The organism is Nonomuraea sp. NPDC048892 (assembly GCF_040649735.1).
Classification (GTDB): domain Bacteria; phylum Actinomycetota; class Actinomycetes; order Streptosporangiales; family Streptosporangiaceae; genus Nonomuraea; species Nonomuraea maheshkhaliensis.
Genome location: NZ_JBEZFZ010000001.1, coordinates 169,672 through 214,629, shown reverse-complemented (window position 1 = coordinate 214,629; position 44,958 = coordinate 169,672). Strand labels below are relative to the sequence as shown.

Below are 44,958 nucleotides of genomic sequence, written 5' to 3'. Positions count from 1 at the left end.
TACCCCGACGGTCACTCCGACGGTCACTCCGACGGTCACTCCGACGGTCACTCCGACGGTCACTCCGACGGTCACTCCGACGGTCACTCCGACGGTCACTCCGACGGTGACCCCGACGGTGACCCCGACGGTGACCCCGACGGTCACTCCGACGGTCACTCCGACGGTCACTCCGACGGTGACCCCGACGGTCACTCCGACGGTGACCCCGACGGTGACCCCGACGGTCACTCCGACGGTGACCCCGACGGTGACCCCGACGGTGACCCCGACGGTCACCAAGAAGCCGAAGCCGATCAAGCCGATGAAGCCATGCTTCTATGATCACGGACACCACGAGCCCTGCCAGAAGGCGCCATGCTACCCGGAGTCCTCTGTCGACCACGGGCACGGTGAGGCCTGCGGCAAGGACATGTGCTACTCCGAGACCTCCATCCACCATGGGTACCGCGAGACCTGCGGCAAGGGCATGTGCTACTCCGAGACCTCGATCCACCATGGGTACCGTGAGGGCTGCGACAGGGAGGCCGTCATCCATGAGCCCTGCAACGAGAAGCCCTGCTTCGAGGACGTCAAATACCGTTCGGCCGGCGCTCAGAGGCTTGCCCTGGCCCCGGCTCCTAAACTGGTCAGGAAGAACCTTCGGGTGACCGGCTGACGATTCCGTCCCGCTGACCCTATGGCGAATCATGAGGCGGCCGACCTTCAGATCTTGAATCAGAGGTCGGCCGCCTCGTCATCTGGCCTGGTGCCCGAAACCGCGCCTACGCCGACCGTCACCCGCGCAGGCGCATCGGGTAAGACCGGTTGCTCGTGAGGATGCAAGACCGTGTCTTTGGCATTCTCTTGGGCGGCAATCCGTCATGGTCTTGGAATGTGAGCATCAGAGTCCTAGAGCGCCCTAAGGTCCACGTGCCTTCTGAGGACGACCATCGCGTGGCCGCACGGGTCGAGACAGGCCTGATCATCGCAGGGTTCGCCGGGATGCTCTTCCTGCTGCCCCGGCTGGACTGGGGTGACGGCTCGGTCCGCTACTTCCAACTGACGGCCCTGCTCACGCAGGGGACCGTACCGGACGGGAAGTACTCGATGGTCGGGCCGCTGCTCTCCGCACCGCTCTGGCTGATCGGGAACCTGTTCGGCTCGCCGGCGTGGTGGACGCTGCGCTACAACCCTCTCCTGCTCATGGGGGGAGTGGCGTTCGTCTGGTTCGCTCTGCGGAACCAGCTGCCCCGGCCGCTCCTGCGGCGGTTCATCCTGTTGCTGGTCTTCGCGTCGATGTTCGCCCACCATCAGTTGGGGTACAACGGTGAGCTGTTCACCGCGATGCTCGTTCTGACCGGGACGGTCGCACTGGTCGTAGGCAGGGCCTTGCCCGGATGGCTCACGGTCGTCATCGGGGTCGCCAGCACGCCCGCTGCCCTGCCCGCGATGGCGTTGATGACCGTTAGATGGGTCTGGGACGTCCGGCGACTGCGCTGGCTGCTGGCGGTGTGTGCGGCGGTCGGGCTGGTGATGATAGAGGCGTGGTTGCGTCGCGGCAGTCCGTTCACGACCGGCTATGAGGCAGAGGACCGCGGGAACCGCACGATCATGCCGTACTCGGGTCTGCCGGGCTTCAGCTATCCGATCTTCTTCGGGTTGCTGTCGCTGGTCTTCTCCTTCGGCAAAGGCCTGCTGTTCTTCGCTCCCGGGTTGTTCCTGCCCGTACGGCAGCGGCTGAGCCATCTACCCGCCGGACGGCAGCTCTACGATCTGTGGCTGGCATTCGTGCTCGGTCTGCTGTTGCTGTATGCGATGTACTGGTCATGGAGCGGTTCATCGTTCTGGGGGCCGCGATATCTGCTGTTCGCGGCGGTGCCCGCAGCGTTCGCTCTGGCCGTACGGTGTTACCGGCCGGGTGGGTCGGTCGTGGCCGACCTCGTCACAGTCTTGGCGCTCGGGCTGTCGATCTGGGCTGGGCTCAACGGCGCGGTATTCGGAGATGTCGACGTTCCCCAAGTGTGCTGGCCTGATGGAGCCGGCCAGTATGAGGCTCCGATCTGCTTCTACACGCCGGAGTTCAGCGCGCTGTGGTATCCGTTCGTGGCGGGCGCCAAGCTCCTGACCACGGGCCAGTGGATCTACCTCGCCTACGGCCTCGCAGTGGGCGCCTATCTGCTGATCGGGCCACTGCTGCGGCTCGCCGGACATCTCCGTAACCGGGCCGTCACGGCGGCAGCCCGAATAGGGGCCGTTCAATGGTAGGGGCCACCGCCGATGCTGAACCGAGGCCATTACTTCGCCAAGGAGGGAGTCGGCGCGTTGCACCGCGTCGCGCGGGCGTCGGCGCCGACGTGTGTGTGTCAGAGGGTACGGGCCCGAGCGGCGGGCGTGCCCGCGAATTCGTCGAGTCGCTCATCGCTACGTTCGGGGTCGTTGCGAATGTCCATGTCGAGTCACCTCTGCAGGGAGTCGTCGGCAAGTGCCGGTCGCTCGTGGGGAACCTCGGCCGGTTGAGGGTGGTGCTCGCCATCGTCGTCGAGGAGTTCCTCAAACAGGATGCGGTAGTGCACCATGGCCTGCCGGAGGTCCTCGGGGGAGGCTTCGCCCGGAGCGACGCGCCTGCTGATGTCGTGAGCCTGGCGGTAGTGCCGCAGGGTACGGCTGTGCACCGCCGACGGATTCGCCAGCTGCTGCTTGAAGCCTTCGGTGGGATATCCGCGCTCGGCCATGGCGGCTGTCATCAGTTCGTCGGCCTCGGTGACGGCGGGACCGGGGGCGTCCACGAACCGCTCCTGGAGCTTGGTCCATTGACCGGCGTAGGCCTGCCGGGAGGCGGGTGTGAGCGGGGTGACGTCGAGCGTGGCGAAGCGCTTCTCCTGGGCGCGTAGCTCCCGCTCGGCCTCTCCGCGACTGTCCGGTTCGTTCAGGGTGTGTTCGTATTCGGAGCCGAAGCGCCGGCGAAGGCCCTGCCGCCTCTGGCGCAGCAGGGCGTAGCCGGTGGCCAGCCCCAGGACCACTGCCACTGCGACGACCACACAGACCATGGTCATGATGGACATGCCTGCCTCCTGCAGATGTCATGCCTTCGTGCGGGCCGGATAGGACGGTGCGAAGGCAGAAGTTGGGACGTGGGCCGACGGCGCATCGCCGATCCCGACTGGTCCACTGCGGATCTTCAAGAGGAGAGTACGCAGTACACACAGCGACGCAGGAGGAGGTCGGCGTCCCGAGGGGCTCTCGACGGTGCCCCCGTAGATGGGGGGAGCGAACCCGGCCGAGCGGCACAGAGCGATGACGAACTGGTTGAGCTCCGGCGTCTGTGATCATTCGCCGAGGAAAATCAGCGTTTGAAGGCGTCCTTAACCTTCCCGCCCGCCTGCCTCAGATTGCCTATGACCCGATCGTTTCTGCCCGCGGCCTGCTGGCGCTGGTTACCGGTGGCGCGGCCCAAACGCTGCCTGACCCAGCCTTTGACGGCCTGCGCCTTGTCCCTGATCTTCCTGCCGAGACTCATCGTGATTCCCTTCACCACCTGCTCGACCATCGCCCAGGGCTGGACAACGATCCGTCTGCCCGTCGGCCTGACCTCTGTGCAGGAGGATATTCACCGCGCTCAAGCGGCTTGGACTCCCAGCTTCCTCCCTGGCGCCATGACGGCGAAACGAGCAATGACGTGGCCGGTTATCACTGGAATCGATGAGCGTACGCAGGGTCAGCGCCACGAGGAACACGGGCTGACAGGGTCCGTCGGCTCGCGGGGCGGTAGCCGGCACAAGGTGCGCCGACTGATCCCCTTCAACCCGTCATCAGCCGTGATCGCCATGTCGGGCGGGCTCTGAAGGCCCCGATGGCCGGGTCTCACCAGCCGGACATGTCCTGTCCGCCGACCTGGAGTTTTAGATGGCCGCATACAACCTCAATCACCTGCCCGTGGGTCAGCTCCGCGATATCCCGCACCGGGCAGGCCGCACCCACCAGCTTCGGATCCGCAACCGCGAGCAGAACCCGGCCACCACCGGTGATGACGCCGTACAGGTCGGGACAGCGTGCCGGGGGCGGCGCCGGTGACGCCGAACTGTTCGGGGGCCGGCGAACCACTTGGTGCCGTCCGGGGACACCGTGGAGACGCTCCTGATCCGTTTGATCTGTGCGCGTCGCGGCGACACCCACCCGCGAGGGTGGGCATCGCCGTCGGCGGCTACTTCAGCACTGGGTAGGAGCGCACCAGTGCGGTACGGCCCCACATTCTCCCGATGCCGAGGGTGTCGCCGGCATCTGCCAGGGCCAGGCCGACCAGGACGAGGGCGTAGATGAGGTGTTCGTCCATGAACGGGTTGTTGGCCAGCGGCAGTTCGGCGGCCCACATGAAGACCAGCAGCACGGCGCCGGTGGCCGCGGCGATCCGCAGGCCCGCGCCCAGGAGCAGAGCGACTCCGATGCCGAGCAGGCCGAGCATGAACAGCCAGTCGATCCAGGGCTGTCCGGCCAGACTGGAGAAGAAGGCGCCGAGCGCGTTCTCGCCGGTCCCCTTGAGGAAGCCGGTGGTCGGGCTCCCGCCGGAGATCCAGGCTTTGCCGGCCGGTGTGGCCAGTCCCCAGCCGAAGGTCTTGTCGAGGAAGGCCCACAGGAAGATCCAGCCGATGCTGATCCGTGCGGCGGCCCAGACGTAGTCGGCGGGCCGGTGCGCCGTCCCTGCGTGCGGGGCGTTCATAACGGGGGCGGGCTGCTGCCCTTTGGTGGTGGCCATGATCAGTTCCTTTCGTGCTGTTCGTAGGGGTTTCCCGCATCTCCAGCAGACTGCTTTCGCCGCCCAGGCATCTGGGCCGGAGGGCCGGTGTCGATGGGCTCCTGCCGCTGGATTTCGCGGAGAAGCGCATCTCCCGCGCCGGGCCTGGGACTGCCCCGCAAGGCGCGCAGCGAGCGTTCGCGCACCGCCTCGCCGGTGGACCCATGAGTGAGCTGGGCAAGGCGTGGGGTCAGCCGGGCCGCGCCGATGCCTGGAGGTGAAGACCGGGCGTTTGGTGCCAGCCGGTGAGCTTGAGCAGGCGTCGCATCTGTGGGGGCACCGAGCGCAGGGTCAGTACCTGGTCACGGCCGCCGTCGTGGAGTGCGGCGGCGGCGCTGACGAGGGCGCGCAGGCAGCCGGTGTCGATGAACGCCAGGTCGCTCAGATCGACGCAGAAGCCGGCGCCGCCACGCGCCATCGAGGCCAGCGCCCGAGCCAGGGCGGGCAGGGTGGCGTGGTCGAGCTCGCCCGCGATCCGCAGGCCCGGACGGTCGGCGAGCGGGACGATGCGCACGAGCCGGCTGGCATCGATGATCGGGGTGGGCGCGATCATGGCTGTGATCTCGGTTGCGGGGGAATCGGTGGTGTCCGGGGCGTTCATGCCGGGCTCCAAACTCCTACGACGGAGTGCGAGACAAGAGAGCCGCGGGCTTGAGGCGGCATGAACACGTTGTGAGGGTGCCAGCGTGAGTGGTGTCGTACATGCAGTGATCTGCATCATCCAGCAGGCTCGCCGGAGCGGAAATCACCGATTTGAGCCAGGCCTATCACCACCGGCGATCACCAGCCAGGCGCGGGCGGGGTAAGGGCGGCGAGACCTCTCGGCGGGAGTGACCGGATCGCCCACCTCTTGCCCAGTCCTCGCGCTGCCATGTCTGTGATCGCGTTGATCCCGGGTTCAGGGAGGGGCGGCGGGCATGGAACTACGTCAGCTGCGCTACTTCGTGACGCTGGCCGAGGCACCGCATTTCGGCCGCTCGGCCGGCTTCTCTCCCGCCCTCTACGAGGGGACCGTGGAGAGCAGCCGGGCCGCCGCCGACCTCGTGCTCCAGCACCGCTGAGTGCACTGCGTCCCCTCCTCCTTCCGCAGCTCCAGCCAGCCGGGCACCCTCTGGCGGCCCCTGATCGGTCTTGAAGGCGGCGAAGGTTGACACTCGCAGACCTACCGTAGATGTCGGCTCTCTCACCGAAATGCCCCGCCGTGCACTCCACTCTCCGACAGACTTCAGCTAGCGCCTCTGAAGAACCTCGTATGGGTTCCGCGTGCGGTGCTCACTCGGCTCCGTCGGAAGCCTCTCTACTGCGCGGCCTCGCTATACAGCTTCTCGTCATGGAGGGCGCCAATTGGGCAGTCGACACGAGGTGCATGGATGCGGACTGGCTTCTTAACGATTAATTCGCGTAGATCGTGCCCGTTGAAGCAGTCCAGATAACCCTCGCTAAGATCAGCCGATCATGCTCTGGATCTGATACGCGCAGCCCCAGGAGAGAGTAACCCCTGCTCCGCCGTGTCCGTAATTGTGGAGCAACTTGCGATCTGGATCCTCATCAACGCGGACGTAATCACACGTGGGCCGTAGCCCAACGCGATGGTCGAGAACGCGGACTTGCGCGAGCCGCGGTTCGACCGCACGGCAACGGGCGAGGATCGCTTCGGCGGCCTGCTGATCGACGTCCAGAGATTCGTCGCCGTCGATGGCGGTACCGCCGAGGACGACGATGTCGCCGTGAGGGTAGATGCACAACAGATCGGGCGACATGCCGGTGTCTTCTGAGAAGAACTCCGTCAGGCCGGGGTTGGTCACCACCACCTGCTGTCCGCGGATGGCACGCACACCAGGATCGTCGGCGAGCGAGCGAGCCGACAGTCCTGCGCAGTTGACGATGGTGGCTGCAGGCTGGGCTCGACCAGGTAAGGACCCCACATCGCGCCCGCGGCCAGCGACGTGACCCCCGGAAGCTCGGCGGTGATGACGTGCACGTTGTGGCCGGCTTCGGCCAGGACGACGGCGGTGGTCAGGCCCGAGACGCCGGCCCCGACTACGACAACGCGGTCAGAGGTCATATTCGGTGACTTCAACTCCGATTCGTCGCCTGCAAGGCGTGCTCCAGCCGGGGAAGAAAGCTGCGAACCGTCCGGCAACGCGTCGTAAGCCGCGCAGCACACCGCGCCCGTATGTTCTACGGCACCTGCTGCACTGCGGTGTGTGCCAGCGGCGTATGGAAGGAACGTGGAACAACGGCCGCGCCCACTATCGGTGCAAGTTCCCCGTCGAGTATGCCTTGGCCAACAAGATCGAGCATCCTCGCACCGTCTATGTCCGCGAGGATCACATCCTTGCCGAACTGGACCCCTGGCTCGGCCAGATCTTCGACCCGGCCGCTCTCGAACAGACCGTCCAGGCTCTCCTGGCCGCCCAGAACAACGAACTCGACCGCGTTGCCATCGAGGCCGCCCGCAAGACGATCGACGACTGCGATCAGCGGATGGTCCGTTACCGGGCGACCTTGGACGCGGGCGGCGACCCGCGGGAGGTGGGCAAGTGAATGGCGGAAACCCGAGCCGAGCGGGTGCAGGCAGACGGTCGCATGCGGGCGATCAACAGAAAGCGTGAGATCACAGAGAAGGAGATCAAAGAGATGATCCCCACAATGGCCGAGTTCCCCAGGGGTGCTGACCCGGCCGATAGGAACGACCTCTACAAACAGATGGGCCTCCGCCTCGTCTATGACCCCTTGCAGAGGGTTGTCACAGTCGAAGCGAGGCCCAACGTGTAGCAGAGTGCGTGTCCGAGGGCTGAGCGCCACTGGAAGCACATGGCCTGCTGATGTTCCTGGCCTGACATGCCGGATTCACGTAGTGTGACCTGACATCGCCCAGTTGAACGACCGGGGCATGCACAACGAACGTCACGGCCAGGGGCGAACGGGACGGCCGCCTGCGAGTGCCGAAGGCGACGGGTTCACACCAGGCGTTCCGGCCTCGCCGAGGTCCCGGCGGGTGAGGACGTCCGGTCTCTCGGCAAGCTCACTCAGCCGGTCATCGTTGATGACGTTCTCCATACCGCGTGAGGCTGTCGGTCAGGCGCAGGTGTAGCCGGACGGCAGGGCGGTGTCGCCGTTGGGCCTGCTCGCTTGGAAGCCGAAGCTGGTGGTGCCGGCTCCCGGCGCGAGCGTGCCGTTGTGGCTGACGCTTCTGACCGTGACGGTCTGCCCGCTGGTGGTGATGGTGGCGTTCCACGAGCCGGTCAGGGTGTGCCCGGCCGGCAGGGTGAAGGTGACGGTCCAGCCGGTGATCGTCGAGGTGCCGGTGTTGGTGATGGTCAGCGGCTGGATCACATACCCGTTCCCCCACTGGGACTGCACGGTCGGGGTGGCCGAGCAGGCACCGGTCGTACCTCCCTGAGTGGTGATCTGGACGGTGCTGGAGACCGGTGAGACGTTGCCGGCGGCATCGCGCGCCCGGACCTGGTAGCGGTATGTGGTGTCCGCAGACAGGCCCGTGTCGGTGAACGAGGTCGTGTCCGAGGTGCCGACCTGGGTGAACGTGCCGCCCATCGCGCCGGGAGCGCGCAGGATCTCATAGCCGGTCACACCGGTGTCGTCAGTGGAGGCCGTCCAGGTCAGGCTGGTGCCGGTTGCGGTCGTGCCCGAGGCGGTGAGCCCGGCCGGGGCGGTCGGCGGCATGGTGTCGCCTCCGGTGGCGGCCGTGGTGAAGGTGGCCGGCGCTGAGTTGCCCGACAGGTTGCCCGCACCGTCACGCGCCCGTACGTACACCTGGTACTGGGTGTTGGCACTCAGCCCGGTCAGGGTGATCGAGGTGGTGGTGGACTGGCCGAGCTGTGGGTCGGGGGCGCCCTGCTCCCGATAGACGTTGTAGCCGGCCAAGCCGGAGCCGCCCTGGTCGGTGGACGCGGTCCAGGTCAGCGTGACACTGGCGGCGGTCACGTTGGACGCGACCGGCGTTCCTGGCGTGGTCGGTGGTGTGGTGTCGGTCGGACTGGTGGTCAAGCCGAAGAACTCGATGGCGTAGAGGGCCATACCGCTCTGCGGAAGAGCATGCCCGGCGCCCTGGATGCTGTACGCCTCCACCTGCACGGTGCCGGACGGATTGGCGTACCGGCTGCGGTTCCAGCCTGCCCGCGGGGTGTCGGTGCCGGTCGGGGTCTGGCTCAGCCCGAACACGTTGGTCCACTGCTCGATCGACTCTCGCAGCAGCGAGTAGGGCACGAGGGTGTCGCTGGTGCCGTGCCACAGCTGCATGCGCGGGCGGGGGCCGGAATATCCCGGGTACGCCTGGCGGACCGCATCGCCCCACTGCTGGGGTGTTCGGTCCATGCTTCCGCCGGTGCACCTGCTGCTTCCGGGCGGGTAGTCGGAGGCGCCGGCGAAGCAGTTGAAGGGCACACCCATGAAGGAGGCCCCTGCCTTGAACACGTCCGGGTGGACGGCGAGCATGTGCTGGGTCATCATGCCGCCGGACGAGCTTCCAGTGGCGTAGACCCGGTTCGGGTCTCCCTGGTAGTTCCGCTCGACATGGTCGATCATCGAGGTGATCGAGACCGGATCGCTGCCGCCGCCGCGCTGCTTGGCCGCGTCCGACCAGGTGTCGAAGCAGTTGCCGAACCCTGCCGACTGGGTGGCGGTCGGGTAGATGACGATGAAGCCATATCGATCCGCCAGCGAGGCGAACTCACTGCCCTGGTAGAAGCCGGGACCGGAGCCACCGCAGCCATGCATCGCGACCACGATCGCCGGCGAGGCCGGGCGCGAGTCCGGCACATAGACGTGCATCCGCATGTTGCCCGGGTTGTTGCCGAAGCTGGTCACCTCCACCAGGGTGGCGGCGACGGCCGGCGATCCTGGTACAACGGTCATGACGGCAAAGAGCGCTGCGACGCAGGCACTGCCCAGCACCGTGGTCAATCGTCTCATTCGCGCTCCTCCTCTCCATGTCCGCGGCGCGCCGCGGATCGGTCCGCCGCCTATTGACGTCGGTCGCTGGAAAATAAAAGGGCGACGATCCACCGTCAATGCATGCTTGGTGCGCATGCCCGCCAGTTCACCTGGCAGTAAGCCGTTTCCCCTGGTTATCAAGTACCTTGCTATCAAGGTCCTTGATAACGAGGTGGGAAACTTACATGGGAGCCCTGTCCTGACGGGGCGCGATATCGTCTCCTGGTGACCGATCCGGGTGTCCCCGCCGCCGCTGCGCCGGACGCACCGCCGCCCCATGTGAGCTACCTGGTGTTCCGGCTGGAACGCCGCATCCGCGCCTGCCTGGATGAAGCGCTCGCCCGGCACGGCATGACGACCACCGGATACATGGCGCTCAGCGAGCTGCGCCTGCGCGACGCCCCATCCTCGGCCGACCTGGCCCGCATCGCCTTCGTCACTCCGCAGGCGATGAACCTGGTCATCCGCGATCTCGAGCAACGCGGCCTGATCCGCCGCGACCCGCATCCCCGTGGCGGCCGCGCTCTGCGCACCCGCCTTACCCCGAAAGGTTTGGGCACCCTCCGGCGATGCGACCGCTCCCTCGACAGCATCGAAGCCGTCATGCTCGCCGAGATCGACGACCCGGACCGCGCGACACTCACGGAAGCGCTCACGCTGTGCGCCCGAGCCCTCCACCCGGACACGCGCCCCTGACCCTGGCCCTTCGCTCGCAGAAGCCACCACCGTCGTCCTGGCCAATGGTGTGGTCCGGACCACAAGCTGCAGCCAGCGCCGGACTCGGCCAAACACGGAAGCGATCGAATCGGCACTCCTACGTCGGCTCATCACAGCCGACATCGTCGAGGTTCCCTTTCTCCTCCGCTTGATCCCGGTCAGGTGAGCAATTTGTCGGCTGTGATGGGCAGACTCCGAACACGTTTGCCGGTGGCGTTGTAGACGGCGTTGGCGAAGGCGGCAGCTGCTCCAACCGTGCCGAGTTCGCCGATTCCGCGCGCACCTGTCGGACTGAGCCCAGTGTCGGGGTAGTCGAGGAAGTGAACGTCGATCTCTGCGGTGTCGGCGTTGACGGGGAGCAGGTAGTCGGCGAGGTTGGCGTTGGAGATACGGCCGGTGGCGCCTTCGACCTTGCCCTCTTCGAACATCGCCGCTGCGAGCCCGAACAGCACGCCGCCGGTGATCTGGTTGCGTGCGGTCGTGGCGTTGAGGATGGTGCCCGCGTCCACCACGGTGGTGAAGCGGGACAGGCGCGGCTCCCCAGTCCACCGGTTGACCTTGACCTCGCAGAAGTGTGCGGCGTACGAGGCGTAGGCGTGGCTGCGGTCCGGCTCCGAGGTGGTTCCCTGGGCGCCGACCTCGGCGGTCCTGGTCAGGGTGAGCAACTCGCCGAACTCGGCCGACGTTCCCTCCCCGAGGAGGCGGCCCTTGTCGTACCGTATGTCACCCATTCCGCGCAACGGTGAGCCGCCGGCCGTGCGGGCGTGCTCGACCAGCGCGTCGATCGCTTCCTGGGCCGCGACGAGGATCGCGGGCGTTACGGTCGCGGTGGCGGCGGAGCCGACCGCGCCGTACATGTCGCTGCCGCCCGCGACGGGCAGTTGGGAGTCGCCGAGCGCGGGCTTGATCCGGTCGGCGGGCACCTCCAGGGCGCGGGCCGCGACCATGGCCATGATCGTCCACATTCCGGTGCCCGCGTCGGAGGTGGCGCAGGCCACGGTGGCGGTGCCGTTCGGGCGGAAGGTTACGCGCACTGTGGTGGGGGCCCGTCCCGAATCCAGGATGGCGGTGGACATGCCCATGCCGATCAGCCAGTCGCCGTCGGTGACCGCGCCTGGCCGGGCGCGGCGGCGCGACCAGCCGAACCGTTCGGCGCCGACGCGATAGCACTCTTCGAGATGCTTGCTGGAGAACGGCGTTCCTTCGATCAGGGTGCCTTCCAGGTAGTTCTTCATGCGCAGCTCGATGGGGTCCATGCCGAGGCGCATGGCCAGTTCGTCCATGGCGCTCTCCAGAGCGAAGCTGCCGGCTTCGTCGCCGGGGGCGCGCATGATGGTGGCGGTGGGCAGGTTCATGCCAGGAGTGATCTCCAGTTTGATGTAGGCGTTCGGCGTGGCGTAGTACTTCTGGGTGGTGCGGTAGCCGGGGTCCTCCACGATGCTCTGGCTGATCGTGTGGTGCTTGATGGCGTTGAGCCGCCCGTCCCTGTGCGCGCCGAGGCCGAACGTCTGCGACGAAGCCGGCCGATGGCCAGTCACGGTGAAGAGCTGCTCGCGGCTGGTCACGATCTTGATGGGACGGCCGAGCGCGCGGGCGGAGGCCGCGGCCAGCAGGGTGGGGGCCCAGGTGAACGCCTTGCCGCCGAAGCCGCCACCCACATACGGGCTCACGACGTGCACGTCGGTGGGCTGGACGCCGAGCACGGTGGCCAGTTCCAGCGCGTGCGCTGCCGGCCCCTGGGTGCCGCTGAAGATCGTCAGCTTGCCGTCCTGCCAGGCGGCCACGGCCGCGTGCGGCTCCATCATCATGTGGTGCCGGGGCGGGACGTCATAGGTCTCCTCCACCCTGACCTCGCTCGCGGCCAGCGCGGCCTGTATGTCGACGCGGTGGGGCTTTTCGATCAGTTTCCCGAGTGGTAGCCCCGGGAGGACGGGCGGTTCCGCGGGATGCTGCTTGGCCTGGCCGAAGTCGGAGTTCGGGGCCTGCGCCTCGTACGTCACCTTGACCAGCTCCGCAGCATCGCGGGCCTGCTCGATGCTCTCGGCCACGACCAGCGCCACGACCTGGCCGTAGTAGTGGATCTCGCGGTCGGCGAGGGGATGGCGGGTCTCGGCGAAGACGTTCATGGGCGGCGGCAGCGTGCCATGGAACGCCGGCCGGTTGTCAGGGGTATAGATCTCGATCACGCCACCGGCGGCGCGAGCCGCGCCCAGGTTCATCGAGCTCACCCGGCCCTTGCCGACCGTGCTGGTCACCATGTGCCCGTAGGCCATCCCGGGCAGGCTGTGGTCGGCGGCGTACTTGGCCGCGCCGGTGACCTTGGCGCGGGCGTCGATCCGGTTCATCGCGGGTTGTGCCATGGTCAGCCTGCCAGGTGGACGAGTGCGCGGACGATGGTGCGGCGCAGCAGCGCCGGCTTGAAGGCATTGCCAGCCAGTGGCCGGGCCCCGTCGGCCGCTTGGGCCACCGCGGCCTCGAACGTCTCCAGCCGCATCGGCCTGCCCTTCAACGCCCGTTCGACGACGGGCAGCCGCCACGGCCGAGTGCCGACGCCGCCCGCCGCGACGCGGGCGTCACGGATCACGCCGCCCATCACGTGCACGGCCACGGCTGCGGAGACGAGCGCGAACTCGTACGACTGCCGATCACGCACCTTCACGTACGTGGACGTGCGCGCCCACGGCAGCGCGGGCACCGTCACCCCGGTGATCAGTTCGCGCGGCCGTAACCCGTTCTCCAGGTGCGGCGTGCCGCCGGGCAGGCGATAGAAGTCGGCCAGCCGCAGCGTGCGCGTTCCGGCGGGGCCGCGCAGCGACAGGCGGGCGTCGAGCGCGGTGAGCGCGACGGCCAGGTCGCTGGGATGGGTCGCGACGCATGCGTCGCTGGTGCCGAGGATGGCGTGCGCGCGGTTGTGCCCCTCGACGGCCGGACAGCCGGAGCCGGGCGAGCGCTTGTTGCACGGGGTGGCCGGGTCGCGGAAGTAGCCGCAGCGGGTGCGCTGCAGGAGATTGCCGCCGATGGTGGCCATGTTCCTGATCTGCGGCGAGGCACTCCGCAGCAGGGCCTCGGCCAGCACCGGGTACGGGCCTGCCACCAGCTCGTGCCCGGCCACGTCGGCCATGCGCTCCATGGCCCCGATGAACAGGCTCCCGGCCTCGGCCCGGATGCCGCGTAGTGGCACGGCCGTGATGTCCACGACGTGCGCGGGGGCGACGACCTCCAGCTTCATCAGGTCCACCAGCGTTGTCCCGCCCGCCAGGTACACGGATCCGTCGCGGGCCTGCTCCAGCGCCTCGTGCACGCTGCTCGCGGTGGCATATGTGTACGGCCGCATCACTCTCCCTCTCTCGCCATCCGCACCGCTTGCACGATCTGCCCATAAGCGCCGCAACGACAGATATTTCCGGACATGTACTCGCGGATCTCGTCCTCCGACCCCGCGTGCCCCTCCTCGATCAAGGCGACGGCGGACATCACCTGTCCCGGCGTGCAGAACCCGCACTGCAACCCATCGCACTCCACGAACGCCTGCTGCACCGGATGCAGTCGCTCCCCGTCCGCCAGTCCCTCGACGGTGGTCACGACCTTGCCGACGAGGCCGGCCGCGAGTGTCAGGCACGACAGAACCCGGCGGCCGCCGACGTGCACGGTGCAGGCACCGCACTGCCCGCGGTCGCAGCCCTTCTTGGTGCCGGTGAGATCAAGCCGCTCGCGCAGCGCGTCCAGCAACGTGGTGCGCGCGTCGAGCTTGAGTGTGCGCGCCGCCCCGTTCACCTCCAGCGAGACCTCCACGGCGCCCGAAGCGCTCCCGGCAGCGCGCGCTGCCATGGCCGGCCGGGAATGCGCCGCGGTGGCGGCGCTCGCCGCCACCGCGGTCGAGGTCAGCAGGAAGCCGCGGCGCGACACCCCGTCGCCTCGTGATCGCTCTTTCATGTGTCAACCTCCATTGCCTCCGGGCGGCCGCCTGGCCGCCCGGTAGATGTCGTCGAGCGGACTCATCGTGATGACGGCGTCCTGCACCTCTTTGAGCACGGGATCGCCCGTGGTGACCGCCGTACGGGAAAGGCCGCGCCCAGCAGGCCGATCTTCAGCGGTTTTCTCCTGAACTCGATACCGATCAGTACTCAGTACCATACTGTATCGAGTTCCATCGGGATAGACTGTTTTCATGTCGGCCGAGTCACTCCAAGAGCGCAAGCGGCAAAAGGCTCGCAACGCGATCATCACCGCCGCCTACGAGTTGTTCGGCGAGCGCGGGTTCGACGACGTCACGGTGACGGAGATCGCGGAGCGGGCGGAGGTCGGGCGCACGACGTTCTTCCGCTACTTCGGCGACAAGCAGGAGGTCGTGTTCGCCGACGACGAGCGGACCATCGCGGCCCTGATCGGCACGCTGAGGCAGGAGGCCGAACGGCGCGCGCCGATCGGCGACTCGCTGAGCACAGCGCTCGGCGCCATCCGCGCCGCCACCCGCGAAGGTCTGACTGGGTGGACGACCGCGCCGGTCCGGTCCGCCGTGCACGCCAGGCTGCTGCGTCGCCACCCCGAACTGATGGCGCGCCTCCTACTGAAACAGCAGCAGGAGGCCGTCGCGATCATCGACGTCCTGACCGAGCACGATGCCACCCGCACGGTCGCGACGCTGGCCACGCAGGTGTCGCTGGCCTGCCTCTACACGGCGATGCAGATCGCCGAGGACCCGGCCCAGCTTCCGGAGCTGGTCGAAGACGCCTTCACCAGGCTTGACGGCCTCGCCTAGTGTGCACGGCAGGGCCGCCTCGCCCCGCCGCCGGGCCCAGCACCCTGGACCGGCTCGGCACGGTGCTCGGCCTGACCCGGGTCCTGCACCTGTCCTGGCTTGCGCCGGTTCTCCGAGCCCGACACCATTCACATGTAGAAGGCGTAGCGGGCTTGGATCCGGTCGTGGGGGGCCGATCGCGACCTGGCAGGTGCCGGCTTGGCGAACTGTCGGTGATGAGCGAGAGATTCTGCCGCCTGCCGGCCAGGCACGGCGTCCTCACCCTGCCCTTCGAGAGGACCTTCATCGCGTCGCGACGACCGCCTCATCGCTGAACTCGCGTGGCGTGCCCTGCGCGGAGGTCACCGGATTCTGGTAGCGCAGTAAGGAACTCAGCCGGGGGTCAGCCGGTCCAGGTGGTAGCGGACGGCGGCGAGGGCCTCCTCGGGGTCGCGTACGCTCAGGAGCAGGTCGGAGCCGAGCCCTTCGATCATGGCGAGCAGCACGACGGACTCGAGCCGGGGGTTTAGCCCAGCGCGCAACTCGCCGTCCCGCTGTCCCTGGTCGATCAGCTCGGCGACCCGCTCGTGCAGCCGTCGGTCGCCATCCCCCAGGTCCTCTGTCAGCTCGGGCACGCCGACGGCCAGGGCGGTGAACGCCTGCCCCGCGCGGCGCTCGGCCCGGCGACGGTCGTCCAGCGGCAGCATCTCCGAGGCCATCGACAACAGGAACGAACGCACCGGTGACGCGGACGCCACGTCGGGCGCGCACATCCCCGCCACGATCCGCTCGGTGATGTGCGCGCCGAGGTAGTGCACCACGTAGCGGAGCATCTCGTCCTTGCTCGCGAAGTAGTGCTGCACGGAGCCGAGCGACATGCCCGCCTCGACGGCGACGTCACGCAGCCTGGCACCGTTGAGCCCGTCGCGGCCGGCGATCCGCAGCACCGCCTCTGCGATGTGCCTACGACGCTCGTCGTGATCGACCCTCTTCGGCATATGCCTCCTTTTCCATACCGATGTATTATAATACAGCGGTATGGCAACCGTAGCGTTCTTCGCCCCCAACGGAGCAGGCCACGTCAACCTCCAGCAGCGGCAGCCGAGGTGGAGAAGGTGCTCATGGCCGCGTAGCAAGTGCGGGGGCACGGAACGGCGCTTCACCAGCGCGGGCGGTGTCGCACATGTGCCCCCTCCGCTGGCCATGGACAATGACCGGATCACATGCGGCTTGAACTGCTTGGATTCCCCTGCGCCGTTCGCGGTCTGATCCGTGAGCATGGCAGAGCCGCTTGACGACATGCGAAACGGCAGGCCAGCGCTACGAGCGAGTTGTGGTACCGGACACGGTGAAACAGGGCCCGGCCCCATCGGCGGATGGCGCCGGGCCCTATCTTCGTCCGTTCCCGTCAGGAGGGGAGCGGCGAGCCTGGGCAGGTGCTGGTACGCCGCCCGGTCTCGAAGTAGTCGACGATCTTGGTGATGCAGCCGGGCACCCGGGCCGCGGAGCCGTGCACGTCGTCGTCGATGGTCACCAGGGTTCCGCCGATGGTCTCGTGCATGTCCAGCGTCCCCTCATACGGCGCCAGGGTCTCGTACCGGTGGCCCGACAACATCAGCGAGCCGCCCCCGCGCTTGACAGAGGTCTCGTCCACCACTGGCGGCCAGCCCGCGCACGTCGGCACGTAGGCGCTGGATCGGCCGGTCACCGGGTAGCGCTGCACGCGCTGCTGATACGCCTTCCACGCCGGCTCGAAAGCCCGCGAGCCCGAGTCCTCGTTGCAGACGTAGGCCAGGTTCGCCGTCCTGTCGGACCCGTCGCTGCGCGAGCCGCCGCCGAACACCTTCCTGACGGCCGGCGGCGCCGTCGGCCCCTTCGCGTCCGCCAATTCCTGGAACGCCTGCGCGACGTCGGGCCAGCTCACGCTGGAGCGGCCCGCGGCCTCGGCTAGTTGGCCCCCATCCACGGTGAGGCCGGGGTCGGTGAAGGTCAGCGGCTCGGCGTCGAGCGACTTCCGCATCGCCGTCAGCGCCGACACCACCTGCTCGCGGGACGTGCCCAGCCCGTAGGTGTCGTCGCGCTCGGCGATCCAGGCGGTCATCCGCCGGAAGACGCGGTCGCTCGCCACGGCGCGCAACTCGGCCGCGTGGTCCCGGCCGCGATCGGGCGGCGCCACGCTGTCGAGCCACATTCGGTGCACCTTGTCGCCGTACAGGCTGCGCAGGACGGCCCCGAGCCAGGTCCCCCAGGAGATGCCGTAGAAGCTGATCTTCGGCTCGCCGAGCGCGGCGCGGAGCCGGTCGAGGTCGCGGGCCGCGTTCGCGGCGGTGAGCTGCCTCAGGAAGGCGGGGCTCGAGCGGGCGCACGCCTGGTTCCTGGCGACCGTCTCGTCGTAGGCCCTTCTGGCCTGCTCCTCGGTGACCGGTCCGATCTGGCGCTCGCCCGGGCTCAGGGCGCAGGCCGTCTTGGTGCTGTGGCCGACGCCCCTTGGGTCGAACCCGATCAGGTCATGGCGTTCGTCCAGCGGTACGCCCTTCGTGACGAGCTCGATCGGCATCAGGTAGCCGCTGCCGCCCGGCCCGCCCGGGTTGAACGCCAGGCTCCCGATCCTGCGCTTCTGGTCGGTGGCCTTGAGCCTGGTCAGGGCGATGGTGATCTGTGTGCCGCCGGGGGCAGCGTAGTCCTGGGGAACACTCAGGGCGCCGCACTCCGCGCGGCCGAGCAACTGCCTGAACGTCGCGAACTGCTTCTCTTTCAGCCCTCGTGAGCGCAACTCGTCGTCGGAGTACGCCGGGCACTGTTGCCACACGATGAGGGCCGGCCTGTCCTGGGTCTCGGCCACGGCGGGCGCCGTCCCGGCCAGGGAACTCGTCAGCAGAGCGCCCAGCGCCACGCCGGTCGCGGTCGCACGGTTCACGAATGGAATCCTTTCCTCGCCGAAAGGACCAGTCATGCGCCATCGGCCGTTTCCTCAGCGTTTCCGTCCTGGCGAGGGCGGCATGAACGCGCGCGGGGACGGCCGGCAAGCCGGGCGTCCGCGCGATGCCGCGCGTGGGCATCTGTGTGCCACCGCCCGCCCCGGCAGATCGTGGTCATTCGTGGTTCGGTCGGCACCCCAGACGAGTTGCGGCCCGCCCGGCACAGCGGGCATGCCCAAACGCTCGGTGATGTGGTGGGCGGGGATGCCCTGTGGGGGAGTCTTTCAGGGCAGAGGCCCTCGTCCGGTGGGACGGAAGAGGTGAGGGCGCCGAGCGGCTGGTTCGGGTCGGCTGGGATCAGGTTTCGTGATCTTGTCCACGGTGTACGCCGTCATCCGGTGCCTGCTGCCCTTGCCCGCACTGCTGCTACTGAGCAGCACTGCTGGTGGGCCTGGCCAGGGGCCGGGACGGGATGACGGGTCAGGTGTAGGCGATCAGCCGTCCGCAGGCGAGCACCCCTGTCCACGTGACCAGCGAGACGGCGCCCGCCGCCCTGGCCGCTGCCGGTGCGCGGCGGTCGCCGTTCCACGCGCCCACACGGCGATAGACGCCGAGGTGGAACAGGGCCACGTTCAACCCGGCGACGCCGAGCAGGGCCAGCTTGACCGGCGCGGCGCCGGTGCCCGCGATCTCCCTGGCGCTGCCCGCGAACATCGCCGCCCCGGACGCCGCAGCGGCGGCGAACCCGGTGCGGGCCACCGGCAGCAGGTGCCGCGCCGCGGCCGACACCGAGATCGCGCCCTGCCCCGCGCCGAGCAGTCGCAGGTCGAACAGGGTGGCCGGGCCGACCAGCAGCGCCATCCCCAGGAGGTGGACGATCTCCAGCGAGGAGTACACCCACGGCGTCTCCCTGACGAACTCCGCCAGCCAGGTGCTCTCAAGCCACGTGAGCGTCTCCACCCCGTCTCCTCCTCACCAATACCGCGACGACTGTGCAGCCGCCGACTAGGAGGCCGCCCCCGACGAGCCACGGCAGCGGCCCCGCGCCGGTGCTGCCGGCGGACCCGGCGGCGGGGGCGGCGTCGGCGGGTCCGGTCTCGGAGCCGGGCGAGGCCGGGGGCGGGTTCTCCGGGAGGGGGACCGAGCGCTGCCTGATCGCCCGCCTGTCCTGCCTGATCAGCAGCTCCGGCCGGAACTCTTCCGTATGCTCGCGATGGATGTACCCCACCGCCTCCAGCCGCTCGCCCTCTTTCACCCGGTCCGGCATTCCCCAGGCCATCAGTCGCTCCACCGGTGCGAGGATCAGCACCACCTCGTCGTCCCGCCCGTCGAACGCCTGGGTGCGCCGCAGCACCTCCCGTCCGCCGAGCTCCTCCAGCTCGGCCGGGATGGACCGCCTGGCGAGCCCGGACGGCAACCGCACCGGGGCGGCCACGCGCAGTCGCACCTCCGGGTGCGGGTTGCCCCACCTGATCTCGCTCACCGTGCCAGACACGTACAGCGGCTGCTCGGTCCTGAAGTCCTCCCAGCCGTGGTGCAACGTGCTGAGGAGGGCGAGCCCGACAATCATCGACTTCATAACCGCCACCCTCGCCACCGATTCCGTTTACGCCGGATCCAGAGGCAAATACGTGTTGATTAATATCGATGGCATATGAATCTTCAGCAGCTGCGCTACGCGGTCGCTCTCGCCGAGGAGCTCAACTTCGGCCGGGCCGCGCTACGGGAGGGCGTGCGGCAGCCGCCGTTCAGCCAGCAGATCGGCAAGCTGGAGGAGGAGCTGGGCGTGCGGCTGTTCGAGCGCACGACCAGGCAGGTGCGCCTCACGCCCGCGGGCGAGGCGTTCGTCGCCGAGGCCCGCACGTGCCTGGCCCACTCCGCGCTTGCCGCCGAATCGGCCAGGCGGGTCGGCAGGGGAGAAGCGGGGCGGCTCGTGATCGGGTTCGTCGGGTCGGCGACCAACCTCACCCTGCCGCGGGTGCTGCGCCGCTTCCGCGCCCGCTACCCGGGCGTCCAGGTGGAGCTGCGCGAGCTGCCTACCGCCCAGCAGGCCGAGGAACTGAGCCAGGGCCTGCTCGACGTCGGCCTCCTGCACGCGCCGCTCGCGGGGCCCGCCGCCGAGGTGCTGACCACCAGGACCGTGGCGCGCGAGTTGCTGCTCGCCGCGCTGCCCGCCGGCCATCCGCACGCCACGAGCACGTCGATCCCGCCGGCGGCGCTGGCCGGCGAGCCGTTCGTGATGTTCCCGAGGCGGTACGGGTCCGCGTTGTTCGACCGGATCATCGCCGTGGCCAGGGCGGCCGGGTTCGAGCCCAGGATCGTGCAGGAGGCCGTGCAGATGCAGACCATCGTCGGGCTGGTGGCGGCGGGGATCGGCGTGTCCATCGTGCCGGAGTCGGTGGCCCGGCTGCGGCGGGGCGACGTGGCTTTCCGGCCGCTGTTGCCGCCGACCCGGGTCGTCACCCTGGACCTGGTCTGGCGCACCGGCGACCCGAACCCGATGGTCCACAACTTCCGCTCCTTGTTCCCCACACCACCCGCCCCCGCCTGCGGCCACGGGGGGCCGCCAGCAGCGCCCAGCGAGGGTGACGTGCCATCGGGGAGCATCGGCGGATCACCTTGAACCAGGGTGTTACAGACACCGCCGATGCTCCTCCCGCGCACCCACTACCGCCCGGCATCCCAGCGAAGACCTCCTGAAACCGGCCATCGCTGATACGCACATCGATCTTGCAAAACCGCGAAACACGAGGGTTCCGGTAGTCGGGCCCTTGGAAGATGATCTGCCGGGGTGAGCTTGTCCACGGGCGATGCGGCCGGCCTCTTGATGACTCGCCGAGCCCCGTGCCGGTGAGCATCGGTCAGCCCGTGGCCACCTCGCGTACGATCCGGACGAATTCGCCCACCAGCGGGTTGATCGTGCCGGGGGGCCAGGCCAGCGCGATCCGGAGCGGCTCGATGTCCGTGATCGGCAGCCACTTCAGCTCTGGGTGCGCGTAGTACTCGGCCATCGAGCGGACGCCGATGCACACCGCCGCACCCGTGGCCACGTGCTCCAGCATCTCGTCGACGTTGTCGTTCTTGGGCCCCCACACCGGCGCGGACCCGTCGGGTCGGGGGTTCACCGCCCACCAGTCGACCCACTCGGCCGGCGCCACCCGGGTCCACCCGATCGGCTCGTCGCGCAGATCGGCTATGCCCACTGACTCCCGCTCGGCCAGCGGATGGGTGGCGGCCACCGCCACGCATCTGGGCTCCGTAGCGACCACCTCGCTGCACAGCCCGATCAGGTCGGCGGGCAGCCACACGAAGGCCACGTCCACCTGCCCGTCCCGCAGCGCCTGCGTCTCACCCGCCCACTCGAACCGTTTCGGCTCGACGGTCGCCTCCGGATGGCAGGTGGTGAGAGCCGTCCGGGCCCGCCGGGCGAGCGGGCCGCCGCCCGCGACGACGAACCCGACCCGCAGCACGTTGCGGTCGGCCGCGGCAGTGGTCCGTACGAGCCTCGTCGTCTCCTGCCACTCGGCGAGGTGGCGGCGCGCCGCGGTCAGCAACTGCTCACCGGCCGGGGTGAGCCGGACCTCGGGCCGGGTGAACAGATCGGCGCCGAGCCGCTCCTCCAGTTGCCGGATCTGCCGGGACAGCGACGGCTGCGCGACGAACAGCTCCTTCGCCGCCTGCGTGAAGCTCAGCCGCTCGGCAACGGTGACGAAGTAGCGCAGCACCCGGGTGTCCACGTCCATGCCTGAAATGTATGGGCACAGGTATTGGCCCGCGACGCGCACCGACTGGTTGCCTGTCGGCATGACCACGCACAAGTCAGCGCTGTCGAGAAGGACCGTCCTCGCCGCCACCGCGGTGGCCGCTACCGTCCCCGCGCCCGGCACCGCCGTGGCCGCCACCACTCCTGCACCCACGCCCGGAACCGCCCAGCGGACACGGGACCGGTTCGCCGGCAAGGTCGTCCTGATCACCGGTGCCACGTCCGGCATCGGCGAGGCCACCGCCCGCGCGTTCGCGGCAGAGGGGGCGGCGGTGTTCTTCTGCGGCCGGCGCGAGACGCTCGGAAGCCAGGTCGCCGCGAGCATCCGGGCCGCGGGTGGCAAGGCCACCTTCCGGCGCGCCGACGTCCGCGAGGAGGACCAGGTGCGCGACCTCGTCGAGGCGTGCGTACGCCGCCACGGCCGGATTGACATCGCCGTCAACAATGCCGGGATCGAGAGCCCCCGCGCGGTCCGCCTGCACGAGCAGACGCTTGCCGACCTGGAGGCCGTGTGGCGCACCAACGCCGCCGGTGTCTTCCTCGGCATGAAGTACGAGATCCCGAGGATGCTGGAGCGGGGCGGCGGCGCCATCGTGAACACCGCGTCGGTGTCGGCCGAGGTCGGGTGGGCCACGATCGCGCCGTACAACTCCAGCAAGCACGCCGTTGCGTCGCTGACGAAGGTCGCGGGCCTGGAGTACGCGGCCGACGGTATCCGGGTGAACGCGCTGGCACCCGGCGCCGTGGACACGCCCATGCTGCGGCGCGCGGCCGAGGCGTTCGGGCTGACGTACGAGCAGATCGCTCAGGACTACCCGATCAAGCGGATCGTGAGCGCCGAGGAGATCGCCAGGGTCGTCATGTTCCTCGCCTCGGACGACTCGAGCGCCGTCGTGGGCCACGACCTCGACACCGCCGGCGGCTACCTCGCCCGCTAGGTTCGACGGCATCGCCGGGCGCCTCCCCTCGAAGTGCGTACACCAGCCGGAGGGAACCTCACGAAGGGGGTTCCGTCAAGGCTGGGGAAGCCGTCCAGCACGCGTGTCGCGGAGCCTCTGCGTCTCGTCCCGCCGGTCCGGACAGCGCCGCCGACCCTGTTCCGGCTGCATCGAGATCCCGGTTTCGCGCAAGAGCCAGGGGGACGCTCCAGGAGACCCGAGGAGTGCGCGGCCGCGATGGGCCCGGACAAGAGCGAAGGCGTGCACAAGTGGGTCGCCTGCGATAGCGAGTCCGGCGCGCTCGTCGGGCCGCGGCGGATCGAGATCGGGTGCGCAGTCTGGACGGCCCGGAAGCGTCCGGTGACCCCGACGTCTTCGCCCCCGACCTCGCCGCCCGCCGGGCCCTGCGCCGGCTCCGCGGTGCATCTGTCACCGGGTGATCTGGCTGTTGGTCAGGACGAGCAGGCGCGTAGCAGCGTGGTGGCCTGGGTGGCGTCCGTGCGGAGCTTGGTGAGGACGCGCCAGGATTTCAGGTCGGCGAAGCCGAAGGTTTTCAAGAAGGCGTTATCCTGCTCGAGTTCCGCGATCCGACGTTCCATCTCGCGTACCCGTGCACGCTCCGTGGCATCCCGAGCCGGCGAAGATCTCGCCGGCCAGAGTGTATGGCGGGAGCGATCAAGCCGAGCAGGCGTTTCACTCAGCGGGCGGCTTCGCTGCCCGGATGATCGCCGAGTGCATGCCGTCCGCGACCTGATGCGTAGGCGTGACGGCGATGTCGGTGAAGCCGGCGGCGGCCAGACCCGCGCGATACTCGGCCATGGACAGCGCGCCCGCGATGCAGCCGGCGTAGTCGCCACGCTCGGCACGTTCGGCCGAGGTGAGGTGGTCTTCCGAGACCACGTCAGAGACGCCGAAGCGACCACCCGGCTTGAGGACGCGGAAGGTCTCGGCGAAGACGGCCGGCTTGTCGATGGACAGGTTGATCACGCAGTTGGAGATGATGACGTCGACCGTGGCGTCAGGCAGTGGGATCGTCTCGATGGTGCCCTTGAGGAACTCGACGTTCGTCGCCCCGGCCTTGGCTGCGTTCGCCTTGGCCAGGTCGAGCATCTCGTCGGTCATGTCGAGGCCGTAGGCCTTGCCCGCGAGACCAACGCGTCGGGCGGAGAGCAGGACGTCGATCCCGCCGCCGGAGCCGAGGTCGAGCACGGTTTCGCCCTCGTGGAGGTCGGCGACGGCGACGGGATTGCCGCAGCCGAGACTGGCGCTGACGGCTTCGCCGGGCAGGGCGTCTCGTTCGGCAGGCTCGTAGAGGCCGCTGCCGAAGACCTGACTGTCGTCGACACCGCAGCTGGAGCCGCTGCTACAGCAGCCGGAGGATGTGTTGGCGGTGACGGCACGTGCGGCTGAGGCGTAACGGGCTCTTACTTCTTCCTGCACCTCATTGAGCTGGCTCATGGGAGCCTCCGTAGTGAGCTGATGAGACTTCTATCTAAATAGATATTCATCGAATCAGTCAAGATGTGGGAGTACGGCTTTGCGCCTTGACCTCGCAGGAGTAACCAGGTTCACCCAATGCCGGCTGAATCGAGGTTGTGCCTTTTCGAGACGGCAGAGATCACGGAGCGGGCAAGCCTGGTGATGTCGTCCGCCACGGTCGGCCTTACACGCAGATGATCGATGCGAGGGCCCAGCGCTTCCCTGAGGACTTCGATGGCATCATCGCCGGCGCCCCGGCAACAATCTCACCGATCACCGGTTCGACCTCAGAACCTTCAAGAGGCTGCGCGACATGGCGGGGGTCTACGACTCCACGCGTGCCGTGACCGCTCTGCGGGCGGCGCCGGGGTCGGAAACCAGCTCCTGGGTTCGGGGGATGCGGATTCCCCGTCTGCATGAACCGGCCGACGGCCCAGCCTGTGAGGAAGGCGGTGCCGTCGGCAGGATTGGGAGCCGGGGGCAGACGGGATCGTGGACGATGCGGTGCACGTCGTTGCCCGGTTCGGTGTGGAAGTGCAGGGGCCCTTGGCGGCCAGGCGCTTCTCCGCGCACGTCGGGGTGAATGACGCCCCGTCCCATGGATGACGCGGCGCTGCACCCGCCGTTGGCGATCGAGGGCGACGTGCCGCGTCGGCGCGTCCGAAGGTGTCGTACCAGAGCGTTGAGACTCGTGAAAGCGTCGCCGTCATCGCCTTGTAAGAAGTGGCGCAGGACAGCGCTTCTAGGGTGACCGGTATGAGCAGCGTGCGAACCACGGCCGCGATGGCGATGCTCGTCCTGCTGGCCGCCGCGTGTGGCACCGCAGGGCAGGATGAGACCGGGCCTTCGGCGGCTACGGTCACCACGGTCACCTCCGCGCCGGGGTCGTCTCCGCCGGCCTCTCCGGCGGAGACGACCCCGGCGGCGGGCACGGCTGCGGTGCCTGCCGCGCTGCGGTTCTCCGCCCGCACTCTGGACGGGCAGACCTTCCAGGGCGAGAGTCTGGCGGGCAAGCCGATCGCCTTCTGGTTCTGGGCGCCGTGGTGTCCCAAGTGCCTGTCGGAGGCCCCCGCCGTCAAGACGGCCGCCGCCCAGTACGATGACGTCGCGTTCGTCGGAGTCGCTTCCTTGGACACCGAGGCGGCGATGGAAGAGTTCGTCCAGCGCACCGGGACCGGCGATCTGGTGCATCTGTCGGACGCCAAGGGTGCGGTGTGGACGAAGCTGGGCGTCAGCGAGCAGTCCACGTTTGTTTTCATGAAGCCGGACGGCTCCACCCAGAAGGCCTCTGGTCCGCTCGGCCGCGACAAGCTGGACGAGCACCTTCGCACGCTGCTCGGCCGGTAGCCGCGCCCATGTCCGCCGTTGAAATGGGCGTCGCCGAGGCGCCGCTGGCCCTGGCGCTGTCCGCCGGCATGGTGGCCGCGTTCAACCCGTGCGGCTTCGCCATGCTGCCCGCCTACCTCACGCTGCTGATCAACGACCAGGACAGGGCGGGTCCGATCCGCCGCGCGTTGCTCCTGTCGGCGGCGATGACCGCCGGGTTCGTCACCGTCTTCGGCTTGTTCGGGCTGGTCGTGACCGTGCTGGCGGTATCGGTGGGCGGCTATCTGCCATGGGCGACCTTGGTCATCGGGGTGGTGCTGGTCGGGCTGGGCCTGTGGTTGTTGTCCGGCCGTGAGCTGCTGCTGCGCCTGCCCGGTCTGACCACCGGCCGCCCCACCACCTCGCCGCTGTCGCTGTACGGCTACGGTCTGTCCTACGCGCTGGCCTCCCTTTCGTGCACGGTCGGGCCGTTCCTCGCGGTCGCCTCCGCCGCGCTGTCCGGCGGCGGGCTGGTCGGCGGGGTAGCGGCGTTCGCCACGTACGCGCTCGGCATGGGCCTGGTCGTCGCCGCCCTGTCGCTGGCGGTGGCGCTCGCCCGTGCTGCCGTCGTGGCCCGGTTGCGGCGGCTGCTGCCGTATGTGTCCAGGGCCAGCGGCGCCCTGCTCACCCTCGCCGGCCTGTACGTCCTGTATTACGGCTGGTACGAGCTGCGCGTCTTCGCGGGCGCCGATGCCGACGACCCGATCGTGGGCGCGGCGACCGCCGTGCAGGCCACCATCGCCGGTTGGGTGGGTGGGCTCGGTCCGGGGCCGATCGCGGTCGTGCTCATCCTGCTCGTCCTGGCGGCGCTGGCGGTGCGCACGGCGCGCCGCGGCGATCGAGCTCGCTGATGGGAAGAAGGTTGCCCTCGATCTCGCCACCTCCTATCTTGGAATAATCGTTCCAAGATAGGAGGTGGCGAGATGCCCGACATCAAGCACTTCGATCCCGACACCACGCTCGACCAGGTCGTACGCCTGTTCTGGCAGCGCGGGGCCGAGGTCACCGGCATCGCCGACGTCGTCCAGGCGACGGGGCTCAGCCGCTCCAGCCTGTATGCGACCTTCGGTGGCAAATCGCAGCTGCAGGCCGCCGCGCTCGGCCGCTATCGGGAGCGGCAGTCGCGGCCGGTGTTCGAGGCTTTGGCCGCCGACACCCGGGGGGTGCCGGCCATCGCCGCGTTCTTCGAGCGGCTGGTGGCGGCGCGGTGCAGCGGCGAACACGCCCGCTGGGGCTGCCTGGTCACCAACACGCACGCCACGGCGAGCGGTGGCCTGCCGGAGATCCGGGAGATTCTGGACCGCCACCACGACGCGCTGCGGGCGGCGATGCGCGCCGCGCTGGAAGTGGCGCGGACGAAAGGCCAGCTCCGGGCTGGCCTAAAGCTAGGGGATGCCGCTGAAGCGCTGACCCTGCAGGCCTATGCGGTCAACCTGCGCTCACGTGCCGGCGCCGAGGCGGCCGTTCTGCTGGCGGGCGTGCGCGCCGTACTGGATGGTTTCACCACTACCGAGGAGAGACGATGAGCGGTTTCCGTACCTACGACGAGAGTGACGCCCCCGAGGCGGCCCGGCCGATGCTGGAGGCGGCCAAGAAGCGGATGGGGTTCGTGACCACGCTGAACGGGGTGATGGCCGAGTCGCCGGAACTGCTGGCCGGCTACAACGCGCTGGCCGAGCAGTTCGGCAAGTCCTCGCTCCCGGCGGCGGCCAAGCAGGTGGTGCTGATCACGGCCAGCGTCGAGAACGGCTGCGAGTACTGCGTGGCCGCGCACTCCACCCTGGCCCTGCGTGCCCGGGTGCCGGCCGAGGTGGTCGAGGCCCTGCGCGCGGGCCGGCCGCTCGCTAACCAGGCGCTGGAGGCGGTCCGCCGCCTGACCCGTGCGATGGTGGCGCAGCGGGGCTGGGTGGAAGAGGCCGAGATCGAGGCGTTCCTGGCCGCCGGGCACACCCGCCGCCACGTGCTGGACATCGTGCTCGGTGTCGGCATGAAGACCCTGTCCAACTACACCAACCACCTCGCGCACACCCCGCTGGACCCGGCCTGGGCCGACCAGAAGTGGGCCCGGGACCAGGCGGCAGTCTGATCCGTGCCGCTCAGGCCCGGCGTCGTCACGGTGCAACCGGGCGACGCGCCTCAGGGTCGGCCTTCGATTACTCGCCGCCGGAGACGGCCACCACGGTCGTCGGCTTCAGCGATGATGCTGCGCCGCTTACTGGACAGCCTCGTGGCACTTGAAGGCGCTTCAGTGCCGCAGCCGGCCTGCCGCTGATCTCGGGAGGTAGCCGGGGCGGGCGAACGCTTGGTGGGCCGAGTGAGCCTCGGCCTGGATAACGCACCCCTCGACGTGGTCGTTGATCAGCCCCATCGCCTGCATGAACGCGTACACGGTGGTCGGGCCGTCGCCTGCCGCGATCCCCATTCCCGTGCACACATTCATGTGGCCTGACGATATCCGTGCCGGTTCAGATGGAGACCTTCCACTCATCGGTGAGCCAGGCCAGATCCGCTTGGTGGCGCTCGTGGGCGAGACGCTCACGTTCGAACAGGGCTTCTGACTTGGTCAGTACCAGGGTGTACGGGCGGCCCTGCCGCCTGGTCTCGTGATGGACAGGCAGCTCGGCCTCATCGATCCTGGCGTGGACGTGCCTGCGCCTGTCCTTCGCGAGCGGCCAGTCGGCACCACGCCGCTCAGGGGCTCGGAGGAACGCGCCGAGCCTCTCGCACAGCTCGCACGCGCATCCGGTGGGCAGCTCGATCGACCAGTCGCCCGGCGCGCGTTGTGGCTGCGCCAGTAATGCGCGGATTCGGTCGGCACAGTTGAGGGCCAGTTCGTCGAAGCCCGCTCGGCGCGTCCCAGCGGCACGCAGCGTCGCCATCGCCAGGGCGTGCGTCCGATCAGCGGCCGTTCGCGTGAGCTTGTGGGCGTTGTTCAGAACGCCCGTCAATCCCAGCCCGGCCGCGGCCGCGATGATCCCGGAGCACGGCGCCCCCAAGGCTGTCAGCCATGCTTCCCGCCGGGAGGTGAGTGGCCCGTCGAGTGCTGGAGTGACCTGGCCCGCGAACATCGTCCATGACACTTCGATGATGCGGCGGGCGGCTGCGGTGGACGCGCCTCCCTCCGCCGAGAGCGCGGCACACAGGCGTGGGAGATCTTCGAACCAATCCAACGGTGCCTGGGCGAGGCCGTAGGAGCCGGGCCGCCAGCCCTCTGTCCAGTGGTGCAGCAGGCCATCCGTCCAGGTGTCGCCGTAGTGCGACGCGAGGGCCGCGAATGCCGGACCATGAGGAGGGACCAGCCGCTCCAGCGCGAACGGCCGCAGCAGCATGGCGGCGATCTCCGTGTCATCCAGCTCTCTGGCCGCCTCCAACGCCTTGCCCAGAAGTTCGGCCTGGCCGGGATAACGGCCGGCGGCGTGCCAGAAGGACTCCAGCGACCGCGCCGCCTCACGAGCCTCCGCGATCTTGCCGGCACGGGCTGTCACGGCGAGTTCGTCCAGCGCCCATCCTGGAGACGCTTCGGCCCGGCTGGCGAAGCCCTGGCCCTGGGGCCAGATGACCAACGCCGCCCGCCGGTACCAGCGGTCCAGGGTGTTGCCGTAGTTGCCCATGTAGCCCTCGTACTCGGAGGAGTAGGGCGTCATGTCGGCCGTCGGGGTCGTCGAGGCCACCTCGGCGTCGCTGATGTCCAGCGAGATGTCCTCCAGCCGCCCCGTTTCCGGGCCGATCCAGTGGGCGAGGGTGGTGGAGGTCTCGATCAGGTCCTGAAGGACGTACTGCTTGTCGTCAGCGCTGCCCGGGTCCTCGTAGTCGTCGGGACCCTCGTCCTCGTGGGGGCCGTACCACGCGTCCTCGTCCTCGTCGGGGTCGTAGGCGTCCCAGGTCTCCTGGATCTCCGCGAGGGCCAGAGTGATCTCACAGCCCGCCCGCTCGGCTGCGGCCCGCAGCAGGGCGCCCCGCGTGGCGTCTGATCCCTTCAGCCGGGACCAGCTCAGCCCGCGGGCGGTGTACTCGTGGTCGAGGAGGTACGCCAGCCGCGCCGGCGGTTTCCCCTTCCGGGAACTGTAAGGCAGGACGACCGGGGTGGCGAAGTGCGTGAGAAGGGCAGTGGCGAGGTCGCCGACCAGCGGACTTTCGGTCGCCGAGACCTGGTTGTCTCCTCTCAGGAGCAGGTTGTACTGGAGGGTGACGCGGTTGCCGCTCTTCACGGGCAGAACCTGGTGCCGGCAGTCGGAGTAGAAGGCCACCAGCGACACCGCGGTCTTCAGTCCCCGGTACTTCTTGCTCTGGCCCTGATGCTCGACCACGAGCTCGCCGCCGGTGTGCGCGGACGGCAGCGACACCACCAGGGTCGCGACCATGGCGTCGTCCTTCTCGGAGTCCTGGTGCGAGACGAAGAACTGCCCGGTCTCGTACAGGAGCACGGAGTGCAGCTCGGGCATGAGCCGGCAGTGCGGTGGCAGTCCCAGCTCCGCGCCCATCCCGTCAAGGACGGTCGTGAACGCTTCCGTCCACTCAATACGCACCAGTTCCTGGGGAATCTCCCAGGTGTCGCGCACCTCCGGGTCGGTCAGGGTCTGCTCACCCCGCCCGAACCGCGCCCGGCGGCCGAGCTCGCGTAGCTGGACGGCCTGCTCATCGCCGATGGGAAACCGCAGTGGACCGAGTCCATCGACCGCCACCGAGAGATCGGCTGCTGGCAGCTTTCGCAAGGCGCTGGCCGCAGCGGACTCCGCCGACGTGGCGAGCAACTCGGCCACTTGTTCACGAGCGATGCCGGGCACGGAATTCCTCCTTGGACCACGATCGAGACCGCAACGCGGCTTATCGGTACCCGCACTTGATCACGGGAGGAGGCGGCGTGCGAGTCGTTCGGCGTTGAGGGCGTGGATGGTACCGTCGACGGCTTGCCGATCGGTGAGGTCGATGCCGCGTTCAGTGAGAGCGGCGGCGATCTGTTTGGCGGGTCCCCAGGAAGTGTCGTCATCGAACGCCTGCCGGAACGCGGGAAGGTGGGCCTCGACGGCGTCGACCACCGGGGTGATCCAGCGTGCCTCGACGCCGCGCCGGCCGAGGGCGTAAGCCACCCACCGGCGCAGAACGTCGGGAAGGGCCGCACGCTGGGCGGCATCGAGAACGGCCTTGCGGGGCAGCCAGTCGGTGAGCAGCAGCATGACCTCGTCCGGGCTCCAAGCCAGCGGGCCGGAGATCACGTAGCCCTCGCCGTAGTCCAGGAACAGCTCGGCCAGTGACCTGCTCACGTCGTCGTCCAGATGGTCGGCGGTGGTGAACTCCTGGATGAGGCGGTGGCGTTCGGCTTCGGGCAGGCTGTCTCGTTCGGGCCAGGCGGGCAGGTGATCGCGGCAGCGGGACCAGGCCAGTGCCCGATTGTCGACGAAGTCCTCGTCGTCGTTGCGCGGCCAGGTGATATCCGTGGTGCGCAACGCGTCGGCCAGGTCGGCGAGCACCTCAGCCACCGGAGCCTGGGTGATCGGCATGGGCACCTCGTCGGATTCGTGCCGCTGGTCCCACTGCGCGGCGGCGCCGGGTTCGAGGATCGCGATCTTGCCGATCATCAGCCCACCCGGCTTGAGTACCTGGGCCATCAACGTGTGGGGATGCGGGCCGTCGTAATCGACGAGCAGCACCTGTTCGCTGTCCCACACGTCCACCGCTCGCCACGCCGATGTCGCGGTCCATTCCGCGCCCGCGGATGCGGCGATGTACCAGGGAGGCATTGGCTGCGTCTCGACCAGGATGTCGATCGTCTCGGCCAGCATGGTGACGTCGGTCGCGGGTGCGACCCGCGACAGCGCGGCGATCGCTCCCAAGCAGTGCGGTGAGGGCGTGGTGCATGCCCGGCCGGTCACCTCCATGCGCAAGCGATGCTCGGCCTCGCGTTCGCTCAGCTCCGCGGTCACCCACGCTTGACCGAGCCAACTGCTGGCCCAGACCTCGGCCACCAGTGGATCAGCCAGGCCGGTGAGCTGCCGTGCGTCACGCAGCAGCAGGTCAGATCGGCGCGGTGGCAGGGGCGAACGACGGACCGGCCTGCTGCCGGTGGCCTTGCGGCGGCCGCGGCTCTTGGGCATGCTCCAGTTCATTACACCCGGCGACCACGCCGCAGGTGTCAGTGATGTGGCGGATACAGGCGCTCGAGTCGATCGGTGTGCACGGCGTGGATGAAGGGGCCAGGACTGTCGGAGGCGGCGAAGACGGCCTGCTGGTTGATGACGAACGTGCGCGGCGTAGCCGTAGAGGACTTCGGCGCCGTCGGTGAAGAGCCGGCGGCTGGCCAGGGCGTGTTCCAGGCCGAGTTCGCGCTGCAACGCGTCGATTGCCGGCCGGATGTGCTGCAGCGGTAAGCCAGCCTGCCGAAATGCGGCCAGTGCGTGGCCCTCGGCCAGGCCGATGGACGGCACGGACGCTTCGTTCGGCCTGCTCTGCCCGGGTGGCGGTGATGACCGGCTTGGTGCGGATCGCACGGCCGCCGCGCTGGTGGCGTTGGTAGCCGAAGGCCCAACTGGTGAAGGTGGAGGCGGGGATCGCGAGGTAGCCGGCAGAGGCGGCGCAGATCCTGGTCACGGGCCGGGGCGTGATCGTGGCCGAGTTCATGGATGTCGGATACTCGCGGCGGTTACCGTGGAGCGAGCGGCTGCAGTCCGCCGAGCTGCTGATGGCTCTGACCGATCCGAACCGTGGCTGGGACGCGATCGTGGTCGGCGAGTACGAAAGAGCGTTCTGCGGGGATCAGCTCACACAGCTTCTGCCGCTCCTTCAGTCCTACGGCGTCCAGCTGTGGATGCCGGAGGCAGGTGGGCCGGTAGATCCAGCAAGCCCGATGCATCAGGCGTTGATGCTGTTGCTTGGCGGGCAATCACAGCGGGAGGTGCTGCGTGCCCGCTACCGCGTGCTGGCCGCGATGCGGAACCAGGCTGCCGATCAGGGACGCTTTCTCGGTGGGCGCCCGCCGTACGGCTACCGCTTGGTAGACGCGGGCCCGCATCCGAACCGGGCGCACGCCCGCTGGGGACGCCGTCTTGATGCCGATCCGGCCACGGCGCCGCACGTACGGTGGATGTTCGCACAGCGGCTGGCAGGAGTCAGCGTGACGGGGATCGCTCGGATGCTGAACGAACGCTGCGTACCGTGCCCCTCGGACATGGATCGCCAGCGCAACCCACATAGGTCTGGGCATGCTTGGACGCTACGGACCGTCGCCGCGATCCTCAGCAATCCGCGCTATACCGGTCGCCAGGTCTGGAACCGTCAGAACAGCGGCGCCGCCGATGTAACAACGCGCGGCTGGAACGCTCCTCAGGAGTGGGCGATCTCGACGAAGCGGAGCCATCCGGCACTGGTCAGCGACGACGACTTCGTCGCCGCGCAGGCTATCCGAGCTGCTCGACCCGCCCAGGACGGCAGTCCGCGCGTCTATCTGCTCGCCGGCTTGCTGAAGTGCGGCTTCTGCGGGCGCCGTCTGGATTCGCATTGGGCGAACGGACGTCCCGGCTATCGATGCCGTCACGGCTACACCAGCGCCAGACCTCGCGACGCGTCCGGCCCGAAGTTTCTATACGTGCGTGAGGATCGGCTGCTGGCGGAGCTATTAACGCAGGTCGGCGACCGGGTACCGAAGGAGCTGGCAGGGATAGTCTCTGCGTTACGAGCCAACGGCCTGATCATCATCTGCCACGCGGCGACCCGCGTTGTGATTGAGCTCAATAATGAAGAGCTCGCCCTGCGGGACGAGCTCTTCATGGGGTAATCCTGTGTCCGAGGGGAGACACTGCCGATACGTACATGCCGTTCAGCGCCTCCACCACGCTTGTTCTCCCTGGTCGGGAGGGCTAAACAGCGATGGAGCCGAATATGGGGGCCGTGCGTCGCATCCGGCGTACGACGATCACCGGGGTTTTGCTTCTCGCGGGCATCGCGGCGGTCGTGTCGTTCCGGCACATGCACGAGCTGTGTCTCCGGCACGGTGAGGATCAGCTGGCGGCGGTGCTCATCCCACTCGCGGTGGACGGCGCGATCGTCGTCGCCTCGATGTCCATCCTCCTGGCCAACCGGTACGGTTCGCGGGGCAGTGCTCTGGCGTGGATCATGTTGATGGTCGGCAGCCTGGCCAGCCTCGGGGCGAACATCGCCATAGCCGAGCCGAGCCTGATCGGGCGCATCATCGCGGCCTGGCCGAGTGCCGCCCTGATCGGCAGCTATGAGCTGTTGATGTGTCAGATTCGCCGAGCTCCAGACGAGGGAGCTGTTGGTGAGCCGGCCGATACGACTGAGACGGCGGGATCGGTTCGCGACGACGACCACGACTTCTCAGAGTCGGCGGAACCTGATGTCGGCGGAGCGGAAAACCTACATCGAACGGCCTGGCAGTGGGCCTTGGCGCATCGCACGCCCGACGGGGCTCTTCCATCGGGGAAGGTCATCGCTGAGCACTTCGCGCGGAGTGCACGATGGGGCCGCTGGATCAAGCGAATAGGTCTTGAGGGGAAGCTCGCCGAGCACGATCATTCCAGTCTCGTATGACTGGGTGAGTCACCGAGAGGTACGACTCTTGGGACCATGTCATGACAGCGACTGTTGCCACGGTCAGGAGGAGCGTCGCGAACTCCTTCGCCCTAAGGGAATCGATCAATATCCTGACCGGCCATGTGCACGGACACGTACGGCCACGGGCAACAACTCTGGTGGGTGGCCATGACGGCGACGATTGCTATGCGGGGGTCAAATGGGCATCGGCGGTGAGGGCCTTCTGAAGTTCGGCTGCAGGTTCAACGGCGACAACCAATGGAGACCCTCGTAGGGGGTGAGGTCATCTTCGAACACCTCGCCATGGAACCGCTGAGCAGGTTGAGACTCCTTGTAGGGGCGGTGAGGACCCTGGCGTTCGGCATCAACGGCAAAACGGTCATGGTGTGTTAAGAGCCCTCGTGAGGGCGGTGAGGACTGGTCGGGCGGTCGTCCTTCGGGGCGAGCCCGGCCAGTTGAGACCCCTCGTAGCTCACGGTGAGGACCTGCGCGCTCGGCCACGAAGGGGTGGACGTTGAAGTTGAGACCCCTCGTAGGGGCGGTGAGAACCTCCTGGACCACTACCAGGACTGCTCTGCCCGCTGCCAGTTGAGACCCCTCGTAGGGGCGGTGAGAACCCTGATCACGTCGATCCTGATGCGCGCCACCCCGTTGAGACCCCTCGTAGGGGCGGTGAGAACGGGCCGGGTTCGTTCATCGTCGCCAACGACCGTTGGTTGAGATCCCTCGTAGGGGCGGTGAGAACCGGGTTCGGCTGGTACGGGACGACGGAATGCCCCGACGAGTTGAGACCCCTCGTAGGGGCGGTGAGAACCCTCCTGGTCAGCATCGAAGAGGCCGCGGACGTCTTGTTGAGACCCCTCGTAGGGGCGGTGAGAACCGGGCTGGAAGACCAGCAGCTACGGCGCGCACCTGGCGTTGAGACCCCTCGTAGGGGCGGTGAGGACCTCCAGCTTCGCGGGCAGGCCGGTGCGGGCACTGTTGAGACCCCTCGTAGAGGCGGTGAGAACGGGCACGGCGTGGCTCGTGGGCCGCCTGGAGGAGTTGCGGTTGAGACCCCTCGTAGGGGCGGTGAGAACCGCGGATCGTCTCCTCTGGCTGGAGTTTGCACACGAACAGTTGAGACCCCTCGTAGGGGCGGTGAGAACGAGCAGCGTCTACCGGGTCCTGTGCCTCTCCCAGTTGAGACCCCTCGTAGGGGCGGTGAGAACCCCTGCACGACCAGCACCGTCGCCCTCTACAAGGCGTTGAGACCCCTCGTAGGGGCGGTGAGAACGCGTCGCCCTCGGTCAACTCCCGCTCCTCCAAAGCGTTGAGACCCCTCGTAGGGGCGGTGAGAACCTCCCATGTGACGGGACTGTGCGGGGAGCTGATCTGTTGAGACCCCTCGTAGGGGCGGTGAGAACCTGGGTGAGGATGTAGCCGGCTTCGCGCTCGCAGCCGCGTTGAGACCCCTCGTAGGGGCGGTGAGAACTGCTCCGGCGCGTACATCCCTCCGAGGCTCCGGCTCCGCGTTGAGACCCCTCGTAGGGGCGGTGAGAACCTCCTGGCCAGGATGCTAAACAGGAGGGAGGTGTCGTTGAGACCCCTCGTAGGGGCGGTGAGAACCTGTGCCGGACGCCATGGCGTTCATCCGCTACCTGTTGAGACCCCTCGTAGGGGCGGTGAGAACGTGAGTCCACGGCAGCTTGGTCGGGCGGTCGTCCTTGTTGAGACCCCTCGTAGGGGCGGTGAGAACCCCGGCCAGATCCGCCACCGTGGCGTTCAGCTCCCGTTGAGACCCCTCGTAGGGGCGGTGAGAACTGGCGCACCGCCGGCCTCGCCTTCGTCAGCCCCACGTTGAGACCCCTCGTAGGGGCGGTGAGAACCGGTGCCGTACGGCGGGTGCAAGATCCGCATTCAGGCGTTGAGACCCCTCGTAGGGGCGGTGAGAACGCCGGGACCGCCCGCTGGAGGTCCTCGGCGGTGCTGCCCTGTTGAGACCCCTCGTAGGGGCGGTGAGAACCCGAATACCGGATCACCCGCTACGACATCCACCGTGGGTTGAGACCCCTCGTAGGGGCGGTGAGAACCTCCCGGAAAAGTTCCCGTGCGCCGCCTGCGGCATGTTGAGACCCCTCGTAGGGGCGGTGAGAACTCGCGGTCCGTCTCATGGAGGCGGATCCGGACCTGTTGAGACCCCTCGTAGGGGCGGTGAGAACCCCAGTGTAAAGCGGCAGTTCAGAGGCCATGTTTCAGTCCTGCGGCAGGCGCGTTTTGCAGCGAACCTTCGGTAGTGCAGGAGACCCGGGAGGTTCGCTGCATAAACATGATCAACAATCTGGCTTTCGGGTCAGAGGATGTCGTCGGGAGCGGGCTGTCCGATTCCCCATTCTTGGCGCTCGGGCTTCGTCCCAGGCGGGAATGTGAAGACCAGTACGCTGTCGTAGCTTGCATCGATCACGTCAGTCACCTTGTGATGGAATCTCCGCAGCTGCGCGGGGCTGAGGTTGCCTTCGAAGACGCTGCGTTGCACGTGATGCAGGTATTGCCGGCACAGCCGCAGGATCGCCGCATTGCGACTGGCCAGAGTGTCATAGACGACCACGACATACACGCCGCGTCACCACCAGATCTTGAACGGCTTGTACGGGACCCCTTCGAGGCAGCGGCGGGTGAGTTGCAGCGCCTCCAGGTAGAGGAGTTCGTCATAGGCGACGTTGCGTCCAAGGCCGCGGTGCTGGACCGTTACGGCGAGTTCGTCGCGGACGGTCTGGACGACCAGCTTCCGGCCTGTTTCGCTGAGCATGGCCTGGTTGACGTCGATGTCGAAGTGGTGGGGCTTGAGTTGTCCTCGTCCGGAGAGCCGGAGTAGCAGACGTTCGGCGAACAGGGGTTTGAACACTTCGGACAGATCGAGGACCAGTGAGTGGCGTTGGCGTTCCATGGTGCTGTGCAGAAAGGCCATTCCGGAGTGCAGGGGCGTCAAACGTACAGCGGACAGAATCCGGGCATAGACGATTCCGTTGACGTAGCTGATGAAGGCGTTGCCGGCGTTGCGTGGTGGCCTTCTGCTTCGGCCGTCGAGTTTGAGCCAGTCGGGCAGGCGTGTGTCCATGACGGCCCAGGCCGAGCGGCGGAAGGTGCCTTCGGCTCCCATGAGTTCTTCTCGGGTGCTCGCCTCCGTAACAGACTTTTCGAGGCGCTCCATGGGCCGGGTGAGAAGTTTTCGATCGACGACGCGCCTGACGTTCGCGGCTGCGCTGGTGACGATGGCGCGGGCGATGCTGAGGGAGGCTGACGGGTCGTCCGCGAGACGGGCCTGTGCGATGACGGTCTGGCCTGAGGTGCTGGTTTCGGCAGTCAGCAGTGAGCCGGCGTAGTCGCCGTAGTGGCTGAGGAAGTGGACGTTGATGTGGTGGCGGTTGAGCAGGCTGATCACGGCGGTGTTGAGGTCGACGGACTCGCACGCCACGATGTCGCGCACATCGGTGATCGGGATGTGGACGGGTGCCCCTTCGATCCTCTCGATGCGCAGGGACTGGTCCTTGCGCTGGATACGGCAGGGTGTGGTGAGCCAGTAGGTACGGGACGCAGCGGGCATCTATTCGTTCCAGCAGTAGTCGGAGTAGGAACAGCCACGGCAGGCCGAACGAGTCAGGCGCGGCGGTGAGTCGGCGGCGGAGACGACCTTGACCACTTCGGCGATGTCGGCCGTGGCCTGCTCGGCGGCTTCGCTCGTGTACGGCAGGCGCTTTGTCCGCCGGGTCTTGGGATAGTGCAGGATTCCACCCTGCGCGGCGACCCCGACCTCGTGCAGCCGATAGCAGTAGTGCATGGCTTGGGCTTCGTCGGCGCGACTGGGCTTCGCGGAGGATTTGACCTCGTGGACCCAGGCGGCTCCGTCCAGATGGTCCAGCTGCGCCGCGCCCAAGTCGATGGGAGAGCTGCGGCTGTAGGAGGTTTCGTGAACTGCTTCGCCGAGTTGGACGGTATTACTGAGGTGTTCGGGGCGAACGCCTCTGGCGTACAGCCAGAGTTGCCGGGGGCAGTGGTAGAGGTACTTGATATGGACGCCGCCGACGTCGGCTGCCGTGATCACAAGACTTCACCTGCCTGGTAGGTCTGTGCGGCGGGTCCTTGGATGCGACCCAGCCCTGAGCGGTGGTGGTATTCGGCGTTCAGAACGCGAATGCCGAGCTTCTTCTCCCAGGTGGACATGGGTGCGGCCCAATACGGCATCGGGATGAGATAGCGCTCGGCGAGGAGGCGTCCGGCTTTCCGGTCCCCGTCGATGCTGGTCAGGTCCGCTTCGTACTTGTCGCGGTCCTGGTCCAGAACGGCTTCTGTACCGTCGAACAGTTCGTCGAAGAGTTCAGCGAGATCGTCCCTGCTGACGAATGGGTGCGCGAAGGTGAGGAAGGCGTCGGCGAAGACGTGGCGGTGATGCTCCACTTCGGCACGCCATTGAAGACCCCAGTCCGATTCGTACACCTCGTTCAGCCAGACCCGCGCGTGGGCTTCGTCGACGGGTTCGCCGTCGTGGCGGCTGAGGATGTCCCATGCGAGCTCTACGGGGACGCGTTCGTAGACGCCGTCGGCGACGTCCGCTCCTCCGGTACGGCGTGGGGCGAAGGTCGCCGGGTGGATGATGACCTCGGCGGGAGGGCGGGCAGCGATTCTGTTGACTCGCCCGAAACGCTGTAGCAGTGCCTCCAGCGGTGCGGCCGAGGTGAACAGGCAGTCGAAGTCGACGTCCAGGCTCACCTCGACCACTTGCGTGGCAACGACCAGCCCGGGACGTCGATCCAGGCCGGTGCCGAAACGCCTGCCGATGGCCTCTTCAAGTGCGGAGCGATCCATCCGCCGGAATCGAGAGTGCAGCAGGAACGCCGCCTCTTCCGCGACGGAAGGTGCGAGTTCGGCGAACAAGTGCTGGGCGTCGGCCACATTGTTCGCCACCACGAGCACCGCTTCGTTGTCCGCCAGCCGTTGCCGAATCTCCTCGATCGCTTCTTGTCCGGTCAGGTGTCCGGCGCGCAGGCGCAGCCTGTGACGTGTCCGCATGCCGTCGGTATCGGCCTCGACCAGGTGAATCGTCGCGTCCAGCGCGTCACGGAAAGCCTGGGCAAGGGCGTCGGGCAAAGTCGCGGAAAGTACGGCGACGCGTCCGCCGAGCCTTTCCCACAAGTGAGCCGTAGCCAGGATGTAGCCGAGCCGCCGTGGATCGTACGCATGGAGTTCGTCCAGGACGAAAATGGAATTCGCCGCGTCGATCAGGAGGGATGAGTGCGTGGGGCCGGCCAGCACGCCGCGCAGAATCTGGTACGGCGTTCCCACCCGAACGGTTTCCCGGAACAGCCGGGTGGCCGCCGCGCGGGAGACGGCCTTGCGCGCGGCCTCGGCATGGCGTTCCTCCTCGTCATCCGGGCATACGGCTTGGGCCAGGTGAAAGGACGCAGCCCGCGAATGCATGACGCCGACCAGGTCGTCGTTCTTCAGCAGCCGGCCGAGCCGTAGTGCCATGGCGTTGATCGAGGCAAGGTAGGGCAAGGTGAGGAACACGTGGGGAATTCCGCCGGTACGACTCGACATCTCGGTGGCTTGTGCGGCCGCCCAGAGCAGTCCGGCCTCTGTTTTGCCCGAGCCCGTGGGAGCACGAAGCAGAAGGTGTCCCTTGGAGTCGGCGGCGTCGCCTTGGTGTGGACGAAGCCGGTGGCCTTTGCCTGCGAGTACGTCCTCCAGATGCGGACGGAAGGAGTCGTTGAGCGGCTGATGCAAGTGCAGAACGCCGTGGGCGGAGGAAACATGGTCGGCCAGCGTGACGGCTCCCTGGAGGAGAACCGCCGCCAGTCCTCGATGGCCCGAAGCCGGCATTTCCCACCATTGGCAGAGGCGATCGAACAGCTGCCGAGCTTCTCCGATCACGTCCAAGACGCGCGGCGGAACGTGCCCGACCGGTAGCCGGGATCGTTGTGCGAGGTCGAGCAGCCATTCCGCCAATTCGAGGGCGGCGTCTTGGGGAAGTGGTTGAAGGCGGTCACGCCATTCCGCCTCTGACGCGTGACCGTAGAGCGGCTGGAGCGGGCCGCGTCCTCCCTCCAGCGAGCGGTGATGTGTGGCCACGCCCGTGGCCGTCCACATCAACAACTCCTCGTCCTCCAACAATGCGGGAAGGAAGCCGAGGGAGACGATCTCGTGCCGTTCTCCCCAAGACTTGGTGTGGCCTTTCAGCATGGCTTGAAAGCCGTCCGGGACTTTCCCCGCGTCGTGGCAGAGCCCCGCCAGGCACACCGCGGCCCAGAACCGTCCGCCCGTGGCCTCGTCCAAGACCGGGACGGTACCGACGCGCCGGCGCAGCGCGATGGCGCCGTCCAGGGTCGCGGCCAAGTGCGCGGTGAGTTTCTCTCTCGGCCGGCTCTTGGCCAAGAGATCTTCCAGCTTCATGAGGGTGTGCCCACTGCGGCGAGCAACTGATCGGGATGGACCGGCGCCAGCAGCGCGACCGCCTGCCCGTCGTCGGCCCAGTCACCGGTGACCAGAACCTGCGAACGCCCCGTGGCATCGAAGTGATAGCCGTCCCAGCGCGTACGCCCACGATCCAGGGAGATGGCCGTCGGCAGCCGCAGCAGCGTTCCGATCGGCTGCGGGCTGTTCGCCTCAGGGAGGACAGCAGCCCCCTGCCGCCCCGACTCGGCGTGCAGCATCACTCGCCGCGTCGTCACCCCGACGAGGTCTTGGCTGCGGCCGAGCCGCAGCGGCCATACCGGTCGGCGCAACCGGCGCTCCCACAGGCCGAGTTCGGTGAGCAACCACAGGGTCAGCGTGGCGTCCGTGAGGAACTCGCGTTCCCGGGGTGTGGGATCGGCCTTCTTCCCCGTCGCGTCCAGGGGATGGTACGTCTCCAGATCGACCCCCGCACCGCGAGCGTGAAAGGCCATCGCGAACCGAAGGCCCCGGTCGACCGCGCCCCATCCTCCGGCCGCCGCCGCCAGCATGCCGCCCACGGTGGCCGGCGGCGGACAGGGCAGCGTCAGCTGGACTCCGGCGTACAGCGGGTTGCGGAAGGAGACGATCGGGGCCGTCACTGTCACCCGCAGGGCCTCGGCAGACTTCGTCATCCCTTCTCGTCCTCGAACCAGGAGTCCCGCTCCCCACGCTCGATCTGCCCGGCCAGCGTGTTCAGCACCAGCCGGGGGTGGTCGAGGATAAGGACACCGGCGCCGATCAGGTCGTCGAGCTCGGAGCGGACCTGGTCCCGTTGCGCACCCAGGAATCCGGGAGCCCAGCCGAGCAGCACCGGTCCGTCCAGCTCATCGCTCCACGCCTCGATCTCCGCCCGCAGCACTGCGGCGTCGAACTGCGTACGATCCATTCGTGCGCCGAGCACTCTGGTGAACGGGTTGATCCCGCCCTTGACCGGTGCCAGCAGGACCAGAGCCGGGGTTCGATCTCCGTAATGCAGGGACTGCTTGGCTCCGCCGCGCACCGCGGACAACGTCCGCAGCAGCAGAGCGGCTCGCCTGCGCCGCTCCGCGATGCTCAGCCGAAGCGCGGACGTCCCACGGAAGCCGACCTCCTCGGCGCCGGCCTCCCGCGCCTGCTTGGCGGCCGGCTCCGGAAGCGCCACCTTGAGCCCAGTGCCATCGGTCTCGAACACGCCGATCCTGGGCAGGTCCAGCAGCACATCACCGGCCAACTCGGCGCTGTAGAACTCGTGCCCGTGCAACACCGGGTTCTCGCCGGCGGCGAATCCGCGGCTCATCGTGCCGAAATCCCGATCCGGGCGGCGCGGGGCGACCGACACGAAGGTACCGGTCGCCAGGACGGTGTCACGCTGGCAGGTCTTGGTCTTGTCACCCTTCACCGCCACCATGTAGCCGAAGAGGTCGTCATCCAGGTAGAGGTCAGGGCGCCCCTGCGTGTACGCCTGCTGCTTCTGACCGCTGCCGGAGCGGACCACCGGCGACACCGGCTCGCCGGCCGGCAACGAATCCCTGACCCAGCGACGGAACGCCTGCGCCGAGACGTACGGATGGATGTCCCGTCCGACCCGCAGCTGCTTCACCCGCGCGACGTTGTCCTCGCCCAGCCCGTTGTTCGGTGCCCCGGCCGTCACATCCAGGACGATCTTCCCCACCAGATAGCTCATCTATGACTCCTCGTCCTTGAAGTGCTCAAGATCCTCTGGATGCTCGCTGTTGTCGTCCCGCATCTCGGCGGCGACCTTCGCCCCGTCCTCCGGCGCGAATCCCAGCTCGTGCAGGCGCTGGACCACGGACACGAACAGCAACTGCCGGTGGAACCACGCCTGCTCGACCTCCGGGTCGAACAGCAGCCGGAACTGACTCTCGGTGATCAGCGGACCCTCCAGCCCGTCGACCGGCTTCAGCAGCGCATCGATGTTGCGCCGCATCAGCCAGTACCGCATCCGAGCCGGCTCCTGTCGGGTCGCGTTGAACGCGCGCAACGGCCCGGCGGAGTTCTCGGCCTTCAACCAGATCGCCACCTGCGTTCCCGCGGCCTTGATCTCGTCGATCTCGCTCTGATTCATCTGGGTCACCTCGCTCACGAAGGACAGGCACAACTCGGCCAGCGCGCTCGTGTCCTCGCGGATCACGCCCTGGTCGAGGTACGCCGTCAAATACCGGCTGCAGGCGCCGACGATCCGCTCCGGTGCGCGAAAGGCATTGCGCGCCAGGCCGACGACGCCCGCCGTCTTGGGGGTCGCGTGGGCACGTACCAAGGAGACGTAGCCGCGCGAGCGCGGCGGACGCGACGCGCGCCGCAACCATTCGGCGAGCGGCTGCTCCAACGACTGGACATCCAATGTCTGGCCGCGGTTGTTGTTGCTGAAGATCAGCAGCTCCACGCCCGCCGTCAGCCGATCGTCGTACAGGCGCAACGCCCGCAAGGCGAGTACCTCGTTCGCGCCGGCCTCCTTCGTGTCGGGCCTGCCCAGCGCGATCAACTGCTGGTTACGCTCCACCCGTCGTGACAGCGTCCGCGCCATGAACCGCTCGTCCCAGCTGTGCAGCGCGACTGACGGTCCGCCGGTGAGACGGCACCCGTACGGAAGGGCGTGGAAGCTGCACAGGCATGGCCAGCACAAGGCCATCCCCGAATGGCGGCGGGGTGTGTTGTTCCGATAGAGATCACTCTCGGCCAGCGGAACGTCCACCTTGCCGAAGAACCCCACCGCTTGCCGGCCGCACAACACGCACGCCACCGGTGGCCACAATGCCTCATCCGGCATCCGACGCCATGCCCGCACAGCCTCACGGATCGCGTCATCGTCGCGTTTGGCGTTGCTGTGATGGTTCATCTTCGAATTCGGGAAGATCGACAGGCTCGCCTTGAGCCAGAACCCCTCGCCGTTCTTGGAATCCCGTACGAGAGCGGCGCGAAGAGCGTCACCGGTCATCCGCTCGACGGCCCGGGTGAACGCATCCGGCGACAGCGCCTCGGGCGAGGAGGCCTTTCCGAGGTATGCCAGCGCGTACGCACCCACCCGCTGCAGAGGGTGCGCCGTCAACGCCACCCGGTGCTGGTCGTCGTCGCTCACGCGGCCACCCAGCCGAAACCTGCGGCATTGGCCTGCCCCAGTCCCCAGGACCAGATGGCGCGCAAGGTCTCGGGCGCTCCCACCAACTCCACTTCGACGGGCGCGCCCGGCTTCGCCCCCTGCCCCACGCGGTAAGAACGCTTGGCGCCCACCCAGGAGATCTCCGTCAGTGACACCTCGGGGTCCAGACCCAAGGTTTCGGCCTTGCGCCTGAGGTTGTTCTGAAAGTACGCCGGGAACTCCGGCTCCGTCGGAAGCAGCCACGCCTGGCGGGTGACGCGGACTCCAGTCGCGTCACGCCCTGACCCCTTCATGACGACCGGCGTGCTCGTCCTGATACGTGCCCGCCCCGAGGCGAACTCAGGCGGATCCACCGCGGTCACGCCAAGCACGTGGAACGCCACACCGCCCCAATCCAGCAGTTCCTGCTGCTTGATGCCCTGAGCCAGCGCCATCGCGACGTCAAGAACGGGACTTCCCATCTCGATCCAGCCTTGGCCGCCCGCCGCGTACTTCCCCCGCCGACGCTTCGCCAGGGGAAACACCGGAGCTCCGTGACCGATGGGGACCATTCCGTACGGGGCCATGCCGCCATCGTGGAAGTAGCGGCCGACGACGGGGGCTTCGCGATCGAGCACGTTGTAGATCAGTCCTCTGCCCGGCGCCAGCACCATGGCCCACGGGATTTCGGTGGCGGTCGTAGCGACGTCGACCCGTACCCGCATCCTTGCCTCCCGGTTCTTCTTTGCCTTCACTAGTTACAGATGGACGACGGGAGCGGACGAGCTGCTTCTCCTGCGTTGCTGCAGGTGATGCCATGGGTTGTATGGAGCGTCAAGATCCTTGGCTAAGGTTTGTCGTGGCGTCGGCAGGCGGATTATGATCATGAATTCTGCAGCGAACCTCCCGGGTTTCCTGCACGACCGGAGGTTCACTGCAAAAGAGGTCCTTCAGCCGTCCCGCTTGCCAGGTGTGACCTGCGGCTTTACTTTGGGGTCCTCATGGCCCTCACGAGGGTTCTCAACATGTGGCGCTACTGGCAGAGCGCCATCGCAAAGAAGTCCTCATGGCCCTCACGAGGGTTCTCAACGTGAGCCGGTAACGGGCCTCGCGGACGTGGAACGCGAGTCCTCATGGCCCTCACGAGGGTTCTCAACATGTGGCGCTACTGGCAGAGCGCCATCGCAAAGAAGTCCTCATGGCCCTCACGAGGGTTCTCAACGTG

The 44,958-nt window shown here is 67.9% G+C and carries 43 protein-coding genes, 1 pseudogene and 2 CRISPR repeat arrays; of the genes and pseudogenes, 15 read left to right on the top strand and 29 right to left on the bottom strand.

The window, feature by feature from the left end; translation table 11 throughout:
- Nucleotides 1-279 (bottom strand): hypothetical protein (locus AB0C28_RS01010; RefSeq protein WP_358072558.1); only part of this gene is annotated, 279 nt, incomplete at its 3' end.
- On the opposite strand from AB0C28_RS01010, the gene AB0C28_RS01005 reads away from it, so the two are divergent.
- Both AB0C28_RS01005 and AB0C28_RS01000 read left to right on the top strand, forming a co-directional pair.
- On the top strand, nt 263-658 hold the full coding sequence (locus AB0C28_RS01005) for a hypothetical protein (protein WP_358072556.1): 396 nt from the start codon (nt 263-265) through the stop codon (nt 656-658). The genes AB0C28_RS01010 and AB0C28_RS01005 overlap by 17 nt on opposite strands.
- Before the next feature lie 278 nt (nt 659-936).
- Nucleotides 937-2,247 (top strand): hypothetical protein, encoded by a 1,311-nt coding sequence (locus AB0C28_RS01000; protein WP_357840368.1) that lies wholly within the window; start codon nt 937-939, stop codon nt 2,245-2,247.
- A 191-nt stretch (nt 2,248-2,438) separates the two neighbouring features.
- Here AB0C28_RS01000 and AB0C28_RS00995 read toward each other — a convergent pair whose 3' ends face one another.
- The 4 genes from AB0C28_RS00995 to AB0C28_RS00980 form a co-directional block, all read right to left on the bottom strand.
- Nucleotides 2,439-3,044, bottom strand: coding sequence for a hypothetical protein (locus AB0C28_RS00995; RefSeq protein ID WP_357840371.1), 606 nt, complete (start codon nt 3,042-3,044; stop codon nt 2,439-2,441).
- A 281-nt stretch (nt 3,045-3,325) separates the two neighbouring features.
- Nucleotides 3,326-3,529, bottom strand: a complete 204-nt coding sequence (locus tag AB0C28_RS00990; RefSeq protein WP_357840374.1) for a CsbD family protein — start codon at nt 3,527-3,529, stop codon at nt 3,326-3,328.
- A 654-nt stretch (nt 3,530-4,183) separates the two neighbouring features.
- Nucleotides 4,184-4,696 (bottom strand): hypothetical protein, encoded by a 513-nt coding sequence (locus AB0C28_RS00985; RefSeq protein ID WP_357840698.1) that lies wholly within the window; start codon nt 4,694-4,696, stop codon nt 4,184-4,186.
- A 265-nt stretch (nt 4,697-4,961) separates the two neighbouring features.
- Nucleotides 4,962-5,372 carry an STAS domain-containing protein gene (locus AB0C28_RS00980; RefSeq protein WP_357840377.1) on the bottom strand — a complete coding sequence of 137 codons (411 nt, stop codon included), beginning with the start codon at nt 5,370-5,372 and terminating at the stop codon, nt 4,962-4,964.
- Between the two features lie 316 nt (nt 5,373-5,688).
- Here AB0C28_RS00980 and AB0C28_RS00975 point away from each other — a divergent pair, with 316 nt between their 5' ends.
- Nucleotides 5,689-5,832: a hypothetical protein gene (locus AB0C28_RS00975; RefSeq protein ID WP_357840380.1), complete on the top strand. Its 144-nt coding sequence runs from the start codon at nt 5,689-5,691 to the stop codon at nt 5,830-5,832.
- Nucleotides 5,833-6,216: 384 nt separating this feature from the next.
- Here AB0C28_RS00975 and AB0C28_RS00970 read toward each other — a convergent pair whose 3' ends face one another.
- Together AB0C28_RS00970 and AB0C28_RS00965 are read right to left on the bottom strand one after the other, a co-directional pair.
- Nucleotides 6,217-6,657, bottom strand: coding sequence for an FAD-dependent oxidoreductase (locus AB0C28_RS00970; protein ID WP_357840701.1), 441 nt, complete (start codon nt 6,655-6,657; stop codon nt 6,217-6,219).
- Nucleotides 6,573-6,836, bottom strand: coding sequence for an FAD-dependent oxidoreductase (locus AB0C28_RS00965; RefSeq protein WP_357840383.1), 264 nt, complete (start codon nt 6,834-6,836; stop codon nt 6,573-6,575). The genes AB0C28_RS00970 and AB0C28_RS00965 overlap by 85 nt, the downstream gene beginning before the upstream one ends.
- A 5-nt stretch (nt 6,837-6,841) precedes the next feature.
- Between AB0C28_RS00965 and AB0C28_RS00960 the strand changes: the two genes are divergently transcribed.
- Together AB0C28_RS00960 and AB0C28_RS00955 are read left to right on the top strand one after the other, a co-directional pair.
- The gene (locus AB0C28_RS00960) at nt 6,842-7,318 is read left to right on the top strand and encodes a zinc ribbon domain-containing protein (protein ID WP_358072554.1); all 477 of its coding nucleotides are present in this window, start codon (nt 6,842-6,844) and stop codon (nt 7,316-7,318) included.
- Complete coding sequence (locus AB0C28_RS00955; protein WP_358072552.1) at nt 7,319-7,549, top strand: hypothetical protein; 231 nt, start codon at nt 7,319-7,321, stop codon at nt 7,547-7,549.
- A 303-nt stretch (nt 7,550-7,852) separates the two neighbouring features.
- Here AB0C28_RS00955 and AB0C28_RS00950 read toward each other — a convergent pair whose 3' ends face one another.
- Nucleotides 7,853-9,706: a PHB depolymerase family esterase gene (locus AB0C28_RS00950; protein WP_358072550.1), complete on the bottom strand. Its 1,854-nt coding sequence runs from the start codon at nt 9,704-9,706 to the stop codon at nt 7,853-7,855.
- Between the two features lie 246 nt (nt 9,707-9,952).
- Between AB0C28_RS00950 and AB0C28_RS00945 the strand changes: the two genes are divergently transcribed.
- Entirely contained in the window at nt 9,953-10,423 is a 471-nt protein-coding gene (locus tag AB0C28_RS00945; protein ID WP_358072548.1) for a MarR family transcriptional regulator, read from the top strand.
- A 179-nt stretch (nt 10,424-10,602) separates the two neighbouring features.
- Here the strand turns inward: AB0C28_RS00945 and AB0C28_RS00940 are convergent, their stop codons facing one another.
- The 3 genes from AB0C28_RS00940 to AB0C28_RS00930 are packed head-to-tail and all read right to left on the bottom strand — an operon-like array spanning nt 10,603 to nt 14,272.
- Nucleotides 10,603-12,804, bottom strand: a complete 2,202-nt coding sequence (locus AB0C28_RS00940) for a xanthine dehydrogenase family protein molybdopterin-binding subunit (protein WP_358072546.1) — start codon at nt 12,802-12,804, stop codon at nt 10,603-10,605.
- A 2-nt stretch (nt 12,805-12,806) separates the two neighbouring features.
- Nucleotides 12,807-13,778 carry a xanthine dehydrogenase family protein subunit M gene (locus AB0C28_RS00935; protein WP_357840397.1) on the bottom strand — a complete coding sequence of 324 codons (972 nt, stop codon included), beginning with the start codon at nt 13,776-13,778 and terminating at the stop codon, nt 12,807-12,809.
- The gene (locus tag AB0C28_RS00930) at nt 13,778-14,272 is read right to left on the bottom strand and encodes a (2Fe-2S)-binding protein (RefSeq protein ID WP_358073172.1); all 495 of its coding nucleotides are present in this window, start codon (nt 14,270-14,272) and stop codon (nt 13,778-13,780) included. Before AB0C28_RS00930 ends, AB0C28_RS00935 begins: the two co-directional genes overlap by 1 nt.
- 340 nt (nt 14,273-14,612) lie before the next feature.
- Here AB0C28_RS00930 and AB0C28_RS00925 point away from each other — a divergent pair, with 340 nt between their 5' ends.
- On the top strand, nt 14,613-15,203 hold the full coding sequence (locus AB0C28_RS00925) for a TetR family transcriptional regulator (protein ID WP_357840400.1): 591 nt from the start codon (nt 14,613-14,615) through the stop codon (nt 15,201-15,203).
- Nucleotides 15,204-15,574: 371 nt separating this feature from the next.
- Here the strand turns inward: AB0C28_RS00925 and AB0C28_RS00920 are convergent, their stop codons facing one another.
- From AB0C28_RS00920 to AB0C28_RS00905, 4 genes are all read right to left on the bottom strand, one after another.
- Nucleotides 15,575-16,180, bottom strand: coding sequence for a TetR family transcriptional regulator C-terminal domain-containing protein (locus AB0C28_RS00920; protein WP_358072544.1), 606 nt, complete (start codon nt 16,178-16,180; stop codon nt 15,575-15,577).
- Between the two features lie 410 nt (nt 16,181-16,590).
- Complete coding sequence (locus AB0C28_RS00915) at nt 16,591-18,099, bottom strand: alpha/beta fold hydrolase (RefSeq protein ID WP_358072542.1); 1,509 nt, start codon at nt 18,097-18,099, stop codon at nt 16,591-16,593.
- A 481-nt stretch (nt 18,100-18,580) separates the two neighbouring features.
- Complete coding sequence (locus tag AB0C28_RS00910) at nt 18,581-19,060, bottom strand: hypothetical protein (RefSeq protein ID WP_358072540.1); 480 nt, start codon at nt 19,058-19,060, stop codon at nt 18,581-18,583.
- Entirely contained in the window at nt 19,038-19,679 is a 642-nt protein-coding gene (locus tag AB0C28_RS00905; RefSeq protein WP_358072538.1) for a hypothetical protein, read from the bottom strand. Before AB0C28_RS00905 ends, AB0C28_RS00910 begins: the two co-directional genes overlap by 23 nt.
- Before the next feature lie 75 nt (nt 19,680-19,754).
- Here AB0C28_RS00905 and AB0C28_RS00900 point away from each other — a divergent pair, with 75 nt between their 5' ends.
- Complete coding sequence (locus tag AB0C28_RS00900) at nt 19,755-20,723, top strand: LysR family transcriptional regulator (protein WP_357840417.1); 969 nt, start codon at nt 19,755-19,757, stop codon at nt 20,721-20,723.
- A 238-nt stretch (nt 20,724-20,961) separates the two neighbouring features.
- Here the strand turns inward: AB0C28_RS00900 and AB0C28_RS00895 are convergent, their stop codons facing one another.
- Nucleotides 20,962-21,843 (bottom strand): LysR family transcriptional regulator, encoded by an 882-nt coding sequence (locus AB0C28_RS00895; RefSeq protein WP_357840420.1) that lies wholly within the window; start codon nt 21,841-21,843, stop codon nt 20,962-20,964.
- A 61-nt stretch (nt 21,844-21,904) separates the two neighbouring features.
- Here AB0C28_RS00895 and AB0C28_RS00890 point away from each other — a divergent pair, with 61 nt between their 5' ends.
- A complete protein-coding gene (locus tag AB0C28_RS00890; protein ID WP_358072536.1) occupies nt 21,905-22,801 on the top strand; it encodes an SDR family oxidoreductase in 897 nt (298 codons plus the stop codon).
- Nucleotides 22,802-23,253: 452 nt separating this feature from the next.
- Here the strand turns inward: AB0C28_RS00890 and AB0C28_RS00885 are convergent, their stop codons facing one another.
- The gene (locus tag AB0C28_RS00885; protein ID WP_357840426.1) at nt 23,254-23,400 is read right to left on the bottom strand and encodes a hypothetical protein; all 147 of its coding nucleotides are present in this window, start codon (nt 23,398-23,400) and stop codon (nt 23,254-23,256) included.
- Between the two features lie 94 nt (nt 23,401-23,494).
- A complete protein-coding gene (arsM, locus tag AB0C28_RS00880; protein ID WP_358072534.1) occupies nt 23,495-24,259 on the bottom strand; it encodes an arsenite methyltransferase in 765 nt (254 codons plus the stop codon).
- Between the two features lie 777 nt (nt 24,260-25,036).
- Between arsM and AB0C28_RS00875 the strand changes: the two genes are divergently transcribed.
- The 4 genes from AB0C28_RS00875 (at nt 25,037) to AB0C28_RS00860 (ending at nt 27,731) form a co-directional block, all read left to right on the top strand.
- Entirely contained in the window at nt 25,037-25,627 is a 591-nt protein-coding gene (locus AB0C28_RS00875; RefSeq protein ID WP_358072532.1) for a redoxin domain-containing protein, read from the top strand.
- A gap of 8 nt (nt 25,628-25,635) precedes the next feature.
- Nucleotides 25,636-26,496 carry a cytochrome c biogenesis protein CcdA gene (locus tag AB0C28_RS00870; protein WP_357840435.1) on the top strand — a complete coding sequence of 287 codons (861 nt, stop codon included), beginning with the start codon at nt 25,636-25,638 and terminating at the stop codon, nt 26,494-26,496.
- A gap of 72 nt (nt 26,497-26,568) precedes the next feature.
- On the top strand, nt 26,569-27,171 hold the full coding sequence (locus AB0C28_RS00865; RefSeq protein ID WP_358072530.1) for a helix-turn-helix domain-containing protein: 603 nt from the start codon (nt 26,569-26,571) through the stop codon (nt 27,169-27,171).
- Complete coding sequence (locus AB0C28_RS00860) at nt 27,168-27,731, top strand: carboxymuconolactone decarboxylase family protein (protein WP_357840438.1); 564 nt, start codon at nt 27,168-27,170, stop codon at nt 27,729-27,731. The genes AB0C28_RS00865 and AB0C28_RS00860 overlap by 4 nt, the downstream gene beginning before the upstream one ends.
- Before the next feature lie 159 nt (nt 27,732-27,890).
- Here AB0C28_RS00860 and AB0C28_RS00855 read toward each other — a convergent pair whose 3' ends face one another.
- From AB0C28_RS00855 to AB0C28_RS00845, 3 genes and pseudogenes are all read right to left on the bottom strand, one after another.
- Nucleotides 27,891-28,085, bottom strand: a complete 195-nt coding sequence (locus AB0C28_RS00855) for a DNA-3-methyladenine glycosylase I (protein ID WP_358072528.1) — start codon at nt 28,083-28,085, stop codon at nt 27,891-27,893.
- A gap of 25 nt (nt 28,086-28,110) precedes the next feature.
- Nucleotides 28,111-30,429 carry a 2OG-Fe(II) oxygenase gene (locus AB0C28_RS00850; protein ID WP_358072526.1) on the bottom strand — a complete coding sequence of 773 codons (2,319 nt, stop codon included), beginning with the start codon at nt 30,427-30,429 and terminating at the stop codon, nt 28,111-28,113.
- A gap of 60 nt (nt 30,430-30,489) precedes the next feature.
- Nucleotides 30,490-32,260: pseudogene (locus AB0C28_RS00845) on the bottom strand (hypothetical protein).
- On the opposite strand from AB0C28_RS00845, the gene AB0C28_RS00840 reads away from it, so the two are divergent.
- The gene (locus tag AB0C28_RS00840) at nt 32,241-33,413 is read left to right on the top strand and encodes a recombinase family protein (protein WP_358072524.1); all 1,173 of its coding nucleotides are present in this window, start codon (nt 32,241-32,243) and stop codon (nt 33,411-33,413) included. The pseudogene AB0C28_RS00845 and the gene AB0C28_RS00840 sit on opposite strands and share 20 nt — an antisense overlap.
- 104 nt (nt 33,414-33,517) lie before the next feature.
- Entirely contained in the window at nt 33,518-34,186 is a 669-nt protein-coding gene (locus AB0C28_RS00835) for a DUF2637 domain-containing protein (RefSeq protein WP_358072522.1), read from the top strand.
- Nucleotides 34,187-34,509: 323 nt separating this feature from the next.
- Nucleotides 34,510-36,390: a CRISPR direct-repeat array (repeat unit 30 nt; unit sequence GTTGAGACCCCTCGTAGGGGCGGTGAGAAC).
- Between the two features lie 131 nt (nt 36,391-36,521).
- Here the strand turns inward: AB0C28_RS00835 and cas2 are convergent.
- From cas2 to AB0C28_RS00795, 8 genes are read right to left on the bottom strand one after another with little or no spacing between them, the layout of a single operon-like run.
- Nucleotides 36,522-36,785, bottom strand: coding sequence for a CRISPR-associated endonuclease Cas2 (gene cas2 / locus AB0C28_RS00830; protein WP_358072520.1), 264 nt, complete (start codon nt 36,783-36,785; stop codon nt 36,522-36,524).
- 6 nt (nt 36,786-36,791) lie between these two features.
- On the bottom strand, nt 36,792-37,772 hold the full coding sequence (cas1b, locus tag AB0C28_RS00825; protein WP_358072518.1) for a type I-B CRISPR-associated endonuclease Cas1b: 981 nt from the start codon (nt 37,770-37,772) through the stop codon (nt 36,792-36,794).
- Nucleotides 37,773-38,270: a CRISPR-associated protein Cas4 gene (locus tag AB0C28_RS00820; RefSeq protein ID WP_358072516.1), complete on the bottom strand. Its 498-nt coding sequence runs from the start codon at nt 38,268-38,270 to the stop codon at nt 37,773-37,775. It lies immediately after the preceding gene.
- Nucleotides 38,267-40,615 carry a CRISPR-associated helicase Cas3' gene (cas3, locus tag AB0C28_RS00815; RefSeq protein WP_358072514.1) on the bottom strand — a complete coding sequence of 783 codons (2,349 nt, stop codon included), beginning with the start codon at nt 40,613-40,615 and terminating at the stop codon, nt 38,267-38,269. The genes AB0C28_RS00820 and cas3 overlap by 4 nt, the downstream gene beginning before the upstream one ends.
- Nucleotides 40,612-41,289: a CRISPR-associated protein Cas5 gene (gene cas5, locus AB0C28_RS00810; protein WP_358072512.1), complete on the bottom strand. Its 678-nt coding sequence runs from the start codon at nt 41,287-41,289 to the stop codon at nt 40,612-40,614. Before cas5 ends, cas3 begins: the two co-directional genes overlap by 4 nt.
- Nucleotides 41,286-42,320 carry a type I-B CRISPR-associated protein Cas7/Cst2/DevR gene (gene cas7i / locus AB0C28_RS00805; protein WP_358072510.1) on the bottom strand — a complete coding sequence of 345 codons (1,035 nt, stop codon included), beginning with the start codon at nt 42,318-42,320 and terminating at the stop codon, nt 41,286-41,288. Before cas7i ends, cas5 begins: the two co-directional genes overlap by 4 nt.
- Nucleotides 42,321-43,733, bottom strand: coding sequence for a hypothetical protein (locus AB0C28_RS00800; protein ID WP_358072508.1), 1,413 nt, complete (start codon nt 43,731-43,733; stop codon nt 42,321-42,323).
- Nucleotides 43,730-44,458: a CRISPR-associated endoribonuclease Cas6 gene (locus AB0C28_RS00795; RefSeq protein WP_358072506.1), complete on the bottom strand. Its 729-nt coding sequence runs from the start codon at nt 44,456-44,458 to the stop codon at nt 43,730-43,732. Before AB0C28_RS00795 ends, AB0C28_RS00800 begins: the two co-directional genes overlap by 4 nt.
- Before the next feature lie 269 nt (nt 44,459-44,727).
- Nucleotides 44,728-44,958: direct repeats of the CRISPR family, unit length 31 nt; unit sequence AGTCCTCATGGCCCTCACGAGGGTTCTCAAC.

What these genes read in the sequence shown, in the direction of transcription:
- AB0C28_RS00995 (WP_357840371.1), bottom strand. Translation starts at nt 3,044, where the DNA reads ATGTCCATCATGACCATGGTCTGTGTGGTCGTCGCAGTGGCAGTGGTC.
- AB0C28_RS00990 (WP_357840374.1), bottom strand. Translation starts at nt 3,529, where the DNA reads ATGGTCGAGCAGGTGGTGAAGGGAATCACGATGAGTCTCGGCAGGAAG.
- AB0C28_RS00985 (WP_357840698.1), bottom strand. Translation starts at nt 4,696, where the DNA reads ATGAACGCCCCGCACGCAGGGACGGCGCACCGGCCCGCCGACTACGTC.
- AB0C28_RS00980 (WP_357840377.1), bottom strand. Translation starts at nt 5,372, where the DNA reads ATGAACGCCCCGGACACCACCGATTCCCCCGCAACCGAGATCACAGCC.
- AB0C28_RS00975 (WP_357840380.1), top strand. Translation starts at nt 5,689, where the DNA reads ATGGAACTACGTCAGCTGCGCTACTTCGTGACGCTGGCCGAGGCACCG.
- AB0C28_RS00965 (WP_357840383.1), bottom strand. Translation starts at nt 6,836, where the DNA reads ATGACCTCTGACCGCGTTGTCGTAGTCGGGGCCGGCGTCTCGGGCCTG.
- AB0C28_RS00955 (WP_358072552.1), top strand. Translation starts at nt 7,319, where the DNA reads ATGGCGGAAACCCGAGCCGAGCGGGTGCAGGCAGACGGTCGCATGCGG.
- AB0C28_RS00950 (WP_358072550.1), bottom strand. Translation starts at nt 9,706, where the DNA reads ATGAGACGATTGACCACGGTGCTGGGCAGTGCCTGCGTCGCAGCGCTC.
- AB0C28_RS00940 (WP_358072546.1), bottom strand. Translation starts at nt 12,804, where the DNA reads ATGGCACAACCCGCGATGAACCGGATCGACGCCCGCGCCAAGGTCACC.
- AB0C28_RS00935 (WP_357840397.1), bottom strand. Translation starts at nt 13,778, where the DNA reads ATGCGGCCGTACACATATGCCACCGCGAGCAGCGTGCACGAGGCGCTG.
- AB0C28_RS00930 (WP_358073172.1), bottom strand. Translation starts at nt 14,272, where the DNA reads ATGGCAGCGCGCGCTGCCGGGAGCGCTTCGGGCGCCGTGGAGGTCTCG.
- AB0C28_RS00925 (WP_357840400.1), top strand. Translation starts at nt 14,613, where the DNA reads ATGTCGGCCGAGTCACTCCAAGAGCGCAAGCGGCAAAAGGCTCGCAAC.
- AB0C28_RS00920 (WP_358072544.1), bottom strand. Translation starts at nt 16,180, where the DNA reads ATGCCGAAGAGGGTCGATCACGACGAGCGTCGTAGGCACATCGCAGAG.
- AB0C28_RS00905 (WP_358072538.1), bottom strand. Translation starts at nt 19,679, where the DNA reads ATGAAGTCGATGATTGTCGGGCTCGCCCTCCTCAGCACGTTGCACCAC.
- AB0C28_RS00900 (WP_357840417.1), top strand. Translation starts at nt 19,755, where the DNA reads ATGAATCTTCAGCAGCTGCGCTACGCGGTCGCTCTCGCCGAGGAGCTC.
- AB0C28_RS00895 (WP_357840420.1), bottom strand. Translation starts at nt 21,843, where the DNA reads ATGGACGTGGACACCCGGGTGCTGCGCTACTTCGTCACCGTTGCCGAG.
- AB0C28_RS00890 (WP_358072536.1), top strand. Translation starts at nt 21,905, where the DNA reads ATGACCACGCACAAGTCAGCGCTGTCGAGAAGGACCGTCCTCGCCGCC.
- AB0C28_RS00885 (WP_357840426.1), bottom strand. Translation starts at nt 23,400, where the DNA reads ATGGAACGTCGGATCGCGGAACTCGAGCAGGATAACGCCTTCTTGAAA.
- arsM (WP_358072534.1), bottom strand. Translation starts at nt 24,259, where the DNA reads ATGAGCCAGCTCAATGAGGTGCAGGAAGAAGTAAGAGCCCGTTACGCC.
- AB0C28_RS00875 (WP_358072532.1), top strand. Translation starts at nt 25,037, where the DNA reads ATGAGCAGCGTGCGAACCACGGCCGCGATGGCGATGCTCGTCCTGCTG.
- AB0C28_RS00870 (WP_357840435.1), top strand. Translation starts at nt 25,636, where the DNA reads ATGTCCGCCGTTGAAATGGGCGTCGCCGAGGCGCCGCTGGCCCTGGCG.
- AB0C28_RS00865 (WP_358072530.1), top strand. Translation starts at nt 26,569, where the DNA reads ATGCCCGACATCAAGCACTTCGATCCCGACACCACGCTCGACCAGGTC.
- AB0C28_RS00860 (WP_357840438.1), top strand. Translation starts at nt 27,168, where the DNA reads ATGAGCGGTTTCCGTACCTACGACGAGAGTGACGCCCCCGAGGCGGCC.
- AB0C28_RS00855 (WP_358072528.1), bottom strand. Translation starts at nt 28,085, where the DNA reads ATGAATGTGTGCACGGGAATGGGGATCGCGGCAGGCGACGGCCCGACC.
- AB0C28_RS00835 (WP_358072522.1), top strand. Translation starts at nt 33,518, where the DNA reads ATGGGGGCCGTGCGTCGCATCCGGCGTACGACGATCACCGGGGTTTTG.
- cas1b (WP_358072518.1), bottom strand. Translation starts at nt 37,772, where the DNA reads ATGCCCGCTGCGTCCCGTACCTACTGGCTCACCACACCCTGCCGTATC.
- cas3 (WP_358072514.1), bottom strand. Translation starts at nt 40,615, where the DNA reads ATGAAGCTGGAAGATCTCTTGGCCAAGAGCCGGCCGAGAGAGAAACTC.
- cas5 (WP_358072512.1), bottom strand. Translation starts at nt 41,289, where the DNA reads ATGACGAAGTCTGCCGAGGCCCTGCGGGTGACAGTGACGGCCCCGATC.
- cas7i (WP_358072510.1), bottom strand. Translation starts at nt 42,320, where the DNA reads ATGAGCTATCTGGTGGGGAAGATCGTCCTGGATGTGACGGCCGGGGCA.
- AB0C28_RS00795 (WP_358072506.1), bottom strand. Translation starts at nt 44,458, where the DNA reads ATGCGGGTACGGGTCGACGTCGCTACGACCGCCACCGAAATCCCGTGG.